Source organism: Ligilactobacillus murinus, assembly GCF_003288115.1.
Classification (GTDB): Bacteria; Bacillota; Bacilli; order Lactobacillales; family Lactobacillaceae; genus Ligilactobacillus; species Ligilactobacillus murinus.
In genome coordinates this window covers 2,192,672-2,249,566 of sequence record NZ_CP023565.1, presented here as the reverse complement: position 1 = coordinate 2,249,566, position 56,895 = coordinate 2,192,672, and the positions used below count along the sequence as shown (strand labels likewise).

The following is a 56,895-nucleotide window of genomic DNA, read 5'->3' as shown; positions in this document are numbered from 1 at the left end:
GCACAACGCAGACGATTTAAAATGCGATTCAAGATCTTGGCACGGATCGCCTCTTCTAACTCATTGTCGGATAGTGCTAGCGTGCTTTTCTCGATCGCCGTCGCTACTAAATGTGCCTCTTTATGTGTCAATAGCTCATTTTCATAGAGCGTTTGAATGATCTGAAATGCTTTGGTCTCGCTGATGCTCGTCCCAACGTACTCGATCAATTCATCTAAGATATCCGGGTCACTGATCAAATCGACCTTGGCGATCCGAATATACCCACCTCCGCCCCGCTTACTCTCGACTAAATAGCCATTTTGCAAAGTAAAACGCGTCTTGATCACGTAATTGATCTGCGAAGGCACGCAGTCAAATTGGTCTGCGACTTCAGAACGTTTGATCTCAACTTGGGAAGCTTCAGCAAGAATACTCTTCAAATATCGTTCGATTATATCGGAAATATTGCGATTTTGCATAAAACTATCCTCGATCTGTTTGACTAACTTTGACTATAATTATAAACGTTATCCACCATGCTTGGCAATGAATTAGCGTTAATTTCTGGGGCTGATCGTGTAAAATATCCTTTATTTATCTGCCGTAAAGATCACAGCCCACGCAACATGTTCAGCTGGGCAAAAATAGACGAACTGATCGCCTGTTCCTTTAGCCTGCTCAACTGAAATAGCTTGGTCAGCATATTTAGCTGTTGGGCTAGTCGGATCTTTTTCCCATTTAGCATACTGTGCCTTAGTTCCCGTAAAGCTTTTTTCCTTGGTATAACCCCTTTGCTCATAGGGTGCCAACAGGTCAGCTGTGATCTGTTTTAGCTCTTCTTTAGTGTAACGCTTAGCAAAACTGCTTTGACTAGTTGTTGCTGAGCTTTCTTTAGTCGAGCTCGTTTTTTTAGTAGGTCTGACCGATAACTTGACACTGTTTTTGCCCCACGTCACGTGATAGCTGCACCCACTGACACCTAGAACAAAAGCCCCGATCATCAAAAAACAAACCGAACGCTTCATTTAACTTCCCCCTTAAACAAAAAGAGCCGTCCTGCATAGGTACGACTCTAACTAGTAATTGATCGGGATGGCAGGATTTGAACCTGTGACCCCCACGTCCCGAACGTGGTGCTCTACCAAACTGAGCTACATCCCGAAAACAATTACTATTATAATACTAGTTTGTTAAATGTAAAAGGAAAATCTTATTTTTCTTAACATTTATCTGGGCAAGGAACGTGCTTTAGTAAATAAAACAGACTATCATAAAAGATGAAAGGAAGGTGGATAACATGACAAATACTTGGCTTTATAAGCAATTATTTACCAATTGGAAGAAATTTGAAGTTATCTATGTCAGCATTTTGATCTTGATCCAACTGGCTGTCTTTTTGGTCGTTCCCGATAGCTTGATCGGTATGATCTCAGGTGTCACGGGCACGTTATCCCTCGTTTACGGGATGAAAGGACGCAAGATCGCCTTTATCTTTGGAACGATCCAGTGTCTAGCCATGACTTACATTGCTTGGATCAGTCATGCCTATGGTTCATTTGCGATGGATATCTTCTATGTCATCTCACAACCCATTGGCTGGTTCATGTGGGGCCACGACCAAGCAACGCATCGCTTTTCTTCTGCCAGTCGCAAAAAACTTTTTGGCGGTGCCTTTGTCGCTTGGCTCATCGGCTGGTGGATCTTAGCTTTACTACACGGACAACTGCCGTATTTTGATTCGATCAATTTTGTCGTCAGTTTCATCGCTCAACTGCTCTACATCTTGAAATACCAAGAAAACTGGTCACTTTGGATCGTGGTCAACATTGCCAATATCCTCTACTGGTCGATCCTAAGCCTCCAAGTCATAACTGGTGCTACTGACATCGGTTCTTTAGGGGCTTACCTCTCCCAAGTTGCCTTGCAAGCAGCCCTACTCTTTAACTCGATCTATGCAACTAAAGTCTGGGCCAGTGGTGAAGCCGACAATGAAGGTGGAACTAAGTCGTAAATTATATAAATAAATCAATATTTACTCTTCACCACTCACTTAAAGTAAGTTAACATAGATGTTGCTTACTTAAAATAATAAAGAGTGGTAACTAACTATAGAATTCAAAGATGCACTTACACCTTGAATCCTCTCAGCGTGGGCTTCCTGGAAAATCCGACTTAGTTTTTATGCATCGCGATATCTGACCTTGCCTAAGAATACTTCTGCGTGGTCGATCTATGACTTAGGTGCTTTTGGGCAAACCTTGATGCTGGCAGCTGTTGCTCGAAAAATCGATTCAATACCAGCGTGAGAGATCGTCAAGTATCCAAGTGTCGTTAAAAATATCATGCAGATCCCAGATGATAAACAACTCATAATGGGGATCGCACTAGGTTATCGCAACCAAGCAACAAAGATCAACGGTTTTTATACTGAGCGCAGTGAAGTTGATAAGTTTTTAACTTTCAAAGACTAAATGTGACAACTTAACTTATAGAGACGATCCAAAGAGGACCTACCACGATGCAATGGTAGGTCCTCTTTGGATCATCTCATGCTCTTTAGTTTAAGTTATCCAAATACTGTTCGCCCCGATCGCATAATGCTACTACGAGCGAAACTATACTATTCCCCAATTCAGTCAACGAATACTCTGTTTTACGCATTTGAGTAATAAGCCGATCACCAATCTTAGCATACAAATAAAGTCAAAAAAATAGATCAAACTTGACGCAATAAATTTTTCTGGCACCACTTTACCTCATCTTTCATCGCACATTTCCTGTTTACCCTTATTTAAAACTGGTAGTACCACAAAGGCTGTAAATTCTCCATTTACGGCTTTAAAATCATAATACCCGTTATATTTAGCAACTCTTCTTTTGATACTCCTCAGCCCAATTCCTTGGCGTCCATATCTTTTAGATGATCCAACCCTAAGTTTATTATGATTTTGCTGGCGTATTCCCGAGTAAGGATTTTTCACTTTAAATATAAGCTTACCTTCCTTAAATGCCAACATAATTTTTATAGACTTCTCACTTGGTGTGGCCTCAATTGCGTTATCCAATATATTTCCTAAAATTGCGCAGATATCTATCTCCTGTTTACTAAGATCCAAATCACTGGGAACTTGCAACTTTAATTTATAATCTATATTTTTTAATGTCATTACTTTTATCTTCTGACTTATAATTGCATCTAAAGCTAAAATTCCTGTATGTTTATTCTTGAGTACAGTACTTTTAGAAATATCAGCTACCAACTCTTGAATTTTTCTATGATCTTTTCGTTCTGCATAGTATGCAATACTTGCTAAAATATTTTTCAAATCATGTCTCAACGTTCTGATTTCTTCTTCTTGTTGCAAAAAATCTCTAAAAAACTCTAACTGCAACTTCTCAAGTTGCAACATTTGTACTTGATAATTTTTGGCTGTTAAATAGTTATATAGATATAAAATAGAAACATTGAACCATAGCAACAATAAACAAATAACCAGCAGTATCCCACTGTTATGGATCAAATTCAACACTAAAAAAATTGACGATAATATTGGTGCTTGCATTAAAAGCAAATATTCCTTGATCGAAACATCTACTTTATTTTCAAATTTAAAATTTCTCAGGCATTGAATCAGCATAATAAAAAAAATAAGAATAATTGCATACATTCCCAAGAAAAACAAACTAGCATTTCCACTTACTACCATGTAAAGTGCCTGCCCAATATTTTCTTGGATCAACAGAAATGAACTTAAAAAACTATAGTGAAATATTTTTTTATAGACTGATCCTCGTAGGCACCACCACATTATTAAAAATAATATTGTGAACGTGATTCCTCTGCCACCATATGTTTTTGTTCCTATATTCAACGAAACTTTACTTATAAGTATTGCCCCAAACAATATACTGCCTAATTTTATACTGGTTATTTTGAATTTAAAGAAGTAACCTAAATAAATATAAACCGTAAGTGCTTGAATAATGATCACTACTATCGCCAAAATCATATTAATGCTATTACTCATATCCCCGTACACCTTTCAATAAATTTGGTATACGCTTTCTTAAAATCTTGTCTATTTCGGCGGCTAATATATACGACCTTCTCATTTATTAATGTTATCTGATCACCAATTATCCCTGTTATATAATTTAGATTGATTATCACACCACGATTGACTTGAAAAAAATAACTGCTTGGTAAAATTTTCAGTAGTTCTTTTAACTTGAAATAAAATTCAATTTCAGACTCGTCCACTGACCTAACTTTTACTTTTCGACCTAATTCTGATGAAATCACAACAATATCTCTAATTCTCAACTGATAATGTTGCTTACCAATTTTATAAAAAAGGTATTGATTATGGTGATCCAATTCAAATACAAGCTGTTGTAAAATTGGCTCCATTTTCTCACTGTCGATCGGTTTTAGCACATATCTAAACGGTAAAACCTCAAAACTTTCCAACATATAATTATCATATCCAGTTATAAAAACGAGCAAAAATTCTTTCTCCAACGCTCGTAATCTTTTTGCTACTTCGATCCCATTTATCCCTTGCATTTCTATATCCAAAAAAATGAGTTGATAATTATTTTTTGGTTCACTCATAACATTTAACAATGTTTCTGGTTTAAAAAAAACATCTATCTCTATCTTTCTATCTATAGTCGCAAAAAAGTCTAAGATTATTTTTTCTGTAATCCCTGTTTGCTCAACATTATCATCACAAATAGCTATTTTGTACATTGAATCACCTCTAATCTTAATTTAATTATAACATTTCATACTCTAGTATTCCTTTTTTTCAAATTGCTTAACTGTTAAAAATATAAGGCCACTGCACAAAAACTCCAATTCAACATACTGAAAAATCACTCTTGATAATGTAAACTTATAGTTAGCTACAACTGTAAAATATCCTGGAATAAATGCACTTGAGCCAGAGATATATGCCAATAGCATACACAATAAATAGACTCCCATTCCTGAAAGAGTTGCGACAATTACACCTGAATTAATTGAAAGATAAAACGTTGTCATTAGCAAAAAAAATATAAATAATAAGCTTGCAATTGATACCAAAATTGATTCTAAATTATAATTGTGGGTTACAAAAATAGAGCTGTAGCCTTTATTTGTTCTAGAAAGAAAAACTATATACGTACAAATTGAACAAATAATATTGGTTATATAGAATAACATACACATGAGCAAAATTGCTAAAGCTTTCCCTACTATTAAGTTCTTCTTATGCTTTATTCTTGTTACTTCTAACAACATTTGCCCTTCATTTATTTCGCCTCCTAAAGTTGTAGCAGCTATAAATAATAATAGAATCAATGGTATTGTTAACATAACAGTAAAGCTCCACATACTTGTGGCAAATGTTATCAGATCTAGCTTAGCTCCTATTAAAACTATTTTCCATTTAAAATATGCTCCCATCCCATACAACAAAGGTAAAAGATTTAAGCATAGTAAAGAAACTAAATATTTTTTCTTGTAAAATTTATAAAATTCAACTTTTATAATTTCTTTTAGCAACTTCCTCACCTCACAAAAACATTCTCTAAATTTTTTTCAACAGTAACTTTCAAAATTGTTAATCTTTCTTTGGAAATTATTCTAAATAATTCAGATAACTTCCCATCATCATTAGCAATCAAAACTACATTTTTTTCTACTATTGCAAAATTGGATAAAATCGATCTTACTTTATCCGGGATATATGATAGCCAAATACACAGTTTGCTCTGACTTATCTCTAAGTAACGCTGTAACTTCCTATCTTTGATAACAAGAAAATAATCACAGATCCCTTCTATTTCACTAAGTTGGTGCGATGATATCAAAACAGTTACCCCTAACTGACTTCGGATCTTCTGAATATATTCAATAAACGATTGAACGCCCACTGGATCTAGTCCAACAAATGGTTCATCTAAAATTAAAAAATCAGGCTCCTCAAGCAATGCCAAGGCTAAACTTAATCGCTGTTTCATCCCAAAAGAATAATCTTTTACCTTCCTTTTATCATTAGGCAAGCCAACAAATTCTAGTAATTCCTCAACACGTGTTACCGAAAGCATGCTAGGGCCATAACTGCCTATCAATTTTAAATTCTCTGCACCTGATAAAAATTCAAATACTTTACAATCCAGTAAAAATCCAAACTTCACTCCTTCTTTCTTCTCGATGTTGCCACGTGTTGGTGATGCTAAGCCTAAAATCAATTTCATTAAGGTAGTTTTCCCACAACCATTTCGTCCTACTAGTCCAACAATCTCCCCACTTCTAATTTCAAAATTTACATTCTCTAGAACAACCTGAGATCCATACTGCTTAAATAGCTTCTCCACTTTTAGAAGAGTCATTATTTTTCACCCCCACAGACATTCTAGCTTCATATTCACTCTTGCTTACAACTTTCCCATCTTTTAAGTAAATTATTTCATCCATTTTATTTAAAAATTCTTCATCTGAGCTATGTGTTATACAAATAATTAATTTACCTTGCTCTAGTATATAGTCTTGAATCATTATTTTTGTTTCGTTATCAAGAGTATTTTCAAACTCATCCATCAATACAAGTGAACTATTACTAATAAGTGTCCTAGCTATATTTATTTTCCTTTTCTCACCACCTGACATACTCTCACATGCTATCTCAGACATCCTTTTATTATTAAAAAAACATTCAGATATATTAACCCTTCTCAATATCTCATCCAGTTTTTCACGTAAATCTTCCCTACCTAAAAGAATATTTTCTGATAAATTTTTTCCAAAAATCGCTGATTCTTGTGGTAAGAAAGATATGTCAGCTATTATCCTTCCCTTTAGACCTTCTCCATTCACAAATATATTTCCTGAATAATTTTTCCTTATTCCTAAAATAACTTGGAATAAAGTACTCTTTCCACTACCATTCTCACCTATGATTGCGTATTTTTTTCTATCATTGAATGTCAGAGTAACATTATCCAATATCTTGCGCCCATCATCCCCATTTAAAGATACATTCTTTAACTCTAAAGTTTCTATTTTTTTATTATAATTTTCTAAATACTTAAACTTCCTTCCATATTCCAGCAAATTATCCAATTTTTCTCTTATACTTTTACTTCCTTTAATCTCTAAAACTGCTATTCCAATCTGTTGCATAGGCATGATCAACATATTTGAAACCTGTGTTACAGCAACTAACTGTCCCAAATTTACTTTACCAACTATAACCCCAGCCCCGGATATAATTAAGCATAAAATTATAATTGTATATTGAAACAGTGCACTAAGCTGATTTAATTTTCCATTTGTTATACCTAATGCCTGTGTATGCTCTTCTAAAGTTACTAATTTTTGGGTAAATTCATCAGAAAATTGCTTTTCTAGCCTATATCCTCTAATTACCTCCATACCCGTCAATATCTCTTTTATTTTTGATAAAAATTCAGAATTTAGTTTAGAATTTTTATCAACCATATCATTGACGATTTTTCCTAAAATTATCGGTAATATTAGAGAAAGCATTCCTAATCCAAGGACCAGAATTGTTATGAGTGTACTAACACTCAATAAATAAACCATTCCAATTATCAAAATAAATATATTAGCAATAAATTCCCATACATTGTTTAAATAATATTGTTCATAGACATCCATATAATATTCAAAATAATTTATCTTTTCACCTATAGATACTTTTTGAATATTCTCAAAATCAGTATATAAACAAAAATTCATCAACCTTCTTTTCATCTCTATATGGATTTTCTTTTGAATTATTGATTGTAGCCTAATTAACCAGTAAGTCATAAAATAGTTAGACAGTATAAAAAATACAAATAATACTACTGACAACTGAAAAATAAACAAATCATTGTTTTCTATAGAGCTAATAAACAATTGAATGATCAACGCAAAAGAAATATCTATTCCCCCTACAACTAGAGAGAGCAGTACAAACAAAATGATTTTATATTTTTGTTTTAGAAGTATTTTTCTCATATATGTTACCTATTGCCCAAAGATTTCCTTAGTTGTATCACTATAATAATCTCTAAATAATTCACAATACGGATCCTGAGAAACAACATTTCCATACTTCATGTATGATCTTGCTCTACATCCTCCACCGCAAAAATATCTAAATTGACATTCTGTACAATTTCCACTTAATTTATCAACACTTAAGTTTCTAAATGTTTTTAATTTATGTGAATGTTCTAGAATATACTTTAAGGAATTTTTTCTAACATTTCCTAAACAAAATTCTTCATACATCAGCATATGACATGGATAAACATTTCCATCAGTCCCTACTGAAATCATTGTTTTACCTGCACCACAATAATTCTCTGCATGAAATTTTTCAAAAATACTGCTATCTTCAATAGCCATATCAGTATTTTTCATAAATTGACTAATTGTTCGCAAATCTTTATTATTTGGCAAATAATTAAGCAATTCACCTTCAAAACATGCTGATAATATACTAAAACTAATTGTTACACCTAACTTATCAGCTAACTTGACATATTCTTCTAAATATTTTGAGTTTAAATGATGTATGGTTGGTAAAATATTCACATTGTTTCCAGTTTCTTTTAGCCATCCAATAGATCTCATTATCTTATCAAAAATATTTGGATCTCTTAAAAACGGTTTTCCCTCTGAACAATAAGTATCCAAAGAAACTGAAACAGTATCTATATACTTTGACAGCTCAGATAAAATCTTCTTGTTAAATATTGTTCCATTTGTAATAAGGATAAGATTAGGGAATTTACAATCTATTTTTGCATATCTTACTATCTCAATGATATTCCTAGTAAGCAATGGTTCACCACCCGAGAACACCAAATTCTCTACTCCTACATCCCTAAGTTGAAAAATTGCCTGTTTTATCTCTTCGGTGGTCATATCTTTATACTTATTTCTTTTTTCGTCTAACGAGTAACATCCAACACAATGTAAATTACATTTGTTAGTTAAATGAATATAAGCTGATATTGGAGCTTTCCTAGCCACAAACTGCTTTTCAGAAATAAACTCGTTATCCTTTAAAAACTCAAAAAACTCTTTTTCTTCACCATTTAACCCGTCTTTAGAGATATTCCCTTTCCTTAAATTATCTAATAATTCTACAGCTTCTCTAGTGACACCAGCTACCACTCCATTATCGAAATTAAATAATAATTCTGTATTTTTTGAATGTAAGACTGCAATATTATCATTTATAAACACTATTTCCACCTACCTTACTAAATAATTTTATCAATACAAATTCTAGTAAAAATAACATAATAAACGAAGATATACCAAAGTCTAAACTAATATTTGTTACCACAAGTCCATCAATATTTTGAGTCAACATTGCTGTATTTTTTTCTATAGAGGCTAATGTACTATTATCAACTCTAAAATAACTAAACAGTAAAATAATAATTACAAAAGTAACTGCGGCTATAAACGTAGACATACTTTCTCCAATAGGTCTAATTATGCATACAGAAAAAACTGCGAATAAAATTGCAGGAAAAATAACAACAAACAGAAAGAAGGTCAATAAATTCAGTTTATCTACTAGTAAAAAGACTATAATCATATTCAACATAAATAATGCACTTGATATTTTCTTTACCATCCTTATCCCCCATATACTTTACATAATTGAAATACAGATATTATACGTAGCATGAATTATTGTTGGATATATTAATTTTTTAAATTTTATCTTTATACAACAAAACACTACTCCTAACGGAAATCTATACAATAAGTTATTTATTATTTCCTCCCCCATATGACCAATAATGGCAAATAAAAAGCTACTAATTATTAGAGCAACAATAATATTATAATTTTCCCTTATATCATCAAATATTATTTTTCTGTACAAATATTCTTCTGAAAATGCTGCTCCTAAAAAATGAATTGACATAAAAAATAATGTTTGGGTTTTCATAGTAAAATACATAATAGCTATAAACGAAGCTACTATAATTAAATCAACTTTATTTGGAGTTTCGTATACAAATTTACTTTTTCGATATTGTTCAATTAAATATGGAAATCCTGTTAATGCTAACAACACAGGGAGAGTTAATCTCACTAATATATTTTCAAAGGGAAATATACTTACAACTAACATGATGAGCACTAATATACTTCCCGATAAGACTGACAGCATAACAGGATAGAAAAGTTTATCACTGTGTCTTCTTATCACTTCTCAGCTCCTACTAATTAACACCAAGCAAACAATTTTACTTGGTGTTAATTACGATCTCTTATACATCACTCTTAACTTCTTTGATATAATGGCCAACGGATCCACAAACGATATAACCAACAGAGATACATCCAGTTTTTTTCACTTTCTTCTTAGTAAAAAATTTAATCATTGTAAACACCTCCAAATATAAAATCCAACATCTATAGTGTTGCTATGCTCAGTATATTCAATAATTAAACTGAGATTTCTATATTGCTGTATTTTGTACCTCATTATGTAGTAAGCGGTTAAATTTACTGAATTAGATATTTTTAACACATTATTTGTTCCATAAGTTCTTGTATAAAACTAAAAAACATGCCTATACCATTTGATTTATACTTACAAAATGGTATAGACATGATCTACATAGTTATATTAATATACTGCCCCTTCATAGAAGTTGTAGTATGGTTTATTGAAATCAAAATCCGCTAGTTCGGAGACTTTGATGACTGTATCAGCAACGCCAAAACTCATCAAGTTTATTGGCTTACCGTAATCTTCATCTGGGATCACCAATACGATATATTTGCCTAAACCCTTGGCTAAGCCTAACTCGACCCCGCAACCGATATCTTCTTCATCTGGTAGATAAGTACATAAGAAGATGTCTGAACTCTTGATCCCGACACAGTCCCCGTTGAACGTTGCCATTTGCCATTCTTTATCTTCTAGTAATTCAGGGTGTTCATCCACGCGCAATCCCTTATATTGATGCGCCAAAGGAACATAACTGTCTGCATCATTTATCGTCTTGTTTTTCTTGATCGCTGCCATTACTTGTTCATAGGCTGCATTTTGCTTTGGGGTGAACCACCCAGCTGCAAAATAAACTGTTTTTGCCATCTTATTACCACCCTTTAACAATATATATTTATTATCATATTTTTATATAAATATTTCAAATCAGTGGTCAGATACCTAGGCTAAAAGATCACTAAAAACTTATTCACACCGTCGCTAATGCTTATTTTACTTTGAAAATTTTTTCTAGATCTATGCTCTATTTGTTGTTGTGATCTACTATTTGTCTCTGCCAGTGAGCTCAATTCTGAAAGTCCCACCATCAATAAAATGATAAAGATGATCACGACTATGATCCCTATAAAAATATTATTGTTGTTTTTCACTGTTACCCTCTTTATTAATGATATTTTATTCGATCCACATCTTAATATTGTTCTGATTTTTTAACTAATTATCTAAGTGTTCCCCAAAAATTGCCAATACTGCTTTTATCTATCCTATATTCGTTCATTTACAAAAAATAATACTTCGCTAAATAAACATCTTATCATAAAATTCATTTTCTTTAAACTAAATTAAAATAAGTAAACATCATAAACACAAAAAAGCTTAGGATAAACGCCTAAAACGTTGACCCTAAGCCATTAAAAAAGCCTGCTTCCATTTTAGGAAACAGACTTTTACATAGATAATTTTATTCAACAGTTACACTCTTAGCCAAGTTACGTGGCTTATCCACGTCATAACCACGTTGTAAACTTACATAGTAAGCCAACAATTGTGTTGGTACGACTGAAACAAGTGGTGATAACAATGGATCAACTTCTGGTAAGATGATCTGATCACCTTCAGCAGCTACATCACGGCTGGAGATGAATAAGACATTTGCACCACGCGCGATAACTTCTTGTGCATTGCTTCGTGTATGAGCAGCAGTCTTAGGATCAGTGATGATCGCTACGACTGGTGTACCTTCTTCGATCAAGGCGATCGTGCCGTGCTTTAATTCACCTGAAGCAAATCCTTCAGTTTGAACATAAGAAACTTCTTTTAGCTTCAAAGCAGCTTCTTGGGCTAATGCATAGTCCACACCACGACCGATATAAAAGGCGTTGCGTGTTGTCGCAAACATATCTTGGGCGATCTTTTCAATGTCACCTTTTTCATCAACTAATTCTTGCATCCCGTTAGCAACTTTTGTCAATTCACCTGCAACATCAAAGTCCTTAGCCGCCTTGATGTTTTTGGCTTCACCATAAGCTTTGACTAAAATAGCTTCTAAAGCGATCTGGGCGGTGTAAGCTTTAGTTGAAGCAACCGCGATCTCAGGGCCAGCGTGTAACAACAAAGTATAAGTTGCTTCACGTGAAAGCGTTGAGTTAGCCACATTGGTGATCGTCAAACTTGGATAACCCCATTCATTAACTTGTGTCAACACTTGGCGACTATCAGCTGTTTCCCCACTTTGAGTCAAGAAGATAAAGAATGGCTTTTCAGACAACAATGGTGGGTTATAAGCAAATTCAGAAGCCACATGAACTTCAGTTGGAATATGAGCTAATTTTTCAAATAACTCTTTCCCCACTAAACCAGCATGATAACTTGTCCCAGCAGCTACGATGTATAAACGATCTGCCTTGGATAGAGCATCCAACAGTTCTTGATCGATCTTAACTGAGCCGTCTTCGTTAACGTATTCTTGGATCAAAGTGCGCATCACACCTGGTTGTTCATCGATCTCTTTTAACATGTAATATGGATAAGCGCCTTTTTTAGCAGCTTGTGGATCCATATCGATATGGAATGGTTCACGCTCTACGGCATTGCCAGCTGGATCCATGATCAAGATCTTGTCTGGTTCGACTACTACGACTTCACCATCCATCAATTCGATGAAATCATGAGTTTGTTCAAGCATCGCTGTAGCATCAGAACAAACAACGTTGAAGCCATCTCCCACCCCAAGTAACAATGGACTCTTGTTTTTAGCTACAAATAACTTGCTTGGTTGTTCTTTGTCCATCAATAAGAATGCGTAAGATGAACTTTCATCAACTAAGCCTAAAACCTTACGGAAAGCAGCTAAAGTATCCATCCCTTCAGCGGCAAATTTACCGATCAATTGCACGATGATCTCTGTATCTGTATCACTCTTTAATTCAACATCTCCTAAGTATTCATCGCGCAATTGGCTAAAGTTACCGATCACACCGTTATGAACTAAGAAGAAACGTCCATCGGCTGAAACATGGGGGTGCGCATTTTTAACACTTGGAACTCCGTGTGTTGCCCAACGTGTATGGCCGATCCCAGTCGAGCCTTTGACTTCTGGACCAACTAAAGCACGTAGATCCGCGATCCGACCTTTTTCCTTAACTAAAAAGCCATCACCTTGTTGGTCATTTACATAGATACCAGCTGAGTCATAGCCACGGTATTCTAATTGTTGTAATCCATCTAATAAAATATCTGTTGCATTTTCATTGCCAGTTACGCCAACGATACCACACATAATTCAATACCTCGCATTTTTAAATTGGTATATACCTTAATTATTATTTTCAAATCTCATAGAAGTTAGTTACATCAAGTAACAAGACTAAATATAGCGCAATGAAATTCTTCTGTCAACTAATATATATTTAAATTGGTATACCAGCTTTGATTTCTTTTAAGAAACGTTTAGCCAGCTCACTTTGAAGTGCTTTTTGATCTCCTTGTTCAAATAAAGCCAAGGTATCATCATTTAGGATGATCATACTGCTGATCGTTCCTAAAGCATCTTGTTCGATCTGGGACATATTTTCTGGTGCTAATAAAACTAACATGCGCTTGACGACGATCGGGCGTTGATCCATCGCTTGCATCGTGATCGGTTCAGTCAGCTCGAAAATCGCAAAATGACAACGTTTGATCGCACAACTAGTCGTATGCAACAAAGCTAACGAACTATCCGGCAGACCGATCGGAGCTAAGCGTTGTCTTTTCTCTAAAGCAGTTACCGCCTCAGCTTCATTCAAAATAATATTGTTGCCGATCTCACCTACGAGCTTTTCAATGGTCTGTCGCAGATCAAATCCAGTATTATCGACTTTTTTGACCTGTAACTCATTGACTAATTCAGTGCAAAAAAAGGCTGTCGCTGCGATAAAGCTCAAAGTTTGCGGCAATTTACCGTTGAACTGCTTGTTTTTTCTAGTCGCTACTTTAGCAAAATATTTACGCTGGTAATCTTTGATATAGGTCTTTAATCGCATAAGTTCTTCTTTGGTCAATAATGGACTAACGATTTGATATTCACGCGGAAATCCCGGTAAGCGTAGCGTCGACAATACAATATCATATTCTCCTAGCTCAAGCTCATTTAGTTCTTGGATCCGCGCAAGTTTGAAATGCTTGACTTGCGGGAGCTCTTTTTTCAAACGTTGCTTCAAAATAGAAGACGTCCCGATCCCGTTTTCACAAACGATCAACACTGCTAACTTATCTGAGCGCTTGGTTTCTACATATTGACTAGCAAAATATAATAAGATCAGTTGTAATTCAGTCTCACTGATCGTTTGTTCAAAAAAGATCTCCTTCCAAGCTCGTTTGACACAAGCAAATAATTCTGGATGATCATTTTTTATCCGCGCTAAAGTCTCGATCCGAACATTTGGCAGACCTTGGTGCGGCTGTTTTAAGAGCGTTATCACGTGGCGACTGAGTTTTTTAAAAAAGACTAGATCACGTGAAAAATCAAATTTCATGTCCTGCGAGACTAGTGCGATCAATGCCTTAACTTTGAGAGAGACTGCTAATTCATACTCATCAGTATAGGTAAAACTCTTGGCATTTTGATCACCTTTTTTCAGTTGATATGCTAAATAAGTGAGCTCATTTTGTTCAAGCTCTTCATCTACGGCACTCAAAAAAGCATAGACTAAGGCTTGATAGCGCAAGAGTTGGTCTTTTAGCTCTACTTTTACGGGATGCTTTTTACTTCGCACCAAACAGATCGCAAAGAGGATAACTAATTGCAATACTTGATGATCCGAAGTGACCTTTAATTTTGGTAAAATCTTTTGTTCCAAGCCTTGATAACATTGTTGTAATAGCTTTTTAGGCAATAAGCGTAAGAAAAAGTCGGGTACGATCGTTGTTTTATCATCTAGATAAGCAAAAAATTGATAATCATTGAGTTCATTCAACATGATCTCACTTAAAAACTGACGCCGTTTGAGTTCAGTCGTTTCTAGCCAAACACCTACACCTTTTTGGCGTTGCAACTTGATCGCAAAACTAGCAAATGCTTCCTCTAATCCACTTAGATCACGTTGGATCGTCCCTTCACTAACGTCCAATTCTAACGCTAAACTGATGATCTTTTGCGGTTGGTCAGCTAATAACAGCAAGGCTGCCAAAGCATTTTGGCGACTCTTTGGCTTAAGTGGTTCAACTAGTTCGGTCTGCATCCCTAATATCACTTGTAATTGCTTCAAAGCTACATTTTTGCCCACCAAAACATAACGTCCTTGTTCATTTTGTAAATTTAGCCCGAGATGTTGCAAATACAAACTCAATTCATTAAATTCCCGATATAGCGTACGTCGACTGACTTTGGTGATCTTACTCAACTGTGAAAGTGCGATCCCCTCGGGAGCATTTTTCACCAACTCGCCCAAGATCACTTCCTGGCGCTTGGTCAATCTTACCACGTCTCATCACCTTGCTTTCTCATCGTCCTTCCTCCAGTATAACCTTTAATTTTTTATGTTTAAAATATTAGGTAATAACACAAAACTACCACCCCAAACTAAGGGTAGTAGTCAGCAAAGTTATCGTTCACACTGCGCTTTTAATTCTGCCAGCAGTGTAGCATCTTTTTGTTTATCTAACCCAGTTGTTTGGTAGATCACCTCGATCAAAGGTAACGTCGTCAACATTTCTTTTAGCTGTTGGCTTTCTGGATCAGCCGGATCATTGAAGCGATAAATATCACTGGCTGTCTTTAAAAGTGCTTGATAGCTCAAACCGTGCAACTTAGCTTCTCTGATCGGACGAATGAAGCGTTCGTCATAACCCAACTTGCGGATCGGTGTTCGTCCGACACGCGTGATCTCATCTGAAAGCTCCGGATTTTCGAAACGTTCGATGATCTTTTGTTGATAAGCTTCCAGTTCAGCGCGCTCAAAACCCCATTTGGCTAACAATAATTCCCGCGTCTCGGCTAGTACAGCTTTAACTTGGTCTAAGACCCTTTTATCTTTTATCGCCTCACCGATCGTGTCATATCCGTAAACTTGCCCCGTGTACGCTACCGTTGCGTGTCCCGTGTTGACCGAGAACAATTTGCGTTCGATATAAGGTTCAAGCTGCTTGGCATAGTGGACGTCTTTTAATTTTAAAGCCGGATCTTTTAGTTGACTTTCATCAATGACCCATTCTTTAAAGGGTTCAACGACCACAAATAACGGATCGGCATGGCTTTGTTGCGGGACGATCCGATCGACCGCTGCATTTGGAAAACCGATATATTCATCCGCAAAAGCTTTAGTTGCTGCGTCTAAGTGCTTATAGACCTCGGTTTTTAAGAATTGCGAACCACCGATCATATTTTCACAAGCGATTACATCGATCTTTTGATAATTATCATTTTTTCTTCTGAGTTTGATCCCAGCTGCGATCAATGGAGCGATCAAAGGTAAAATCTTGGGTCCGATCGCTGTGGTCACGATATCTGCTTTAGCAAAAGCTTGGGCTACTTTGGCAGGCTCTTTTGCATTATTTATCCCAGCGACCCCAGTAACTTTAATTTGTTTTTTAGTTGGTTCTGCTAGTTGGATAAGGTATTCATGTTTTTCATTCAAAGCTGTGATCACTTTTTCATTTACATCAACAAATGTGATCTCAAAACCATTTTTCGCTAATACTTCACCAATGAAACCCCGTCCAATATTTCCTGCGCCAAAATGTAATGCTTTCATTATTATCCAACCTCTTTCAATAAATTAATGATCTCTGCTTTAGTTGTGGCATCCGCCAATTTTGCTACGTTAGAAACATCGCTACAATACAAGGCGATCTGTGATAACAGCTCTAAGTGCTCATTATTTGCCCCCGCGATCCCAAAGACTACTGTTACTAGATTTTCCACTTGTTCATCATTGCTAAAATCTACCCCTAAAGGTACTTGGACCACCGAGATCCCGGTCTTTTTGATGAAACGTTTCCCTTCATCCGTACCATGGGGAATCGCGATAAAATTGCCCATATATGTTGAAACATCTTCGTTTCGTTTGATCATCGAATCGATATAACGCTCATCAACACAGCCTTCTTTGACCAATAATTCACCGGCTAAGCGGATCGCTTCTTTTTTGGTCGCTGGTGCTTGATCTAACAAGATCATATTTTCTTTTAATTCCATCTCTAAAACCTCCTAAGCTAAACCAGCAATGATCTGAGCTAATTTTTCGTCAGTCAACAGATCAGAAACTACGAGCACTTGAACCTTGGTATAACGGATATCTAAGTTCTTTTTAGCTTCCTTAGTGACGATCACTAAATGATCTGAGCTATCTACCAACTCGTCTAAGCGAACTGCTTTGACTGGTACTTTTTTACCCGCTTTATGCAAGCTATCTTTGAAAAGACTAACTGCCATCGTTGAGGTTCCGATATTTTGATCATGTCGAATGAAGTTGATCTCTTTGATATTAGAAAGTTCAAGTTCTGAACCAGTAGTAGCTTTAGGCTCAGCGCCAGTCTCTTCATTGATCAAGGTCTCAGTTTTTAAGCGCGCGATGATCTCGTCATACCGCGGACTGTTTAAGAAATTACCAACTTGAACATGTACAGCACTTGGGGTTTTTTGGGCTGCGCGTTCAGCTAATTCCACTTGAGTTACGACTAATAGATCAGGTTCATCTTGTAAGCGACTGACAGCCGTATTTGTGACCGAAACATCTGTAATACCTGCTTTTTTGATCTTATCTCGCAGTAAAGAAGCTCCCATCGCCGAAGAGCCCATCCCAGCATCACAAGCAAAAATGATCTTTTTGATCCCAGAAAAATCAGCTGGTGCCAAGTTAGTTGGTGTTTCTTTTCCTTTTGACTCCGCTTTCATTTGTGCCATCTCTTGTTGCTTAGCTTCAAATTCATCAGCAGTAGAGCGGTCATGTTTCAAAATGATCGCTGCGATGATAAAGGACACCACAGCCCCGGTAGCTACACCGGCTAGTACGCCAAGATAGCTACCTTTTGGCGTCATTGCTAGGATCGCAATGATCGACCCTGGGGAAGCAGCGGCTTTAAGACCAGCACCAAACATTTGGAAAGTAAATGTCCCTGTCACCCCACCGGCGATCACGGCTAAAAACATCGCTGGTTTCATCAAGATATATGGGAAATAAACTTCATGGATCCCACCGATGAACTGGATGAAAGCAGCTCCTGGAGCCGAACCTTTAGCATTACCCTTACCAAAGAACGTAAAGGCTAACAAAACACCTAGACCCGGGCCTGGGTTAGATTCAAGTAAGAATAAGACAGATTTACCAGCACTTGCGGCTTGTTGGATCCCTAATGGAACTAAGATCCCGTTACCGATCGCATTATTTAGGAATAAAACTTTAGCTGGTTCGATAAAGATATTAGCTAAGGGCAGTAAGTGAACTGAAATGATCCAGTCAACACCTTCACCCATCAGCATACTACCGGTATTAACGACCGGATTGACTACATAGACCCCAACGATCGCTAAGAGCATCCCCATGATCCCACTGGTAAAGTTGTTATAGATCATTTCTAACCCCGAACGCACTTTATCTTGGAAGATACTGTCTAATTTCTTGATACACCATCCACCAAGCGGTCCCATGATCATCGCTCCAAGAAACATCGGAACTTGTGAGCCAACAACGACCCCGATCGTCGCGATCGCCCCAACGACCGCTCCTCGCTCTTCATAGACCATTCTTCCCCCGACATAACCGATCAAGAGAGGCAATAAATAATTCAACATTGGGCCGATAAGTTCAGCGATCTGTTTATTAGGGAACCAGCCCTCAGCCATAAAGATCGCTGTGATAAGTCCCCATGCAATAATGGCAGCAATATTTGGCATCACCATTCCTGAAAGTGCAGTTCCTAATTTTTGGATCCGAGCTTTAAGTGATGTTTTGTTCTTTGCGTCATCCATGTCGTAATACCTCCTGTTTATGTTTACAATTTAATCTTAAATTCCAAAGTATGCGCTTACAACAAAATCCAAATGCACTCGTGTCACACTCAGTTGTGCCAACTTGCAACGCAAAAAACGTGTTCGACGATGTAATCAGCGCCATATAAATAACGAGGACCCCACCGTAAATTGGTGGTGCCTCGTTATTCACTAAGCGTTGCATCATCGAACACGTTTTAGCTATGTTAACATCAGTAAATACTCTAACTTACTTATTCAGTTTCATCTTGATGACCATCAATTCAGCATCAGTTTGCGCTTTTAAGGCATGCTTTTCATTGGGTTTCATTTTAACGAGCTTGCCTGGATAGATGATCTCAAAATCCCCAGTTTCAGTATAAAATTCTACCTTGCCCTTGATCGATACTACTATTACATCATAATCAACAAAATGTTGCGGTACTGCCTTATCCTTAGCAATAACTAAGTGTGTGACTGTTAATGTTGGTCCTGCGACCAGATTTTCCCACAGCTCAATATTAGGATCACCTGTTAAAAATTCCATTGATCTTTCTGTTATATCCTCCATATTTTTTCAAAATACCTTTTAAGATCGCACACAATTTTGATACTGGTCCAAACCCAAAGTTCGTTGTTACAGCAAGTACTTCTTTCATATAAATCTTCTCCCTCTCGTATCAGTTTATTCAATACTAATTCTCAACTAAATTAAAAAAGCAACGACTAATGGCCAAACCTGCATTTTGAATCACGATCAACTTTAGATAATAACTTTGCAGTGGAATATCTTTATCTATCTTGATTTTTCCATCTATTACTACCGTTCTCAGAGTGTTAAAGCGAATTTTCTTTAATTGTGTTTTTTCTACATATTTTTCAATGTAACTAGGTACTTGAACTAATATAAACACATCTCCTTTATATTGTGGTGTTATCTCAATTTTATAATTTATCTGTAATCCTTTTTCATTGTACTCATCACAGCTAAATTTTATTTGAGGCATTCCTATCATAGAAACTAATTTATCACCACATAAATAGCAATAAGTCGCATTTAATTTAAATACATTAGATGTTTCTGGCAGATAATCACAATTTTTTGCTATCCTTCCACAATCGCAAGTAACATCAGATATACTACTTTTATTCATTACTGAGCGATATATATTGAAACTATCAAAGTCAGCAAGTTGGTCACTTGAGTTTTTTTGAAATAACATCCCCATCTCTTTTGAAAATGGGTTTACACGATTACGAAGTTCCTTCTCAAATTTTTCTGTATCTTCACTCTCTGTGCCAATTGTTCCTCTCCTGGTATATTGCATTGTTTCTGTTAAAATTTTTCTAGCCCACTTTTTAATTGGGTGTGTACTATCCAACATTGTTGAACTAGAGAAAATCGATAGTCTGGATAAGATCAATTTTGTCAAAACTGTTTCTCTAGCTACTGGAGAGCTCATTTTTTTAGCAGGAATTTCGTCAGGAAGACCAATAGTTACAAGTGAAACAAACGGCTGAATATCACTCAAACTCTCTTGAAGCTGATCACTAATATTATTCATATCAGATTCTTGCAATATTAAACTCAATTCCGGCAAATCAGCTGATTGAACTGCTAAAGATGCTACAATATTTCGAACAACGCCATCAATAGCATTTAAAACCAAATTGTACCTAGCACCGTATAATCTGGCATCACTAAATGGAAAATTGCTACAGGATAATAGAAATACCTTTTCTGCTTTTATTGAACTTAACATGATCGCCTTTTTTTCATCTTTAAAGAATTTTTGTCCCGGATGCCCCCAAGACGGTGCAAATTTTCCATCCCACTTAATACATCTATTAAACCCATGAAGTGTAAAATCATTTAAATTAAGATGATCTTCTTTGCCATGTCCGTGAAATACAAGTACGTTCCATTTATTTCTTTCTAAAATCTCCTTTATGTTTTCTACACTGAGTTCTTGACTCCCAAAAAGATTCCAAGCAACTGTTCTTTGTTTAAATTGTGGTAATTTTTTGTATGAAAATACTCCGCACTTTTTAGCATTACTTCTTAAAAATTGCTTACTTACCATCCAACTCAAAGATGACAAATCTCTCCCTAATAACAGATACACCGCGATTCCTTGTGCTCTACAGTGCTCTAAAATTTCCAATACTTTTTTTTGAGTAAAGTCTTTATATAAACCGATAATAAGTAGCGTAGAAGCTTGTTTCATCTCTTCAAGCGTATCTATCCACTTTCTACAAAAATCAGCATTCATAGTATATGACATCACCTCTCTTGATAAAATCATACCTAAATCACACTTAACAATTTGTTTAAACATGTAATCATTCATACTTAAATTCCGACTAATTTTTAATAAATCTTCCCGTTTTGGATCAATAAATAAAGGAATTTTTTCTTGATCAATTGAAAAATCTTTAAATTTTTCAAAATATAACTTTTCGTCATTAATAATTTCAAACATCATAATTCTCCATTCTCAAAATAAACTGTTTACTTTCAAAAAAATTGCACTATAATCATCAGTAACCAACACAACTCAATCTCGTTTAACGTATTCTAGCACTCGTGTTTCATATTTTCTCTATACATAAACTAAACTCACACTTTTTTGATTGGGGGAGATTTTTATGGAATTTGGTAAAGTTCTAAAACAGATCAGAATTTCACGTAACTTGAAACAAACAGACTTGTCACAAGATTTTTTATCGCGTACCTCAATTTCAAAAATCGAAAATGGAAAGCAAATCCCGGCTTACGACACCGCAGTTAAATTAATTAATAACCTCGGATTAACTCCAATGGAATTTGATTATATTGCCTCAGGGTATAAGTGGGATAAAAAACAATTACTTATTAATGAGTTCATCGAATCGGTTCAATATCACACAAAAAATCTTGATGAATTGCAAAAAAAATGTCAAAACTATCTTGAATTTCATAATGATACTGATATTTTCCATATTCGTTTAACACTATTGTCGCTACTTGAATACAACCATAACATTTCTGTATCTACAGAAAATGCAGCATTGGTTTGGTCTGATTTAGAAAAATTCAATACCTGGAACAAATTAGATCTTTTTTTAATTAATAGTATTCTTCAAACATTTCCAACAGCTACTGCCATCAACATCTCTAAGTATGCTCTCAACATTGTTATTAAAAAATATCCTCATTTAAAATATCTACAAGCTTCTCTTTTAAGCAACTGCGCTAAAATGTTGATGGCTGATAATAACTTTATGGAGGCTAAAATTTTCTTTTCTCAAACACTACCACTCTATCAGGCGCTATTTAGATATGATCTGCTATTGCTCACTAAATTATATCTTTCATTGTGTGATAATAATTTTACGCAAGCACAAGAATATCTAAGTTTTTTAAAAAATATCGGAGCTACTACCTTAGCTGATACTGCATACAATGAATTTGTTCGAGTAAAAAAATTACGCTATAAACATTGAAATAAAGAAGCCATATGAAGTTCTAATTCTAAAAATACTAACTTCATATTGAAGTGAACCCCCTAAATTGGACAAAAGAATCTAACTTAGGGGGTTTTACTATGACTAAATTTTCTTTTGAGGATAAGTTGGTGGCTGTAAATATGTATCTAAGAGGCTATGGAAGTAACACAGTAGCTAAAGTTTACAAAGTGAAGAATCACTCAAATATTCTTATATGGGTCAAACGATATCAAAATATAGTATTGATGGGTTAAAAGTTCGCCACCCTAAATACGATTACGATGGAAATTTTAAGCTCAACGTTTTAAACCGGGGGCATAAGGCTTCCTATCTGGAAACAGCACTTCAGTTTGATATAAGTGATCCTGGAACGATCGCGACTTGGCAACGTAATTTGGATACTGAAGGTGTTGATACCTTATTTACTAGAAGAGGACGGGCTAAACACGTGACGACCAACAATAATAAACAAGCAGAAAAATCAGAATTATCTGAATTAGAACGTTATGGAGGTTGGGAGCATGGCTCAGATAACGGTTTATTTGTGTGAAAAAGATGTCGAAAATTTGAAAAGGTTGGTTGCGGAATTCGACAAGAAAGAATTACTACCGAGAAGCAATCGGAGTACGGTAACTGAAAAAATTTTGATGGACTATATCGAAATGATGTCCGAAACGAAAATCGAAAAAGGTAAAAAGTATTCGATCGAAATTTGATATTTGAGTACGCGGAAAAACATGCGCAATCAAAAACGGACGAGAGCGAGCTGGAAAAAGAAAAGTTGGCGCTATTCGATAGCTACATGGAGCGTATGCTAGCTAGGAGAGTGAAAATTGATCGTTTGGAAACTGAACTGAAATCTTTGGAAAGTTATGTCGATAGTGAGAAATATGAGTCGAGAGAGAGAGTGTTTTAGATCAATACAAAAAACAGCGTTTAAAAAACAAACGCTGAATTGTATTTGATTATTTATTTTTTTTGTCTAGCAGATAAAATATTGGGGTTTCTATGATTATGCATATTATTGCGAAGTATATTATAAAGCTTTCTTTAGTTTTAAGATAATATACTAGCGCTATAGTTATAACAGTAGCTATACCAAAAAGTGTTTTTATCCAAAATCTCATTTTAAATTCCTGCTCTCTAGTTGATAACATAGTAATCGATTTGTCTTAATGACATTGCTGCTGCAGATTTCATAACTATCTTAACTCTTTTGCCTTGGTAATACGCTTTAGTTATAGCATTTCGGAAGTTTGGGTTTTGAAAACCACTTAATCCGAGAATTGCTCCTGTTATGGGATGTCTAAATCCGATGAATGTTGATAATAGTGGTACTGCCTTATCTAGATTATTCAAATTATGAAATATTTCTCTAACAGTATTTTTAGATAAAATTTGTGTGTCGGTATAGTTTTGTGAGATCGATCTAAAAGGACTTGGGGTTATGGTTATAAAATCAGTGCCGATCAATTCTTCTTGAGAGTCGGTGGTTGCCACAAGGGTAGTTGTATTGTTTTCATGAAGTGGTTCATCGGCGTATACAGTATCATTGCTTAGTGGAATTGATATTATGAAGTAGGCTAACGCTAATATTAACGGCAATTTGGCAAATTTTTTCATGGTAAATATTCCTTTCTAAATTTATGCCAAGTGTCGCTGTATCCGTTTTCATTGTAACATGGTATTTGGCTTACGGTCTATATATTTTAGGATATTTAATGGGAGGAGAAAGTAACTGTAAAGGCAAGGGGCAAGCGGTAGCGAGACGCCGTAGGGCAACCCTTGCCTTTACTGCACTAAAGACACTGAGACCCAAGGGAAGACATGCAATAACTTTCCGACGCCTAAACGGCGAGTGAGGGAGCGGTCAAGCTGGTTTTAGCTTGTGGGTGTGGGTAAAACCCACTTGCGTATTATATTTTTTATGAGAACCAAATATTGGCATACATTATTCCGTCAAATCCTTTTTGAAAAATTTGTCTAGTTAGTTTTGTTAATTTATACATGATCTCTTCTTGGCTTCGTGTAAGTCTATTTTCCTTACTCAATGATAGTTTAGAGAAATCTTTTTTTAGAAGATCTATTGCTTCTGGTATTTCTTTATATTTTTGTGATGGTTTATATGGTTTGTTTATCTGGTTATAAGTTAGTTGTACAGCTTCTTTAGCTTTAGTATTATCTAAAGATTCGTATAACTGTTGGAGAAGATCATTTACTTGTTTTATAGCTTCTTCTTTTTTTGTCATTAACGACCACCCCCACCTGTTCCGAGTTTTGGTAGACTGTTTATCCAACCGTTACGTGAGATTTCGAAAACTGAGTTCCAAAGTTGTCTTGAGTCAGAGCGGCAAGTAAATTGATTGCAATATAGTCCGTTTCCATAATATTTTTCGGTTAGTTTCCCACCACCACTCATGGGTGCTTGAGCGTTTGTGTTTGCAGATGCGCTACTGAATGCACCTGTAGTTGCTAAGGTTATAAGTGATTTTTTCATTTCACCCCCCTAAATTATATACCAATTATTTTTTATCTATTATAGCATTGATATAAAAGCATTTTCAAGTCTATACCATTTTTAACTTTTGATAAATAATTAAATAAAAAAGGACTTAGAATTAAGTGAAGTGCCCCCCTAAGTTGGACAAAGGAATCTGACTTAGGGGGTTACTATGACTAAATTTTCTTTTGAGGATCAGTTGCGGGCTGTAAATATGTATCTAAGAGGCTATGGAAGTAATACAGTAGCTTTTGGGAAACTACCGAAAAGAATTTAAAACACTAACTGATCAGATCGATGTTTATGAGACCTCGGTGCCAACAACTTATTCAGTCACTGGTAACAGTGAATTTATCACCGAATTAAAGCTCTCCCCCTACCATAGTTAGCGTTTACATGGTATGCTCAACTTAGAAAGGAGCGTAAGACAATGGCTGCGAATTTTAAAAATTATATCATCCGTGGAACAGAAATGTTTAGCTATCTTTCTATCTTAGATTTTATCATTGAAATGATATTGATCAAGGGAAATGGCAAGATCACAACGGTATTAGGCTTACATGTTGAAAGTTTTATCACGCTTGATGAACAAGAATTGATCCTCTATCTCACCGAGTATTCTCTTATCCCCTATCTACTTTTCTTATTTTTCTGGACAAAATTTTTCAAATGGGGACAACAACGAACTATTCACTCTTTGCATAACTAATTATCGAAACTAAGTATTGGATATCTTGCAAGCAACCTTTTATAATGTTAGTGATAGTTAAGATGAAAGGGGCAAATTTCATGAAAAGCGCAATCTTTGAAAAAGCAGGTCAAATGATCATCGAAGAGGTCAAAAAACCAACACTTGAGCGGGATGATGATGTGATCATCAAAGTCGTACGTGCTTGTGTCTGTGGCTCAGATCTTTGGTCATATGCTCACGGCGACGATAAAGCAGCCCACTCAGAAAATAGTGGGCACGAAGCTTTAGGGATCGTTGAAGAGATCGGTTCTGCGATCACCACGGTCAAACCTGGTGATTTTGTGATCGTACCATTTACCCATGGGTGTGGTCACTGTGACGCTTGTTTAGCTGGTTTTGATGGTACTTGTGATAACCATCCTGGCTATAGCAACTGGTCAAGTGGTTTTCAAGCTGAATACGTTCGTTTCCACTATGGTAACTGGGCTTTAGTCAAGATCCCTGGCAAACCAGCGGATTATACAGAAGGCATGCTCAAATCACTTTTAACTCTAGCTGATGTGATGCCAACAGGTTACCATGCTGCACGCGTTGCCGATGTCAAACCTGGCGATAAAGTCGTTGTCATTGGTGATGGCGCGGTCGGGCAATGTGCTGTGATCGCAGCTAAAATGCGGGGGGCTTCCCAGATCATTCTCATGAGTCGCCATAAAGACCGCCAAGAAATGGCCTTAGCTTCTGGTGCAACTGCTGTTGTTGCTGAACGTGGGCCGGAAGGGATCGCCAAAGTCCGTGAGATCTTAGGTGGTGGCGCTGATGCTGCTCTTGAATGTGTGGGGACTGAAGCTTCGATCGATCAAGCTTTAGGTGTTTTACACAACGGAGGCCGGATCGGCTATGTTGGTGTACCACATTATAATAATCGTCCTTTAGGTTCAACTTTTGCGCAAAATATCACGATCGGCGGGGGCTCTGCTTCTGTGACGACTTATGATAAGCAACTCTTATTAAAGGCCGTTCTTGATGGTGACATCGATCCAGGTCGGGTCTTTACTCAAACTTATAGCTTGGATGATATCGATCAAGCCTATAAAGATATGCAAAATCGACAAACGATCAAATCAATGCTCGTTATTTCTGAATAAAACGACCAAACGCCTTTCAGCTTATTGAGAGGCGTTTTTTACTACGAATATTCTTGCTTGCTGTATAATAAAATCAAGAATAAATTTAGAAAAGAAGTGGCTTTTTTGCTCAGTAGAACACGGACTTACCTTTTGATCTTCAATCTTTTTTGGCTAGTATTACTGCTATTTGAACAACTGCTCAAAAATGCGACCAACAGCAATATATTATTTTTATTACTTTCTGTTTTAGCATTAGTCGGCTTGATCTTCCAAGCTCTTTCTTGGCGCAGTTTAAATCAGGAAAGAATGCGTCTCGACTATGCTTTATACGGTACTTCTTGGGTACTTTGCTTTTTATTTGTACTGTTATTGTAATTTTGATCGTGATCTATTTAGGTCACGTTTTTTATTTTAAGTATTTCCTCGGTTATGATCAAAGTAAAAAATACACATAGCGATACAATATTCCCGAAAATAAGGTAGCAGTTAATAAGCCAACTTGCATTGAAATTTCAGCAAATGAATTGATCTGTAAGGCATTATCTTCTGTCGTAAAACTATTTAAAATATCTTTTGATGCTGGAAAATACAGCTTCCAACCGATTCCCCCACTTAGTGCCAATAAATAAATCGCTGATTTCTTATCTAAATTCATTTTAAAAAGCACTAAAGCCAGTACAATAAAAAATATTCTAAAACAATTCGAACTTATCACTAACCATCTAGCGTTTATACACTTAAGCATTCCCACAGCAACTATAGAAATAAGTATCCCCGCAATAACATTTATATTAGCAACGATCGCTATCAAACTATTTAAATGATAAATATCAATGATATACCAATTTAGCGCCACTAAAATCAGCCCTGCACCAAATTGTGAAATAATATTACTGGTAATAAAGAGTCTAAAATCTTTCTTCATCACAGATCACGCTCCTTTTAAATCGCTACATACGTCACATGAGTAATAGCAATAATGATGCTAAAATATTATATTATGTTTTGATAACCTGAATTGTCAAATTAAGTTAGAAAAAAACTACATGCTCATTTGTAATGTACTTCATGAATACTTCTAGTGGGGTTTTGTAGTTTAAACTTTTACGTGGAATATTGTTTCTATAGCTAGCTACTTGTTGGACATAGTCAGTGGGGAGATCACTGAGATTCATATCTTTTCCTAGTCCGTCTTTCCTAAGTAATCCATTCGTATGTTCATTTAGTGCACGTTGGTTAGGAGCACCTACATCGGCAAAGTAGGTACTGATATCATGCTTATTAGCGATATCTTTCCACTTAGAAAATTCCTTACCATTATCAAAAGTGATCGATTTAAAGAGTCCTTTAGGAGTAACAGAAAGTAAAGCATCAAGTTTCTCAAAGATAGCTTTATCCGTCTTATGGCGTGTATTCAAAATGATGACAGCCTTAGACTTTCGTTCAACTAATGTCATTACTGCACCACGATGTTTTTTACCTTGGATCGTATCAGCTTCAAGATGTCCAAATTCATTATGGTAGTTGGGATAGTCCTGATGCCGCTCTGAAAGAGCCCGACCTAGTCGTCCAGCTTTTCCACGGCGTTCAACGTAACCATTTGGATGTCTTTTTCCTTTCATTGGGAGCGAGGTCACATCTAAAACGTTAGAACGCTTGAAGATGCGATAAAGCGTACGCATTGAGCAACTGATATGTTTTTCATTACGTCCGATGATCGTATCAGGAGTCCAACCTAGACTAACTTTTTCCTTGATGTACTCAAGCTCATCATTAGGTAATACGATGAGTTTACGGCCGGATTTAGATTTATTAGCCCGATAGTTTTCATAGTATTCAGAGATCGAATTCCCAGCATCTAAAAAACGATATACTCGATAAATAGTTTCAGCACTACGTTTTAAGGTTTTAGCTACAATATAGGCTTTAACACCTTGATTCCAAAAATTTTGTATGAAGGACAGTTCGCTTATGGTAAGATGATTATAGGTCATTTGTGATTTTCCTTTACTTTTGTTTGTTGGTACTCAAAAGTCTATCACAAATGGCTTTTTATTTTTCTAACTTAATTTTACAAACTGCGTAATAAAAAATTATGCAAACATAATATAAAACTTAGCGCAATTAATTTACAATACTATGCATAGGGGAAAAATATCTGCAGACACCATAGGAGGGGGAAAATAATATATGTATAAAAAACTTTTTAAATTTGTGATCGTATATTTTACCATACTTTCAATTACACCTGCACTAACTGTAAAAGCTAGTGAATTAGAAGCAGATCAAGCATCTCAAAATAATTCTTTTTCTGAATTATCAGAAGACTCTATGGTTCAATTATTTACAGCAGTCGAGAAACTTCCAGATGAATTACTTTAAAGCAGAAATAAACGTGATATTAAACAGTTTATGCTTGAAAATGATGTTAATCTAAAATTTTCTGGCGAGAAAACAAAGCGTGATCTTCCTGGATGCATAGCTTCTATTAGTTGGGTAGTAGTCTCTACGGCATTTGGTGTAGCTAAACTTGCAAAAGTAAAACAGTTTGTAAGAGCCACTGGTGGTGCTCGTAAGGCAGCTAACGTTTTGATGAAAATCATCAAGGGGGGACGCTCACAAGAAAATTTCCAACAATTTGGTAAAATCGTTATGGATTTAAGTTCGGAAGTATTAGGAATTAAAGATATAAAGGATAATTGTGTATGAGATTTAAAGTCTTACAAAAAATTCAAATAGTGTTGCTTTTCGTTTTTCTCATCTTACATTTTTTATTGCATACTTTCAACTTTCATCCAGAACTTTTGCTTACCATCACATTTGGTATGACATTTTTGGAAAATGATCGCTCATCACTTTTTTTCTTCAGTTGCCTTGTGTTGATGACATTATCTACGGTTGCGTATTTCATCGCTAGTATAACATAGCTTATGCAAAAAACAGGGGCTTTTTTATCTATAATATACAAAACGGTCGTAAATGAACAATTTTAAAGTCCATTTACGACCGTATTTTAAAGACTTATATCACAGCCTCTTTAGTCTTATTATTTATCCCAGTAAATATCTTCTTTAGCTTGATCGCTTGAAAATAGCCAAACTTCAACGATCTTACCATCCTTGATCTTGAAAAGGTCGATCCCATTCATATCAAGATCATCACCATTTTCACGTTCAGCTTTAAAAGTAACATTGGCTGCTACTAAATCATCATTATCAGAGACCCAGTTGGTCAAAACTCTAAACGTACCATTTGTTGAAGCCCCAAATTTTGCTAAATGAGCTCCTAAAACTTCTTTGCCTACGATCTTGCCTGATAATTTATTTTTGCCTGGTTGATGCCAAACGATATTATCTGCCATCGTTTTAAAAACTGCTTCAAAATCCCCTGCTATCAAAGCTTCGTTGTAAGCGTTAAACACATCTAGATTACTCATATATTATCCTCCAAAATATTTCTTTTTTGAAAACGTTCTACTATTTTAATATAATAAAATCAGTAAATAATTTAAAGTACTATATTTAAGTGAAGCTACTAACTTTTTCGCTAGTATTCATTATTAACAACAAAAAGAAAGGAGAAAAAATTATCTAGTATGTCTAATGAACGCGATCCTTTATTTATGATATGTCCTTTTACGACCACGAGTCGAGTTGTTTCTGGAAAATGGGCCGTTTTAGTTTTATTCTTTTTAAAAGATGGACCTAAACGTTTCGGACAGCTAAAAAAATTACTCCCCGATATTGCCGAAACCACGCTCACCAAACAATTACGGCAATTAGAAAAAGATAAATTGATAAAACGTCAAGTCTATCCAGAGGTCCCCCCACGAGTCGAATATTACTTGAGCCCACAAGGAGAGGCTTTCAAAAAAGTCCTCGACAGCATCGAAGAATGGGGCACAAATTATATCAAATATCTCCAACAAACAGATAATTAAGCAGCGTTTTTAATAAGCACGCTGCTTTTTTCTATCATGATGGTTTGTCTGAAGCGATCATTACCATATTATGTTAAGATAGCCCCCAAATTTAATCATTTTCAAAAGTCCCGTCTTTTAAAATAATAGTACCCAATGTATACGTATATACCAACTGGTTCTGTTGCAAAGTTTTAAATCTACTATCAAATAAGGTAGAATAATAGAAAAAGATAGCAGGAGGAATGACGATGAATCATTTTAAAGGAAAGCAATTCAGCAGGATGTGATTATTGTAGCCGTGGGCTACTATCTTCGTTATAACCTTAGCTATCGTGAAGTTCAAAAAATCTTATATGATCGTAGCATTAACGTTTCTCATACGACGATTTATCGTTGGGTGCAAGAATATGGCAAACTACTCTATCAAATTTGGAAAAAGAAAAATAAAAAATCCTTTTATGAAGTGAACCCCCTAAGTTGGACAAAGGAATCTAACTTAGGGGGTTTTACTATGACTAAATTTTCTTTTGAGGATAAGTTGCGGGCTGTAAATATGTATCTAAGAGGATATGGAAGTAACACAGTAGCTAAAGTTTATAAAGTGAAGAATCACTCAAATATCCTTATGTGGGTCAAACGATATCAAAAATATGGTATTGATGGGTTAAAAGTTCGCTACCCTAAATACGATTACGATGGAAATTTTAAGCTCAACGTTTTAAACTGGAGAAAAAGGCATAAGGCTTCCTATCCGGAAACGGCACTTCAGTTTGATATAAGTAATCCTGGGACGATCGCGACTTGGCAACGTAAATTGGATACTAAAGGTGTTGATGCCTTATTTACTAGAAGAGGACGGGCTAAACACATGACGACCAACAATAATAAACAAGCAGAAAAATCAGAATTATCTGAATTAGAACGTTTACGAGCTGAGAATCGTGCTTTACGGGTTGAAAATGAATACTTAAAAAAACTCGATGCCTTGGTTCAGAAGCGCGGACATCGCAAGAAAAATATCAAATCATCCAAGAACTAAGGCAAAAATTTAAATATACATTGGATGAAATACTACCTTACACTAGTCTTAAACGTAGTACATTTTACTATCAAGCCCAACGAATAAACAGGCGAAAAAATAAAGATGAGGAGCTATTAAAGCTTATAAAGGAGGTCAAATCAAAGCACCCGTGTTTTGGTTATCGTACAGTAACACTGAAATTACGATCTCAAGGCATAAAAGTAAATCATAAGCGTGTTAGTCGCATCATGCGAGAAAATGATCTATCAGCGCATATGTATAATAAACAAAGGCGAAAATATAATTCTGCCCTTGGACCACAAGGTAAGAAAGCTAAGAACTTATTACATCGACGTTTTGATACACATTTACCATTTCAAAAAATGGTGACCGACGTAAGTGAATTTAGGTATGGAAATAAGACACAAGAAGAACGTGTCTATCTTTCACCTATCAAAGATCTATGTACAGATGAAATAGTAAGCTATAGTATCAGTAAGCATCCAACAACAGACTTCGTGGTAAAACCGTTGGATGCATTGATAAAACTTAGACCTAAATTAAACTATCGTATGACTCTCCATAGCGATCAAGGTGTCCAATATCAGAGTGTCCAATGGCGAAAGAAGCTAAAAGAAAATAGGATCTTTCAAAGCATGTCTCGTAGGGCAACGTGCTTAGATAATGCACCCATGGAAAGTTTTTTCCACACAATGAAAGTAGAGCTATATCACAATAAAGAATATACAACACAAGAAGAGTTGGTCAAAGCAATGATCAGCTGGATCAGCTATTACAATAACGAACGGATAAAGGTCAAACTAAAAGGCAAGACACCGGTAGAATACCGACATCTTGCCTTAAGAAATATAGTCTAAATAGAGTGTCCAACTTTATGGGTTCACTTCATTATCCATGGAAAATGGATGAAACGTACATCAAAATTAAAGGAAAATGGCATTATTTGTATCGAGCCATCGATGCAGATGGTTTAACCTTGGATATTTGGTTACGTAAAAAACGGGACACACAAGCAGCCTATGCTTTTCTTAAGCGGTTAGTGAAGCAGTTTGATGAACCGAAGGTTGTAGTCACAGATAAAGCCCCCTCTATTACAAGTGGCACTATGTCCCGTCAAGTATACAGATCAAATAGATAAAAATTTTAGGCGGCTTGATTGCGGAATTGTTCCGCGGTCAAGCCGTTTTTGCTTGTGTAAGCGCGTTTGGTATTAAAGTATTCAATGGCTCCTTTGACGAGTTGTTCTAGCTCTGCTAGCGTCTTAGGACGAGGGTGTTTGTTAATCCAGATTAGCTTGAAGTCATTCCACCAACGCTCTATGGGTGAGTTTTCCCAAGGATGACCGGGGTGCGACATACTATGAATACAATTTTTAGAGGCTAAGTAGTCGTTGAACATACTTGAGCAGTAAGCTGACCCGCGGTCAGTATGGATCATTGGTTGCGCATCAGGTTCAACCGTAAAAGCACGATTAAAGGTTTCAATTACTGCTGATGAAGTTTCTGTGTCTGAAATATTGTAGCTTAAAGCGTAACGACCATATAAATCTAAAATAACGTGTACTCGTACTTTATGAAGTGTGTGTTCGCCGTAGGCTACTTCCGTTGTGTCGGTAACCCACACTTCATTTTTAGTTTCACGGTCGAATTGTCCCTGCAATAAGTTGTCATTGATGTATTCTTCATGGCGTTGAATTCGATTGCGCTTCTTCTTCCTAATATTTGCTCTAATTCCATGCTTACGCATGCAGTTAGTTATTCGTTTTAATCCAGCGGTAAAGCTTAAACGGTTTTCAAAGCTTAACTGTGTAGTCATCGCTAAATATCCCAGCGTCCAATTATGTTCTTCTTCTAACTCTACAATCGCTTCAAGTAACTCTGCTTGCTCATTATGATATTGACTTGGCTTTCGATTGAGCCATTTGTAATAACCATCTCGCGAAGAATCAGCTATTTTACACAACTGGCTAATTGACCATCCATTTTCTTGATTTAGTTCTTTGATGGCTTGGTACCGGAGTCCTTTTCCACCTCCCGATTGCGTATTTCTGTTAATTTTTTTGCGAATGCAATCTCCATCTCTTGCTTTTCTAGCTGAGCCCTTAATAAGCGATTCTCTGCCTTGAGTCGGTCAACTTCCGTCCACTTCTCTTCTGGCTTAGCTTTGCCTCGGCGATCACGAAGTGATTCTGGGTCATTACCGCTTTTGCGATACTTTTGATACCAGCCATAAACTTGTTGGTAACTAATATGGTATTTTTCAACTGCCCAATTGTAGTTCACATCATGCTTAATCAACTCTTCAATGATAGTAAGTCGTTCTTCAAAGTCAGTCTTTCGTCCACTCATTTTTGAATCTCGCTTTCTTGGCGTATAGGCCTTTAAGTTAGATTCATTATACTGCATAATCCAATCTGATAGTTGTGTTTTGGACTTTAGCCCATGCTTGATCGCGAATATTTCAAGCGACGCGTCTGATTTTTGATACTGTTGGACCAAAGATAATTTAAATTCCTTTGAATATCTATGATTATTGTGAGTAGATCGTAAGCCATCAATGCCCTGATATTCATATAGATACCCCCAAGTTCTAATAGTTTTCTTGCCCACTGCATACTTTTTAGCCACCTCACTAATATTAGAACGGGTTAGTTCATTTAGTATAGCTAATTTTTGTTCTGCACTGTATTTTGATTTCCTAGACATATAAAATACCCTCCAAGTATAAGATGAATTTTCTATTTCATCTGTATACTTAGAGGGCATTATAGCCAGTGCCTTTAAGAAACTAAAAGAATACGGCTTTTATCAAGGGACAGAACATCGTACCATTAAATACCTGAATAATTTGATTGAACAAGACCATCGTCCAGTAAAGAGACGCAATAAATTCTATCGAAGTTTACGCACTGCCTCTACCACGATTAAAGGCATGGAAGCCATTCGAGGATTATATAAGAAAACCCGAAAAGAAGGCACTCTCTTCGGGTTTTCGGTCTGTACTGAAATCAAGGTATTATTGGGAATCCCAGCTTAAATCATAGATACCGTAAGGAATTTTATTCTTTATTTAAAACTTTGCAACAGAACCACATAATGCTCGTTTTTGGGGACTAACTTCTAAACTACTTTATCTAATTCACATCGTTCTAGCATAAGCGTTTCGTATACCATTCGTTCTTCATCAATAGTTACATGCATTATCGTTTCAAGTTCTAAAATCAACTCTCTTTTTGCTAATTCATATCCTACCAATACTTATCCCCCTCCAATCATTTGCTCGTAAACTCCTAAGATCATCACCATAAATGATGCTGTCTAGAAGATACACTTCCATCAACTCTCCAACCTCCTTTATTTTTCGCGTAAATTTCAGATCATTTTCAGACGGAGTGGTGTCTCCTGAGGGATGATTGTGGATAATAATAAATCGGATCGAATTTGCTAATAGCAATGTCTTAAAAATTTCTCTTGTTGAAACTGTCGCCTGATTTAATGTCCCTATCGAAATTACACTAATGACAGTCGGCTTATTTTTTGTGTCTAAACCGAGTACCAACATCATTTCCCTATCTAAGTCTTTAAAGAATGGCATCATTAGATCTTTAATGTCATAGGGTGAAGAGATTGGTTTTGCTTCTAGCTCCTCCAATCCCTTAATACATAACTTTTCCTGTTTAAGTCTAACAAAGCTAATCTTCTTTCTTCTCATGTTACCTCTTCCTTTCCAATTAGATAAAATCCACAACTGCCTAATTTCATACCAAATAAAAAGAGCGAGCTACTTAACTAGTAACTTGCTCTCAATATAAAAATATATATTTAATTAGCGTTTAAATTTTGAGTCATTTGTGTTCCTTGCAAATAATCTGGATACATAATATCAAATTGACAGTAGGAGGAAATATTATGCCAAGACCAAGAACAAAAAAAGACTTGATATAATTCGTTTACAATGGTAAACTTACTTTGAACATATTTGTTTACATCTGTAGACAACTAGAAGGAAAGGAGAATGAGCACAATAGAATTTAATACTCATATCACAGATGCAGAATGGGAAGTCATGCGTGTAGTTTGGGCAAATGATCGAGTAACTAGTAAAAAAGTCATTTCCGTATTGCAAGAAAAAATGGACTGGACACAATCCACTATCAAAACGATCTTAGGTCGATTAGTTGGAAAAGGCGTACTAAATACAGAGCATGAAGGTAGAAAGTTTATTTACACTGCTAATATTGAAGAGACAGAAGCCGTAAGGGATTATGCAGAAGATATTTTTAACCGTATTTGCAATAAGAAAGTCGGAAATGTAATAGGAAGCATCATTGAAGATCATGTTTTAAGCTTCGATGATATAGATCGACTAGAAAAAATATTAGAGATGAAAAAATCTTTCGCAGTAGAAGAAGTGGATTGCAATTGTCCAGAAGGACAATGCGAATGTCATTTACATCATCATTAAGCATAAGGAGGAATTTAAAATGAATAATGACAACAAATATTCGTCCCATAATCACCATCAAGTACATCATGCTGGGCATGATCACAGCGGGCACAGTGGGCACAGTGGGCACAGCGGGCACAGTGGGCATGACCACCATCATCACGGAAGCTTTAAGGAACTTTTCTTAAAGTCATTGCCACTAGGAATCATTATTATGCTCTTATCCCCTATACATGGATTTAAACTACCATTCCAGTTTACTTTTCCATATTATGATATTGTAGTAGCTATTTTATCTACTATATTAATTATTTATGGTGGACGTCCATTCTATCAAGGTTCAGTTGACGAATTTAAACAAAAAAAACCTGGAATGATGGCACTCGTTTCTTTAGGTATAAGTGTTTCATATTTATACAGTATTTATGCTGTGATCATTACCTACGTAACGGGTGAACACGTGATGGACTTTTTCTTTGAATTTGCTTCATTACTATTAATCATGCTATTAGGTCACTGGATTGAGATGAAAGCTATTGGAGAAGCAGGAGACGCACAAGCAGAATTGGCTAAGTTAGTGCCGAAAGATGCTCACGTTGTATTAGAAGACGATTCAATTGAAACACGACCAGTTGCTGACTTAAAGGTAGGTGATTTAATTCGTGTTCAAGCCGGAGAAAATGTGCCAGCAGACGGGATTATCGAGCGTGGCGAATCACGTTTAAATGAAGCTCTTCTAACTGGGGAGTCAAAAGCAGTAAAAAAAGGCCCTGGCGATGAAGTAATCGGAGGCTCAACAAATGGAGAAGGGGTTCTTTATATTAAAGTGAATGAGACAGGTGATCAATCCTTCATCTCTCAAGTACAGACTTTAATCAGCCAAGCTCAAAGTCAGCCTTCCAGAGCAGAAAATATTGCTCAAAAAGTTGCAGGGTGGCTCTTCTATATTGCTGTTATTGTCGCGCTAATTGCTTTTGTAGTGTGGATGGTTATAGAAGATGTACCAGCGGCAGTTATATTTACTATTACTACATTAGTTATTGCTTGTCCGCACGCATTGGGGCTGGCTATTCCATTGGTAACCGCCCGTAGCACAAGCTTAGGAGCTAGCCGTGGCTTACTAGTAAAAGACCGCCAAGCCTTAGAAATAGCTCAAGATGCAGATGTGATGATTTTAGATAAAACGGGTACTTTAACAACTGGTGAATTTAAAGTATTAGATGTAAAACTTCTTAATGACAAATATACAAAAGAGGAAATCATTGCCTTATTGGCAGGTATTGAAGGAGGATCTAGCCACCCAATTGCTCAATCAATTATAAGTTTCGCCGAGCAGCAAAATATACGTCCAGCATCTTTTGATTCGATTGATGTGATTTCCGGTGCTGGAGTAGAGGGTAAAGCAGGTGGGCACCGTTACCAATTAATCAGTCAAAAAGCCTATGGACGTAATCTTGATATGGATATTCCAAAAGGAGCAACTCTTAGTATCTTAGTAGAAAACGATGATGCCATTGGTGCTGTAGCTTTAGGGGACGAATTAAAACCAACGAGTAAAGAGTTAATTAAAGCTCTTAAAAAGAACAATATTCAACCAATTATGGCAACAGGTGATAATGAAAAAGCGGCTCAAGGCGCGGCAGTAGATTTAGGGATTGAATATAGATCAAATCAATCTCCACAAGACAAATATGAGTTAGTTAAAACACTTAAAGATGAAGGAAAGAAAGTTATCATGGTAGGTGATGGTGTAAATGATGCTCCTTCTCTTGCCTTAGCAGATGTTGGTATAGCTATAGGTGCTGGAACTCAAGTTGCATTGGATTCAGCTGATGTCATATTGACTCAATCCGATCCAGGAGATATTGAATCATTCATTGAATTAGCACACAAAACAACTCGTAAAATGAAACAAAACCTATTTTGGGGAGCTGGTTATAACTTTATAGCTATCCCTCTAGCTGCAGGAATTTTGGCTCCCATTGGTATCACATTAAGCCCTGCATTAGGAGCAATCCTAATGTCTGTGTCAACAGTCATCGTCGCCATTAATGCTATGTTATTAAGTTTAGACCCCAAAAAATAACGGTTAACAGATCGAATGATTGAAACTCCTTAAAGTATCAAGATACAATAGTTTTACAGGAGAAAAAGAGATTTAAGTACTGGCTCTTTGTAAAATCGTGTTGGTAGAAGTAGACGATTTTTTCTACCAACACGATTTTTAATTTATTATAGAACTGATTTCTTTTAAAATCCTAAAAGCCACCTATTTCGGGCACTGGGGTTCGTCAAGTATACAGTTTAAATAGACTTGAATTGTCAAATCAAGTTAGAAAAAAACTACTTGCTCATTCGTAATATACTTTATGAATACTTCTAGTGGGGTTCTATAGTTTAAACTTTTACGTGGAATATTGTTCCTATAACTAGCTACTTGTTGGACATAGTCAGTGGGGAGATCACTGAGATCCATATCTTTTCCTAGTCCGTCTTTCCTAAGTAATCCATTTGTCTGTTCATTTAACGCTCGTTGGTTAGGTGCACCTACATCGGCAAAGTAGGTACTGATATCATGCTTATTAGCGATATCTTTCACTTAGAAAATTCCTTACCATTATCAAAAGTGATCGATTTAAAGAGTCCTTTAGGAGTAACAGAAAGTAAAGCATCAAGTTTCTCAAAGATAGCTTTATCCGTCTTATGGCGTGTATTCAAAATGATGACAGCCTTAGACTTCCATTCAACTAATGTCATTACTGCACCATGGTGGTTTTTACCTTGGATCGTATCAGCTTCAAGATGTCCAAATTCATTATGGTAATTGGGATAGTCCTGATGTCGCTTTAAAAGAGTCCGACCTAGTCGTCCAGCTTTTCCACGGCGTTCAACGTAACCATTTGGATGCCTTTTTCCTTTCATTGGTAGCGAGGTAACATCTAGGTCTTTAGAGCATTTAAAGATACGATAAAGCATACGCATTGAGCAACTGATATGTTTTTCATTACGTCCGATAATCGTATCAGGGGTCCAACCTAGACTAACTTTTTCCTTGATGTACTCAAGCTCATCATTAGGTAATACGATGGGTTTACGGCCGGATCTAGATTTATTAGCCCGATAGTTTTCATAGTATTCAGAGATCGAATTCCCAGCATATAAAAAACGAAATACTGGATAAATAGTTTCAGCACTACGTTTTAAGGTTTTAGCTACAATATAGGCTTTAACCCCTTGATTCCAAAAATTTTGTATGAAGGACAGTTCGCTTATGGTAAGATGATTATAGGTCATTTGTGATTTTCCTTTACTTTTGTTTGTTGATACTCAAAAGTCTATCACAAATGGCTTTTTATTTTTCTAACTTAATTTTACAAACTGCGATTACTAACATCAATCAGTTTTTTAGGTATCTATTATGGACTTAGGGAGCTTAGGGTATATATTTCAACTCATCTCCTGTCATTTCCAACATTTGTCCTAAGTTGACATCAATTCGTCATGAATCGTCACGATACACAAAAAAGCGTGGTCTCGCTCGGAGATCACGCTTCTTTTATCGAAAGGCTTTATCTTAAAGCTTTTCTTTGGAGACAATGTTCAAGTTGTCGTCCAATTCATAAACAACTGGTTGACCTGTTGCCATTTCAACGTCCATGATGTCTTCATCAGAGATGTTTTCAATGTATTTTGTCAAGGCACGTAATGAGTTACCGTGTGCGGCAACGATAACGTTCTTGCCATCCAACAAGTCTGGAGCGATGTTGTCTTCCCAGAATGGGATAACACGTTCCAATGTGACTTTCAAGTTTTCACCGCCAGGGATGATACGTGGGTCTAATTCTGCGTAACGACGATCGTTTGCTGCAGAACCTTCATCGTTTGCATCCAATAATGGAGGCAATACATCGTAAGAACGACGCCAGATGTGAACTTGTTCGTCACCGTATTTTTCAGCTGCATCAGCTTTGTTCTTGCCTTGTAATGCACCGTAGTGACGTTCGTTTAAGCGCCATGATTTGGTTTCAGGGATCCATAATTGGCCTGATTCTTCAAGTGCGAAGTGCAAAGTCTTGATGGCACGTGTTAAAACAGATGTGTAAGCTTGGTCAAATTCGATACCAGCTTCTTTTAACTTGTGGCCAGCTTCCTTAGCTTCACGTTCGCCTTGTTCACTCAAGTTGACGTCTACCCAACCTGTGAAAAGGTTCTCTAAGTTCCATTCACTTTGTCCGTGACGGATAAATACTAATTTTGCCATTTAGTAAAAACCTCTTTCTTATGTTTATGATACAAAGATATTTTACACTGAAATCCAAAAAATTGATAGTGCTTTAGTGAATTTAGCTTTGATTTTCATCTAAAGCTTTCACCAAAGCAGTCACGGCACGCTCAATATTTTCAGGTGTCGTTGCTAAATTGACCCGAATATGCCCAGCACCGGAAGCACCGAACCAAGTGCCAAAATCGACTGCTAGGCCAGCTTTGTTTTTTATAAAGATCTCTAATTTAGCTGGATCCACGACTGCACTAAGATCGATCCACATTAGATAGGTCCCTTCTAACGGTGAAATGACGATCTGTGGATAAGCTTTAGTTAGCTTTTCTTTTACATAGTCATAGTTAGCTTGGATCGTCTCCAATAGACCTTTAAGCCACGAAGCACCATGTTCATAGGCAGCAGCTGCAGCTACCTTGCCTAAAATACTACCGGCTGGAGCAGCTAAACGTTCAACTAACTTATCATAGCGCTGGCGCATTTGGGGATTAGGGATGATCACATGACTATTTTGAAGAGCTGCCATGTTAAAGGTCTTCGAGGGCGCATCGACAACGACTAAATTATCACGATACTTACCTTCACTGACCTCTAAAGCTGAAACAAATGGTTTATCCGTCAACAAAAGGTCGTGGTGGATCTCGTCTGCGATCACAAGCACTTGCTTTTGGCGACAAAGTTCGAGTAACTCAGCTAGTTCTGCTTCAGACCAGACACGTCCGACTGGATTATGTGGTGAACATAAGATCAACAACTTCACTTGCTCTTCAGTGATCTTTGCTTCGATATCAGCTGGATCCATTGAGTAGACTCCCGCTTCATGTTTGAGCTCAGAAACAACTAGTTTACGCTCATTATTTTCGATGACTTTCATAAATGGATAATACACCGGTTGTAAGACCAAAACAGCATCATCTTTTTGTGTCAATAAGTTGACTAGCGTGCTCAAAGATTGCACGACCCCCGTGCCAAAACGCATCCATTCGCGATGCAATTCGATCCCATAACGTTCCTTTTGCCATTTGAAATAAGCTTCAAAATACGCATCTGGTGTTAAGGAATAGCCAAAAGCACCATGCGCGATCCGTTTTGTCATAGCTTCAAGCGCTTCTTTTGGTGCTTTGAATTCAGTATCAGCGACCCAAAGTGGTAATAGATCTTCTGCATCGAAAGTTTCTTTTAAATTATCCCACTTGACCGAATCAGTATTTTTACGGGCAACAGCATATTCTGCCAAAAATTCCTGCTTATTCATTTTTACGCTCCAACTTTCTAACTTTCTTCAAACGTTCACCCTTGGAATGGACCGGTTTTACTCCTAAAACATCTAGCATAAAGGTAAAGATCGGGATCCCCACGATCAAGCCCCAAACACCAAAAAGATGTTCCGCAACAAATAAGACGACAAAGGTATAAAACATCGGTAATTCCGTACGGCTAGCCATGAATTTCGGATTTAAAACATAGGCTTCCAAAGCGTGAACAACGACTAGCATAATAACAATATAAAAGACATAGCGCAACCCACCGACCGAATAGCCGATAAACATCATCGGGATCGCGGAAATGATCACCCCAGCCACAGGGACTAAACTCAAAACAAAGACCATGATCCCTAAACTAAGCAGTTGGGGCATGTTCATGATCGCCAAACAGATCGTGGTGATCACCGTATTGACGACTGCGATCACAAATTGAGCTTCAAGTACGACCCCAAAAGTGTTTACAAAAATCTTAGCAAAATGATAAATATCTTCGAATAACCATGCAAATGGCCCACTTAAAAAGCCCTTGGAAAAACCATAGAGATCGTCTTTTTCGATCGTAAAAAAGAAACTCAACAATAACGACATCACAAACGTAAAGCCGATCGAGCCCAAACTCTTAAGATAGCCTAGTGCGATCCCAAAACTGCCCTTGAACTGTTGCATGATATCGACCTTGCCAAAATAGCGGTCGATATAGTGGATCAGATCTTGCGCTCCATGCGGTGGATGCTGATAAAAACGCAAGAGTGAATTGATCATTGCTTCAGTTTGGATAGCGAGTTTAGGCACATAGATCGTCACAGCCAAATAGATAAAACCGATGAACAATAGATAGGTCGCGATCACGATCAATTGCGATGGGATCTTCACATATCGCCGAATGTAATTTGTCAGCTGTACAACTAGAAATGTGAAGATAAACGTCAGCAAAATGATACTGATCAAGCTACGTAAAGCATACAAAATACCAATGATGCCTAGTAAGACGACAAACCGTCTCAAGGAGACATTATTGATAAACTTTTTCCAAAGATCCATAAACTTTCCCCTTACTTAAAGATAATAATTTAAGTATACCATTAATACTTGATAAATGTAGTAAGTTGAATATTTCAAAAAAAGACCGTGCTTTTATAAAACACGGCCCTAAAACAGCTATTTGATCTTATCGTATGCAAATTGGATGTGATATGAACGCTTACCGTTCTTTGGCAAGACGATATCGCCAAAGTTTTCTTGATTGATCGCATCGGGTAAAGTTTGAGCTTCAAGCGCTAGCCCTTCACCTGGGATCGCTGGTTTACCTTGATCACGTGAGAACTTGATCTCAGTATCTAAAGCTGGCATATTGTACATTACCAAGCCGTTGCGATCGGAATCGATCGTGATCTGGCGGCCACTGTCTTCATCCCGTAAAACAGCGATCGGCTCTGTCCCTTTGCCCGGCTGATTGACTACAAAAGCATCATCAAAGCCATCAGCTTCATCGGCTGCCGCTTTGACATTGCGGAAGTCTCTAAAATCTAGCGGTGTAGCTTCAACTTCTTTGACCCGTCCGGTCGGAATATTATTTTCATCCGTCTCTAACGTTGCACTACTGTTGATCTTAAGTGAGTGGCTGGAAAGATCTTGGCGGTCGCTCAAATTGAAGTATACATGGTTTGTTGGGTTGAACAAACTATCTTTTGAGCCCCCTAATGCACTAAAGGAGATCGTCACTTTGTTATTGTTATTTAGCGTATAGATGATCGTTGCCAAAATATTTCCTGGGAAACCATCCATTTTTTCGGTGATCTTCTTTTGGAAAATAACACTCACACTATTTTTATTACGTGAAGTGGTATAGTTCCAATTATAAGTACTAAATCCGTTTTGGCCCCCGTGTAACGTATTACCGTTTTCATTTTGTGGTAATTGAACTTGCTCGCCGTTTAATTCACACTTCCCGTGGGCGATCCGTCCAGCGACCCGACCGATCGCCTTACAGATATTTTGCGCATTAGCATAGTAATCTTTTGTATGCTCAAAACTCAATAATAAGTTCTTCTTACCTGCACCACTTGGAACGCTGAAAGCTTGCCAGATCGCACCCATCGTCAAACACGAGATCTCGACTCCGTTATCATTGACCAAAGTGATCTGGGTCACCGTATGTCCATCATAGGTATCAAGCTCTTTTCTAAAGATATCCATCAAAAATCTCCTCCAAATCTCACTTATAAATGCGTTATTTAACTACTTTTATTTTACCGCATTTGCACTTTTATTTAAAGCGCTTGCACAGATACTTAGTGACTTTTTAAAACTCCAAAAATTGGTATAGTTTACAGATTTTTCCTTAAAACAACCTTAAACATTAAAGATAAGTCCTTAGACCCCCGCTATTTGGGACCCTGAAATAATGATTTCTACTGATTTGCTTATCATAAAATATAAAACGCTTGCAAAATATTCTGATCCATAGTATGGTATAGACGTCAACACAACTAAAGATTTTTCTAGGAGGGGCTTTATATGACCGAAACAGTAGTTGAAAAAATTGAATCACGACAGAACCACAGTAAAGCGTGGCGTTTATCCGATAAGGAAAGCGGTTGCTTTTTAGATGTGACCTTTAATATTGATCTTGAAAAAACGATGAAAGAGCAACGCAACTTCTCCTTTTCTCGCTTTGTCTCGGAACAATTGAATGAGCTTTCAAAAATGGTCCCTTCACTCACAAGCAATTATAGTTTAGCGATCGATCGCGCAGCTGTTGGTCCAGCTTACTTGCCATTGGATAATGCCAAGGCAAAACCACTCTTGACCCAACTCGCCTAGATCGTATCAGGAAATGTCGGCTGGCATTTCCTTTTTTTATGCAATACGCATTTGAGTTATATAGCCGTAACGTGCAATTCAGAGCAGAGACTAGTAAATAAGAGTCCCCGACATCGCAATGCAAAATACGCATTTAAGCTATATAGCCGTAACGTGCAATTCAGAGCAGAGACTAGTAAATAAGAGTCCCCGACATTACAATGCAAAATACGCATTATAATGTCGGGGACTCTTATTTATACGTCTCTTAACGCTCTGAATTGCACTTCTTATTTGTCATCATAACCGTTTGGATGACTTGAATGCCATGCCCAAGCGGTTTCGATGATGCGTTCGATGTTGTCGAACTGTGGCTTCCAGCCTAAGATCTCACGGGCTTTGTCGGAACTTGCGATCAAGGAATCCGGATCACCGCCACGTCTTGGGGCGATCTCAGCTGGGATCTCTTTACCCGTTACCTTGCGAGCTGCTTCAACGATCTCAAGGTTGGAGAAACCTGTCGAAGAACCTAAGTTGAATGCGTTAGACTCGTTACCCTTACGTAAGTGATCTACCGCTAAAATATGCGCATCCGCTAAGTCAAATGGGTGCACATAATCACGCACGTTCGTTCCATCTGGTGTGTTGTAATCATCACCATAGATCTGTAATTTATCCCGCTTGCCTTGAGCTACTTGTAAAACGATCGGGATCAAATGTGTTTCTGGACCATGATCTTCTCCGATCGAACCATCTGGCTTAGCCCCTGCCACGTTGAAATAGCGCAATGCGACAAATTTTGTCCCGTATGCTTCATCTGCCCAACGCATGATTTTTTCCATCATCAACTTACTTTCACCATAAGGGTTGATCGGATCTTGGGGATCACTTTCCATGATCGGCATCTTTTCAGGAATACCATAAGTTGCTGCCGTTGATGAGAAAACGATATTTTTGATATCAAATTCATTCATAACTTCTAACAACTTGATCATCCCAGCCGTGTTGTTATCAAAATACTTCAATGGTTTTTTCATCGATTCTGCGACCAATGAGTAAGCAGCAAAGTGGATCACTGCATCGATCTCAGGATTTTCTGTAAATACCTTACGCATGAAATCTTGATCTGCAAGATCGCCTTGATAAAACTTCGCCTTATCATTGACTGCAGCTCTATGACCTGTCACTAAGCTGTCAACTACTACAACATCTTGGCCTTGGTCTACTAAGCGGTCAACTGTGTGTGAACCGATATAGCCAGCGCCACCTAAAACTAAAACTGACATTTTATTTCCTCCCAGCAGATGAGTTTCAATTCTCTCAAAGATATTCTACCATTTATTTGTCAAAATAGTTAGTAAAATTTTAGTAAAACTCATATTATTTTTTTATTTCTTGTTGTTTTACTCTTCTTGTGGTTAACTAGAATTTAATAAGAACTAGTGAAAGGGTGAGAACTACGGCCGAACTTATTTATAAACAGATCATCTCTAATCTCAAGCAAAAGATCTTTGATCATGAATTCCCCGATATGAAACTACCCGATGAACGTACGCTTGCCAGTCAATATAATGTTAGTCGTAGCTCGATCAAGCGTGCTTTGAATCGTATGGCAAATGACGGGATCATCTTCAAAAAAAGAGGCTCAGGCACTTTTATCAATCCCCTATATCTCAAAAATGAATCGGTCTTCAACTACGAAGAAGGTTCTAACTTAGGGGTCACTGATAACTTCCAAATGGACGGGAAAAAACCTAAGATCAAAGTCCTAAGCTTTGATGTTGAACGTCCTAGTGAAGAATTACAACGCGATCTCTTCTTAGAGCCAGAAGATTTTGTTTACAAGATCGTGCGCTTACGTCTTTTCGATGACCAACCATTTATGATCGAAACAGGCTATATTCCGATCAAGATCGTGCCTAAATTAAATCAACAAACGATCAAAGGGTCGATCTTTAACTATATGCAAGATAAGCATAACCAATCCGTCACTAAATCGTTTCTCTCAGTCTTTGCGGAGCCATCAACGCCTAACGATCGTGAACTATTAGGCTTAACTGAGCACGAACCAACTGGGATCATGGAAGGTGTCTTTTTCTTAGATAACGGAACACCGTTTGAATATTCACACATGCGTTTCCACTACAAATATTTGAAATTCAATACTTTCGTCAGTGTTACGCAATAAGCATAATATTTTACAGCTCACATAAACACTGCTATACTGTGAGCGATATAAGCTGGGGTGCCGTTTGGCTGAGAGATACCCATATCACCTGATCTGGTTAATACCAGCGGAGGGAGCTTAGCATTTTTTGTGCGCCCAAACCACCACACCCCTGCTTATATAATCTGAGCAGGGGGTTTTTGTATGCAAACATACGATCCAAATTCAACCAAACAACACTGGCAAGTCAAAGACATTATCTTTCTTGCCCTCTTAGCTGCCTTTTTTGGTTTGATCTATCAAGGTGCGAGCTATTTATACTATGCTTTAGCGGCGACTTTTCTCAAACCTTACGCTAATGATCTGATGCTTGGGATCTGGCTGATGGCAGGGCCACTAGCAGCGATCTTATTGAAACGTCGAGGAGCAGCTTTTCTAGGCGAATTTCTCGCTGCGACCGCAGAAATGCTACTTTTTTCCAGCTGGGGCGCCGCTAACTTGATCACCGGGGCTTTGCAAGGAAGCGCTAGTGAGTTAGGCTTTTTGACTTGTGGTTATAAAAATTTTGGCAAAAAAGCACTGACCCTATCTGTGATCTTTTCAGCCAGTGTGACCTTTGCTTGGGACTATTTCCAAAGTGGGTATCAGGCCTATCCGCTTTCAATGTTATTGACTTTATTTGGTATTCGGCTACTCTCTTTAGCCTTTTTTGATGGCGTACTTATCTACCAGATCGCAAAACTCGTCTCGAAAGCTAAGGTGCGTGTCTGATGGTCAAATTAGAACTTAGAGAGCTGACATTTAGCTATGCTTCAGATCGACCACCGCTCTTTAAAAAGCTAGATTTTTGCGTCGAACCTCAAACTTGTAGCTTATTAGCAACTCCTCTGGGCAGTGGTAAATCGACCTTTTTTAAATTGCTTTGTGGACTATATCCTCAATTTGGCGGACAGATCACTAATGGTGGCGTCTTTTTAGAAGATCAGCCCCTCGAACAGATCGTGCCCTTTGAGCGAGCTAAACGTATCGGTATGCTATTTCAAGATCCTGACAAACGCTTTTGCATGGCGACTTTAGACCAACAATTGACCTTTGTCCTTGAAAATTTACAACTACCAGCTGATCAGATCACCGCCAAAAAACAACGTATCTTGCAAGAATTAGAACTAACTTCGCTCAAAGACCGCCAACTCTCTACGCTGTCAGGTGGGCAAAAACAACAAGCGGCCCTCGCCTGTGTACTGGCAACTGAAAGTGAGATCATCTTACTCGATGAACCCTTTGCTAACGTTGATCCGACCAGTAAAAACAAACTGCTAAAGCTATTATTGAAATTAAAAAACCAAGGCAAGACTTTTATCATCGCTGATCATGATCCTAGTGGCTACCAAGACTTACTTGATTTTGCCTATCGCTTCAATGCTGATCACAGTCGACTCATCAAGTTTAACTTGAGTAGATCGACGTTGGCCAGCCCTGTACCTTTACGTTGGCAACCATTAAAACCCGGGAAATTGACTTGGAAACAGCTCAGTTTAACTCGAGGCAACAAGCTATTGCTAAAACCGCATGATCTTACACTTCCAAAAGGACAACTCGGGCTGTTGAGCGGAGCAAATGGGGTAGGTAAATCGAGTTTATTCCAAGCGCTTTGTACCCTTATCCCCTATCAAGGAAATTTGAGTTATGCTGGGCAACGTCCACCCCGTTTTTTCAAACAGCGTTGGGCAAAAAAAGTCGGGCTCATGCTTCAAGAAGCGACTGCGCAATTTAGTTGTGCAACCGTTCAAGAAGAACTCGCCCTTGTCAGTCAAAACACTTTAGCTCCCCACTATTGGACTAAAGAGCGACTCTTTTATGCAAAACAGGCCCTTGGATTAACTGAACTTGCGCACCACTCTGTTTACCAACTCTCCGGTGGCCAACAACAAAAACTCCAATTTTTAAGCGTTTTAGCGATGGGACAACCGGTCTTGCTTTTAGATGAGCCCTTCGCCAATCTCGATCAAGCTAGTATCCAAACTTGCTTGACTTTGCTCAAAGACAGTTGCCACGCTGAGCAGACCACTGTCTTATTGACTTCGCATCAACGCGTAGGGATCACTGAACATTTGGACTATGAACTTATTTTGGAAGAACAGACGCTAAAGCTAGGGGGATACCAAACTTGACAAAATTCCGCTTAAATCCTACGATCCAAGTCATCCTCATGTTCGGACTAGGGATATTGCTCGCTTTTAACCATGTTTTATGGCTAAATATCACTCTTTGTGCTCTGTGTTTGCTCTATCTTGCTAGTCAACGAGTAGCTTTCAAAAAGCTTGGGCTTATCTTATTGATCAGCTTGCCCCTCGCATGTGGAACTTGGTGGTCTTTTATCGCCTTTAGTCAAACAAACGCTTGGGCCAATGCAGCTCTATACACCAGTCGCCTCTTTTGCTATTTATTGTTAGGCTGTTGTCTACTTTTGACTGCGAGTTTAGAGGAGATCTTATTTAGCTTAGTCTTACATCTCAAGCTCTCCCAGACCTTTGTTTATGGCTTTTTAGCCGCTGCTAACATGGTCAACGCTTTACAAAAGCAACTCCGCTCGATGCGTTATGCTGCTTTGAACAAACAACAGCCTTATCATTTTTATACCCCCGCACTCTACCTAAAATTGATCGTAACTTCCATCCAATGGTCTGATGCACTAGCGCAAGCAATGCGGGTCCAAGGCTTTTTAGAGGGCTATCCGCGAACTTTTAGCTTTCAAGATCACCTACCTAAATGGCAATGGGGCTTAGCTGTGATGCTCATCGTTTTATATGGCTTTTTAGCTTTTTTAAATTAAATCCAAGTGAGTTTGTGAGTTAATTACTGTCAACCACCACTGACTAAAGTCAGTGACTTGTGAGCCGAAAATCCTTACAGATTTCGAACCACAATTTGCGTAGATAGGGACAACTTATTTGACCAACCGAAATTGTAATCAAACAGCGGTCGTCTAATTACCAACGCCTTTTATGTCCCCAGGTTGCCATAGGGACAGATAAGCTAAGCTAGTTTAGCTGTTCCCTTATCAAGAATATTTTTAGCTGCGTTCCAGTCACGAATATGGTGAATACCACAGTTAGGACAAGTCCATTTTCGGTCATCTAACGTTAGTTTGTCCGTCCCATTAGTGCCCATCACAAAGCCACAATCGCAACATGTTTGGGTGGTGTTTCTTGGATTGATTGTGATAAATTGACGCCCATAAAGCTTTGCTTTATAAGCCAACATGCCAAGAAATGTTCGCCAACCAACGTCAGAAATACTAAGTGCTAAAGCATGATTTTTAAGCATATTCTTGCTACGCAACTCTTCGGCTACTACTAAATCGTGGTTCTTGATTAATGCAGTAGAGATTTGTTGGAGAAAATTATGTCTTTGGTTCATTACTTTGGCATGAAGTTTGGCAACTAGCAAGCGTTGCTTTTGGTAATTTTTACTATCGCGTAAAGAACGATGTTCTTTTTTTGCACGTTGTTGCCGTCTAGATAAAATGCGCTGTTCTTTGGCTAATTTACCTTTAATAGTGCGATAATATCGTGGATTAGGAACTATGTTACCTCCACTGTCGGTTAAGAAGTTATCAGTATTAAGATCAATTCCAACATGCCCATGAGTAGCTTTGGCCACTTTAACAAAAGATTCATCTGAAGCTAACTGCATTGATAAGAAGAAGCGATCCGCTGAATCTTTAGTCAACGTCACAGTACCAATTCTAGTCTCGCATATTCTTTTCAAAAGCCGTGCTTGCGAACCGGCAACACGTAACAGTCCGATTTTAGGGACTTTGACATGGCTATTATCTAGAAAACAGACTGTACCGTTAGTTAGCAACGCAGTCTTTTGCCCTGGGTATTGACAATTGGTTTGATAACGCCAGCGATAATTCTTTCGATGAAACTTAGGAACACCAGCGGTGTGAACCTTCCGAAAAGCATTCCAAGCTTTCCGATAGTTCTGAATGGCATTAGCTTTCGTCAAACTATCAATTCGTTTATCTTCTAAGAATTGATAGTGATTAGACATTTGCTTAGCGTTTTGGCGCATAGTTAGTTGCTTAATACGATCCCGAACTATGTCAATCGGTAGCTTAACTCTGCGAAGCTGCATCAGTTCCTTATTGATCGCAACCATTTCGTTATAGATAAAGCGACTAGCGTCACTGTTGATTTTAATCAACTGCTTTTGTTGGTCACTAGGATAGCAGCGCATTTTTAGGCCATAATGATATTTCATTTTTGCCATTGACTTCACTTGATTTCACCTCCATCATGATATAATAACATTATATCATGATGTCAATGTATTAACAAAGGAGACCATATTATGACTAAAGAAAAAATCAAAGAGGCCATTTATACTCGTCGTTATATCTATAATTTCCATTACCATTTGATCTGGGTAACTAAATATCGCAATCAGACTTTTACAACCGAGGCCTTATCTAACGAAATGAAAGCTATCTTGCAGCAAGTTGCAGATAACAATGACATCGTAATCGAAAAGATGGAAGTCATGCCGGATCACATTCATATGCTGATCAGTTTTCCGCCAAGCAAAGCGCCGGCTAGTGCCATTAAGGCGCTCAAAGGACGTAGTGCCTATATTTTTTTACAAAATCATCCAGAAATACGACGTAGCCAATATTGGGGCGGTCATCTTTGGTCGCCAAGTTACTATATGAGTACATTGGGCAATATGAGCAAAGAAGTTGTAGAGAAATATATCAATGACCAAAAATATACAGAAACAAACAAAAAGCCCCATAAAGGGGATGGATAGGCGTCATTACACTATGATGCAACAGACGCATCAGGGTGTTCCCTTTGTTATTTACTAGACGTTATTTCCACTATGATAGCTCATCACTTCACAAACTAAAGCGTTTACATTGGATACTAGTTAGCTTATGATAGTAATGGATCTAACTATATGAAAGGGGTTTACCTCATTATGGAAAAAACGTTGATCATCAACTCTGGTAGTTCTAGCTTAAAATTCAAATTATTTGCGATCCCCACCGAAGAGGTTTTAGCAAGCGGACTGATCGATCGGATCGCGATCAAAGGTTCTAGCGTGACCGTCAAGTATAACGGGCAAAAATATCACCAAGAACTGCCGATCCCAGATCATGCTTTTGCTGTTGATCTCTTGTTGAAACTTTTGGTCGAACTCCATTTGATCAAAGACCTAAACGAGATCACCGCAGTCGGGCATCGGGTTGTAGCTGGGGGCGAATACTTCGATCATTCCGTCGTTATCGACGATGATGTGATCCAAAAGATCGCTGAGCTCAGTGACTTAGCTCGTTTACACAATCCGGCCAATCTTCTAGGTATCAAAGTCTTCAAAAAACTTTTGCCAAATGCTTTAGCTGTCGCTTCCTTTGACACCGCCTATCATCATTCGATCCCAGAAAAAAATTATCTCTACAGTGTACCCTTTGAATGGTACGAAAAATATGGCGTTCGACGCTATGGAGCTCACGGGATCAGTCACCGCTATGTCGCGCGCCAAGCTGCTTCGCTGATGAACAAACCACTCAAAGAGCTCAAGTTGATCACTTGTCATTTGGGAGCTGGTTCTTCTTTATGTGCGGTCAAAGATGGCAAGTCCTTTGATACGACGATGGGGTTCACACCACTGACTGGAGTCACAATGGCTACTCGTTCAGGTGACGTTGATGTCGAGTTAGTCACCTACATGATGAAAAAACTAAATATCACCGATCCAGAAGAAATGATCTCGATCTTGACGAGACACTCTGGACTTTTAGGGATCTCGGGCATCTCATCTGATATGCGAGACGTCATCGCTGCTAAAGATGCCGGCAACAAACGCGCTCAGATCGCCGTTACGCTCTTTGTCAAAAATATCGTACGCTATATCGGGCAATACTACGCCGAAATGAAAGGCTTGGATGGGATCGTCTTTACCGCTGGGATCGGGGAAAATTCTGATGTGATCAGAAAGTTAGTCTGTGACGAACTCGAATTCATGGGCGTCAAATTAGATGATACGCTCAATTCTAAGGGCGAAGAAGGCTTTATCACTAAACCTGACTCTAAGATCGCGGCTTTGTTAGTTCCGACTGATGAAGAATTGATGATCTCACGGGATATCGAAGTGATCAAGCTCCAAGAACAAAAAGAAATTTCAAGCAAAAAGCCTTTATTATAGGCATTTGTTCCGCAAATTTTATTTTTGGTACGTTCCAATATTTAAAATGGTTGACATCTCCCGAGAAAACGTTATTATAGAAGTGTAGAAAAAATTAACAAAGGAGATCTCGCCATGACTGTAGATTACTCATCTAAAGAATATTTAAACAAACTTGATGCTTACTGGCGTGCCGCTAACTATGTTTCTGTAGGGCAACTTTACTTAAAAGATAACCCATTATTACGTCGCCCACTTGAAGCATCTGACGTAAAAGTCAAACCGATCGGCCACTGGGGTACGATCGCGGGCCAAAACTTTATCTATGCTCACTTGAACCGTGTTATCAACAAATATGATCTTGATATGTTCTATATCGAAGGTCCAGGTCACGGTGGTCAAGTTATGGTTTCTAACTCATATCTTGATGGTAGTTATACTGAACTTTTCCCAGAGATCACGCAAGATGTTGCAGGTATGAAGAAACTCTTCAAGCGCTTCTCATTCCCAGGTGGGGTCGCTTCCCACGCTGCTCCTGAAACACCAGGCTCGATCCATGAAGGTGGCGAATTGGGGTACTCGATCTCCCACGCAACTGGGGCTGTCTTAGATAATCCTGACCTGATCGTTGCTGCTGTTGTTGGTGACGGTGAAGCTGAAACCGGTCCGTTAGCTGCTTCTTGGATGTCAAACAAGTTCATCAACCCTGTAAATGACGGGGCTGTGTTACCGATCTTAAACTTAAATGGCTTTAAGATCTCCAACCCAACGATCTTGTCACGTGAATCAAATGAAAACTTACGTAAATACTTCGAAGGGCTTGGCTGGGATCCGATCTTTGTTGAAGGTACTGACCCTGAAAAGATGCACCCAGAAATGGCTGCTGGCTTAGATAAAGCGATCGAAAAGATCAAGGCGATCCAAGAAAATGCACGTAAGAACAATGACAATTCATTACCTGTATGGCCAATGATCGTCTTCCGTGCACCTAAGGGCTGGACTGGTCCAAAAGAATGGGATGGCAAGCCGATCGAAAACTCCTTTAGAGCTCACCAAATCCCGATCCCAGTTGACCAAAACGATATGCAACATGCTGATGCTTTGGTCGAATGGTTAGAAAGCTATCGCCCAGAAGAATTATTTGATGAAAAAGGGGCTTTAGTTCCTGAATTGGCTGAACTGACACCTAAGGGCAACAAACGAATGGCAATGAACCCACATACAAATCCTGGTTCATTGATCCGTGATCTAGCGTTACCTGATTTCCGCAACTATGCTGTGGATACAACAACTCCGGGTAAGAATAAAGAACAAGATATGACGGTTTTAGGTCGTTATCTTGAAGATGTCGTTAAATTAAACGATACTAACAAGAACTTCCGCATCTTCGGACCTGATGAAACGATGTCAAACCGTTTAGCACCACTCTTCAAAGAAACAAACCGGCAATGGATGTTAGATATCAAAGAACCTAACGATGAATTCATGGCACCACAAGGTCGGATCATCGACTCACAATTATCTGAACACCAAGATGAAGGCTTCTTAGAAGGTTATGTCTTGACTGGACGCCACGGTTTCTTCGCCTCATACGAAGCCTTCTTGCGTGTCGTTGACTCCATGTTGACCCAACACTTCAAGTGGTTGCGTAAAGCTAAAGAAATTCCTTGGCGAACAGAAGTACCTTCGCTAAACGTGGTAGCTACTTCAACAGTATTCCAACAAGATCACAATGGTTACACTCACCAAGATCCAGGTCTTTTAGGTCACTTAGCTGATAAGAAACCTGAATTTATCCGTGAATACCTGCCAGCTGATGCAAACTCCTTGTTGGCCGTCTTTGATAAAGTCCTAAACGACCGCGACAAGATCAACTTGATCGTTTCATCTAAGCACCCACGTGAACAATTCTACTCAGCTGCTGAAGCTAAAGAATTAGTTGATAAAGGGCTTAAGATCATCGATTGGGCTTCGACCGATCAAAACGCCGAGCCTGATGTTGTCTTTGCAGCAGCAGGGACAGAACCTAACTTGGAGACCTTGGCTGCGATCTCGATCTTGCATGAAAAATTACCTGACCTCAAGATCCGCTTCATCAATGTTGTTGACTTGTTGAAACTCAGAAGCCCTAAAGTTGACCCACGTGGTTTGAGCGATGATGAATTTGATATGTACTTCACTAAAGACAAGCCAGTTGTCTTTGCCTTCCACGGCTTTGAAGGTTTGATCCGTGACATCTTCTTTGATCGCCACAACCACAATCTAAAGATCCATGGTTACCGTGAAAATGGTGACATCACAACACCATTTGACATGCGTGTCCTAAACCAAATGGATCGTTTCGACTTAGTGAAATCAGCTGTCTTGAGCTTGCCTAAGCCAGACAAGTACGGCGAATTAGTTGCTGAAATGGACAGCATCATTGCAAAACATCACCAATACATTCGTGATGAAGGTACTGACCTACCTGAAGTCGAAGCTTGGGAATGGAAACCGTTAAACAAGTAATTTTGATACTAAACGAAAAAGTCCTGTTTTCAGGGCTTTTTTCTTTACTTTCAAATCGAGCTTGCACTAGAATTTAAGCAGAAATGGGGGAATTTATCATGACAACTATCTATTGTGTACGACACGGACAAAGTGAGGCTAATTTAGCGCAGATCATGCAAGGTAGCAAGATCGACACACCACTGACCAAACTCGGAAAACAACAAGCTTTAGCTGCTAAAGCCAAACTAGCTACCGTAAGTTTTGATGCAGTCTATGCCAGCCCGCTCAAACGTGCCGTCCAAACCGCTAAACTCATCAGCTCAGCTACCCCAACTTTAGATGACCGGTTAGTCGAGTTTGACTACGGGACTTGGGATGGTCAACTTTTGTCCGACCTTTATACCCAATATCCAACGTATTTTGATGAGCATCACAACTTATTACCTAACTCATGGGAAGTTTCCGGGGGACCGACCTATGCGCAAGTTACTGCCAAACTTGAAAGTTTTTTAGCTGAAGTCACTAAAAAGCATCCCGACCAGACACTTTTAGTCGTCAGCCACGGTTTTACACTCAAATTACTGGCGGCATTACTTTTAGATATCAGAAATTTGCAAAACCTAAGCGAACCAGCTAATGCCTCGCTCACTAAATTACTGGTGACTCCGGCTACTAAGACCCTGGTCTATTACGGAAAGTAGGTGCTAAGCTATGCAACGCTTTAAAGCTCTAGTTCAAGCCCAAACTACCTTACTGACCATCTTGCCCTTGCTCTTGGGCACGATCATGGCAGCTTATCATTATCACCACGTAAATCTCGGTGAGACTTTCTTGTTGATGCTTTCGGCGATCTGCTTTCATTTAGCGGTCAATGGGCATAACCAATTAAGTGACTATCGCCGTTACCAAAACTCGACCACGGTACAAGATAGCACTAATAACATTATCAAACGTTTCGAGATCTCGATCCCATGGGCCTATAGCGTATTGGGCATCTTGATGCTTATCTTTTTTATCAGTGGCCTGTATCTCGTCTACTTAAGCGGATGGCCGCTATTATTGCTAGGGGGATCAAGTTTTTTGATCGGCTATTGTTATTCTGGCGGTCCCTATCCACTACTCAAAACACCTTTAGGCGAGCTTGCCTCAGGTTTAGCAATGGGGTTAAATATTACCTTGCTCGGGGTCTATATCAATATCTATAATGCCCCGACCTACGATAATTGGTTTTGGCTAACAGGAAGCATCGTCTCCTTGCCGGCTGTCTTTACGATCGCTAACATCAT

General features: G+C 37.8%; 62 protein-coding genes, 1 tRNA gene, 4 pseudogenes and 1 riboswitch (2 of these 68 only partly in view). Of the genes and pseudogenes, 29 read left to right on the top strand and 38 right to left on the bottom strand.

Going from position 1 to position 56,895, the window contains the following annotated elements; translation table 11 throughout:
• The 3 genes from CPS94_RS11010 to CPS94_RS11000 form a co-directional block, all read right to left on the bottom strand.
• Positions 1-461 carry the 5' portion of a CtsR family transcriptional regulator gene (locus CPS94_RS11010; protein WP_010688220.1) on the bottom strand. 10 nt of this gene lie to the left of the window's left edge, so the window shows 461 of its 471 coding nt (coding positions 1-461); the start codon lies at positions 459-461; its stop codon lies beyond the left edge, outside the window.
• 111 nt (positions 462-572) lie between these two features.
• Positions 573-1,007, bottom strand: coding sequence for a porin (locus CPS94_RS11005; protein ID WP_112193222.1), 435 nt, complete (start codon positions 1,005-1,007; stop codon positions 573-575).
• A 62-nt stretch (positions 1,008-1,069) separates the two neighbouring features.
• Positions 1,070-1,143: transfer RNA gene (locus CPS94_RS11000), tRNA-Pro, on the bottom strand.
• 136 nt (positions 1,144-1,279) lie between these two features.
• On the opposite strand from CPS94_RS11000, the gene pnuC reads away from it, so the two are divergent.
• Together pnuC and CPS94_RS11750 are read left to right on the top strand one after the other, a co-directional pair.
• The gene (gene pnuC / locus CPS94_RS10995) at positions 1,280-1,993 is read left to right on the top strand and encodes a nicotinamide riboside transporter PnuC (RefSeq protein ID WP_171970314.1); all 714 of its coding nucleotides are present in this window, start codon (positions 1,280-1,282) and stop codon (positions 1,991-1,993) included.
• A gap of 331 nt (positions 1,994-2,324) precedes the next feature.
• Positions 2,325-2,453, top strand: a complete 129-nt coding sequence (locus tag CPS94_RS11750) for a nitroreductase family protein (RefSeq protein ID WP_269148574.1) — start codon at positions 2,325-2,327, stop codon at positions 2,451-2,453.
• A gap of 85 nt (positions 2,454-2,538) precedes the next feature.
• On the opposite strand, the gene CPS94_RS11840 is transcribed toward CPS94_RS11750, so the two are convergent.
• From CPS94_RS11840 to CPS94_RS10905, 18 genes are all read right to left on the bottom strand, one after another.
• On the bottom strand, positions 2,539-2,643 hold the full coding sequence (locus CPS94_RS11840) for a winged helix-turn-helix transcriptional regulator (RefSeq protein WP_112193224.1): 105 nt from the start codon (positions 2,641-2,643) through the stop codon (positions 2,539-2,541).
• Positions 2,644-2,738: 95 nt separating this feature from the next.
• Positions 2,739-4,010 carry a sensor histidine kinase gene (locus tag CPS94_RS10985; protein ID WP_112193226.1) on the bottom strand — a complete coding sequence of 424 codons (1,272 nt, stop codon included), beginning with the start codon at positions 4,008-4,010 and terminating at the stop codon, positions 2,739-2,741.
• Positions 4,007-4,735 (bottom strand): LytR/AlgR family response regulator transcription factor, encoded by a 729-nt coding sequence (locus CPS94_RS10980; protein ID WP_112193228.1) that lies wholly within the window; start codon positions 4,733-4,735, stop codon positions 4,007-4,009. Before CPS94_RS10980 ends, CPS94_RS10985 begins: the two co-directional genes overlap by 4 nt.
• Positions 4,736-4,777: 42 nt before the next feature.
• Positions 4,778-5,533, bottom strand: coding sequence for a hypothetical protein (locus CPS94_RS10975; protein WP_112286512.1), 756 nt, complete (start codon positions 5,531-5,533; stop codon positions 4,778-4,780).
• A gap of 5 nt (positions 5,534-5,538) precedes the next feature.
• Positions 5,539-6,363 (bottom strand): ABC transporter ATP-binding protein, encoded by an 825-nt coding sequence (locus CPS94_RS10970; RefSeq protein WP_112193232.1) that lies wholly within the window; start codon positions 6,361-6,363, stop codon positions 5,539-5,541.
• Entirely contained in the window at positions 6,332-7,996 is a 1,665-nt protein-coding gene (locus CPS94_RS10965) for an ATP-binding cassette domain-containing protein (protein WP_112193234.1), read from the bottom strand. The genes CPS94_RS10970 and CPS94_RS10965 overlap by 32 nt, the downstream gene beginning before the upstream one ends.
• 9 nt (positions 7,997-8,005) lie before the next feature.
• Positions 8,006-9,235, bottom strand: coding sequence for a radical SAM/SPASM domain-containing protein (locus tag CPS94_RS10960; RefSeq protein ID WP_162626450.1), 1,230 nt, complete (start codon positions 9,233-9,235; stop codon positions 8,006-8,008).
• Positions 9,222-9,635, bottom strand: coding sequence for a hypothetical protein (locus tag CPS94_RS10955; RefSeq protein WP_112193238.1), 414 nt, complete (start codon positions 9,633-9,635; stop codon positions 9,222-9,224). Before CPS94_RS10955 ends, CPS94_RS10960 begins: the two co-directional genes overlap by 14 nt.
• Positions 9,636-9,653: 18 nt before the next feature.
• Positions 9,654-10,142 (bottom strand): CPBP family intramembrane glutamic endopeptidase, encoded by a 489-nt coding sequence (locus tag CPS94_RS10950; RefSeq protein WP_238145419.1) that lies wholly within the window; start codon positions 10,140-10,142, stop codon positions 9,654-9,656.
• A gap of 501 nt (positions 10,143-10,643) precedes the next feature.
• Positions 10,644-11,114 (bottom strand): nucleoside 2-deoxyribosyltransferase, encoded by a 471-nt coding sequence (locus tag CPS94_RS10945; protein ID WP_112193242.1) that lies wholly within the window; start codon positions 11,112-11,114, stop codon positions 10,644-10,646.
• Between the two features lie 595 nt (positions 11,115-11,709).
• The gene (glmS, locus tag CPS94_RS10935; protein ID WP_112193247.1) at positions 11,710-13,527 is read right to left on the bottom strand and encodes a glutamine--fructose-6-phosphate transaminase (isomerizing); all 1,818 of its coding nucleotides are present in this window, start codon (positions 13,525-13,527) and stop codon (positions 11,710-11,712) included.
• A gap of 130 nt (positions 13,528-13,657) precedes the next feature.
• Complete coding sequence (locus CPS94_RS10930) at positions 13,658-15,712, bottom strand: BglG family transcription antiterminator (protein WP_112193249.1); 2,055 nt, start codon at positions 15,710-15,712, stop codon at positions 13,658-13,660.
• Positions 15,713-15,832: 120 nt separating this feature from the next.
• Positions 15,833-16,984 (bottom strand): mannitol-1-phosphate 5-dehydrogenase, encoded by a 1,152-nt coding sequence (locus CPS94_RS10925; protein ID WP_191981811.1) that lies wholly within the window; start codon positions 16,982-16,984, stop codon positions 15,833-15,835.
• Positions 16,984-17,424 (bottom strand): PTS sugar transporter subunit IIA, encoded by a 441-nt coding sequence (locus CPS94_RS10920; protein ID WP_112193253.1) that lies wholly within the window; start codon positions 17,422-17,424, stop codon positions 16,984-16,986. The genes CPS94_RS10925 and CPS94_RS10920 overlap by 1 nt, the downstream gene beginning before the upstream one ends.
• A 12-nt stretch (positions 17,425-17,436) precedes the next feature.
• A complete protein-coding gene (locus CPS94_RS10915) occupies positions 17,437-19,197 on the bottom strand; it encodes a PTS mannitol transporter subunit IICBA (protein ID WP_112193255.1) in 1,761 nt (586 codons plus the stop codon).
• Positions 19,198-19,447: 250 nt separating this feature from the next.
• The gene (locus CPS94_RS10910) at positions 19,448-19,744 is read right to left on the bottom strand and encodes a cupin domain-containing protein (RefSeq protein ID WP_112193257.1); all 297 of its coding nucleotides are present in this window, start codon (positions 19,742-19,744) and stop codon (positions 19,448-19,450) included.
• Positions 19,725-19,856 carry a hypothetical protein gene (locus CPS94_RS11745; protein WP_004050403.1) on the bottom strand — a complete coding sequence of 44 codons (132 nt, stop codon included), beginning with the start codon at positions 19,854-19,856 and terminating at the stop codon, positions 19,725-19,727. Before CPS94_RS11745 ends, CPS94_RS10910 begins: the two co-directional genes overlap by 20 nt.
• 36 nt (positions 19,857-19,892) lie before the next feature.
• Positions 19,893-21,683, bottom strand: coding sequence for a hypothetical protein (locus CPS94_RS10905; protein ID WP_112193259.1), 1,791 nt, complete (start codon positions 21,681-21,683; stop codon positions 19,893-19,895).
• 163 nt (positions 21,684-21,846) lie between these two features.
• Between CPS94_RS10905 and CPS94_RS10900 the strand changes: the two genes are divergently transcribed.
• From CPS94_RS10900 to CPS94_RS10890, 4 genes are all read left to right on the top strand, one after another.
• Positions 21,847-22,683, top strand: coding sequence for a helix-turn-helix domain-containing protein (locus tag CPS94_RS10900; protein WP_112193261.1), 837 nt, complete (start codon positions 21,847-21,849; stop codon positions 22,681-22,683).
• A 101-nt stretch (positions 22,684-22,784) separates the two neighbouring features.
• Entirely contained in the window at positions 22,785-22,940 is a 156-nt protein-coding gene (locus CPS94_RS11395; RefSeq protein WP_162626448.1) for a transposase, read from the top strand.
• Complete coding sequence (locus CPS94_RS10895) at positions 22,901-23,236, top strand: helix-turn-helix domain-containing protein (RefSeq protein WP_112193263.1); 336 nt, start codon at positions 22,901-22,903, stop codon at positions 23,234-23,236. Before CPS94_RS11395 ends, CPS94_RS10895 begins: the two co-directional genes overlap by 40 nt.
• Complete coding sequence (locus CPS94_RS10890) at positions 23,208-23,402, top strand: hypothetical protein (RefSeq protein WP_112193265.1); 195 nt, start codon at positions 23,208-23,210, stop codon at positions 23,400-23,402. Before CPS94_RS10895 ends, CPS94_RS10890 begins: the two co-directional genes overlap by 29 nt.
• Before the next feature lie 427 nt (positions 23,403-23,829).
• On the opposite strand, the gene CPS94_RS10880 is transcribed toward CPS94_RS10890, so the two are convergent.
• The 3 genes from CPS94_RS10880 to CPS94_RS10870 form a co-directional block, all read right to left on the bottom strand.
• On the bottom strand, positions 23,830-24,309 hold the full coding sequence (locus CPS94_RS10880; protein WP_112193269.1) for a hypothetical protein: 480 nt from the start codon (positions 24,307-24,309) through the stop codon (positions 23,830-23,832).
• A gap of 302 nt (positions 24,310-24,611) precedes the next feature.
• Positions 24,612-24,935: a hypothetical protein gene (locus tag CPS94_RS10875; protein ID WP_112193271.1), complete on the bottom strand. Its 324-nt coding sequence runs from the start codon at positions 24,933-24,935 to the stop codon at positions 24,612-24,614.
• Entirely contained in the window at positions 24,935-25,183 is a 249-nt protein-coding gene (locus CPS94_RS10870) for a leucocin A/sakacin P family class II bacteriocin (RefSeq protein WP_112193273.1), read from the bottom strand. The genes CPS94_RS10875 and CPS94_RS10870 overlap by 1 nt, the downstream gene beginning before the upstream one ends.
• A gap of 433 nt (positions 25,184-25,616) precedes the next feature.
• Here CPS94_RS10870 and CPS94_RS10865 point away from each other — a divergent pair, with 433 nt between their 5' ends.
• From CPS94_RS10865 to CPS94_RS10855, 3 genes are all read left to right on the top strand, one after another.
• The gene (locus tag CPS94_RS10865) at positions 25,617-25,895 is read left to right on the top strand and encodes a hypothetical protein (RefSeq protein ID WP_004050417.1); all 279 of its coding nucleotides are present in this window, start codon (positions 25,617-25,619) and stop codon (positions 25,893-25,895) included.
• Positions 25,896-25,975: 80 nt separating this feature from the next.
• On the top strand, positions 25,976-27,022 hold the full coding sequence (locus CPS94_RS10860; protein WP_004050419.1) for a zinc-binding dehydrogenase: 1,047 nt from the start codon (positions 25,976-25,978) through the stop codon (positions 27,020-27,022).
• Between the two features lie 105 nt (positions 27,023-27,127).
• On the top strand, positions 27,128-27,379 hold the full coding sequence (locus tag CPS94_RS10855) for a hypothetical protein (RefSeq protein WP_129303359.1): 252 nt from the start codon (positions 27,128-27,130) through the stop codon (positions 27,377-27,379).
• 58 nt (positions 27,380-27,437) lie between these two features.
• On the opposite strand, the gene CPS94_RS10850 is transcribed toward CPS94_RS10855, so the two are convergent.
• Both CPS94_RS10850 and CPS94_RS10845 read right to left on the bottom strand, forming a co-directional pair.
• Positions 27,438-27,929, bottom strand: coding sequence for an MFS transporter (locus CPS94_RS10850; protein ID WP_004050421.1), 492 nt, complete (start codon positions 27,927-27,929; stop codon positions 27,438-27,440).
• Between the two features lie 106 nt (positions 27,930-28,035).
• Entirely contained in the window at positions 28,036-28,998 is a 963-nt protein-coding gene (locus CPS94_RS10845) for an IS30 family transposase (protein ID WP_004048827.1), read from the bottom strand.
• 196 nt (positions 28,999-29,194) lie between these two features.
• On the opposite strand from CPS94_RS10845, the gene CPS94_RS10840 reads away from it, so the two are divergent.
• Together CPS94_RS10840 and CPS94_RS10835 are read left to right on the top strand one after the other, a co-directional pair.
• Positions 29,195-29,386, top strand: coding sequence for a hypothetical protein (locus tag CPS94_RS10840; protein ID WP_004050422.1), 192 nt, complete (start codon positions 29,195-29,197; stop codon positions 29,384-29,386).
• 30 nt (positions 29,387-29,416) lie between these two features.
• Positions 29,417-29,713, top strand: coding sequence for a hypothetical protein (locus CPS94_RS10835; protein ID WP_004050425.1), 297 nt, complete (start codon positions 29,417-29,419; stop codon positions 29,711-29,713).
• A 337-nt stretch (positions 29,714-30,050) separates the two neighbouring features.
• Here CPS94_RS10835 and CPS94_RS10825 read toward each other — a convergent pair whose 3' ends face one another.
• Positions 30,051-30,440 (bottom strand): nuclear transport factor 2 family protein, encoded by a 390-nt coding sequence (locus CPS94_RS10825; RefSeq protein ID WP_004050428.1) that lies wholly within the window; start codon positions 30,438-30,440, stop codon positions 30,051-30,053.
• 159 nt (positions 30,441-30,599) lie between these two features.
• Here CPS94_RS10825 and CPS94_RS10820 point away from each other — a divergent pair, with 159 nt between their 5' ends.
• From CPS94_RS10820 to CPS94_RS10800, 5 genes and pseudogenes are all read left to right on the top strand, one after another.
• Positions 30,600-30,944, top strand: coding sequence for a winged helix-turn-helix transcriptional regulator (locus tag CPS94_RS10820; protein ID WP_004050430.1), 345 nt, complete (start codon positions 30,600-30,602; stop codon positions 30,942-30,944).
• Positions 30,945-31,174: 230 nt separating this feature from the next.
• A pseudogene (locus tag CPS94_RS10815) lies at positions 31,175-31,386 on the top strand (IS6 family transposase); the annotation flags it as partial.
• A gap of 51 nt (positions 31,387-31,437) precedes the next feature.
• Positions 31,438-31,965, top strand: a complete 528-nt coding sequence (locus tag CPS94_RS10810; RefSeq protein WP_004047940.1) for a helix-turn-helix domain-containing protein — start codon at positions 31,438-31,440, stop codon at positions 31,963-31,965.
• Complete coding sequence (locus CPS94_RS10805; protein ID WP_112193146.1) at positions 31,890-32,825, top strand: IS3 family transposase; 936 nt, start codon at positions 31,890-31,892, stop codon at positions 32,823-32,825. The genes CPS94_RS10810 and CPS94_RS10805 overlap by 76 nt, the downstream gene beginning before the upstream one ends.
• Positions 32,826-32,857: 32 nt before the next feature.
• Positions 32,858-33,085: pseudogene (locus tag CPS94_RS10800) on the top strand (DDE-type integrase/transposase/recombinase); the annotation flags it as partial.
• A gap of 26 nt (positions 33,086-33,111) precedes the next feature.
• On the opposite strand, the gene CPS94_RS10795 reads toward CPS94_RS10800, so the two are convergent.
• Both CPS94_RS10795 and CPS94_RS10790 read right to left on the bottom strand, forming a co-directional pair.
• Positions 33,112-34,023 carry an IS3 family transposase gene (locus tag CPS94_RS10795; RefSeq protein ID WP_112193163.1) on the bottom strand — a complete coding sequence of 304 codons (912 nt, stop codon included), beginning with the start codon at positions 34,021-34,023 and terminating at the stop codon, positions 33,112-33,114.
• A complete protein-coding gene (locus CPS94_RS10790) occupies positions 33,960-34,673 on the bottom strand; it encodes a helix-turn-helix domain-containing protein (RefSeq protein WP_004048385.1) in 714 nt (237 codons plus the stop codon). Before CPS94_RS10790 ends, CPS94_RS10795 begins: the two co-directional genes overlap by 64 nt.
• 61 nt (positions 34,674-34,734) lie before the next feature.
• Between CPS94_RS10790 and CPS94_RS10785 the strand changes: the two are divergent.
• A pseudogene (locus tag CPS94_RS10785) lies at positions 34,735-35,004 on the top strand (DDE-type integrase/transposase/recombinase); the annotation flags it as partial.
• A gap of 83 nt (positions 35,005-35,087) precedes the next feature.
• Here the strand turns inward: CPS94_RS10785 and CPS94_RS11740 are convergent.
• Positions 35,088-35,222 carry a hypothetical protein gene (locus CPS94_RS11740; RefSeq protein WP_004050434.1) on the bottom strand — a complete coding sequence of 45 codons (135 nt, stop codon included), beginning with the start codon at positions 35,220-35,222 and terminating at the stop codon, positions 35,088-35,090.
• The gene (locus CPS94_RS10780; RefSeq protein WP_004050436.1) at positions 35,209-35,679 is read right to left on the bottom strand and encodes a JAB domain-containing protein; all 471 of its coding nucleotides are present in this window, start codon (positions 35,677-35,679) and stop codon (positions 35,209-35,211) included. Before CPS94_RS10780 ends, CPS94_RS11740 begins: the two co-directional genes overlap by 14 nt.
• A 303-nt stretch (positions 35,680-35,982) precedes the next feature.
• Here CPS94_RS10780 and CPS94_RS10775 point away from each other — a divergent pair, with 303 nt between their 5' ends.
• The gene (locus CPS94_RS10775) at positions 35,983-36,432 is read left to right on the top strand and encodes a CopY/TcrY family copper transport repressor (RefSeq protein WP_004050438.1); all 450 of its coding nucleotides are present in this window, start codon (positions 35,983-35,985) and stop codon (positions 36,430-36,432) included.
• A 19-nt stretch (positions 36,433-36,451) separates the two neighbouring features.
• Entirely contained in the window at positions 36,452-38,500 is a 2,049-nt protein-coding gene (locus CPS94_RS10770; protein WP_004050440.1) for a heavy metal translocating P-type ATPase, read from the top strand.
• Positions 38,501-38,746: 246 nt separating this feature from the next.
• Here CPS94_RS10770 and CPS94_RS10765 read toward each other — a convergent pair.
• The 5 genes and pseudogenes from CPS94_RS10765 to CPS94_RS10745 all read right to left on the bottom strand — a co-directional run bounded on the left by CPS94_RS10765 (position 38,747) and on the right by CPS94_RS10745 (position 44,154).
• A pseudogene (locus CPS94_RS10765) lies at positions 38,747-39,708 on the bottom strand (IS30 family transposase).
• A 280-nt stretch (positions 39,709-39,988) separates the two neighbouring features.
• Positions 39,989-40,675, bottom strand: coding sequence for a 2,3-diphosphoglycerate-dependent phosphoglycerate mutase (locus CPS94_RS10760; protein ID WP_004050447.1), 687 nt, complete (start codon positions 40,673-40,675; stop codon positions 39,989-39,991).
• Positions 40,676-40,757: 82 nt separating this feature from the next.
• Entirely contained in the window at positions 40,758-41,948 is a 1,191-nt protein-coding gene (locus CPS94_RS10755) for a MalY/PatB family protein (protein ID WP_004050449.1), read from the bottom strand.
• On the bottom strand, positions 41,941-42,999 hold the full coding sequence (locus CPS94_RS10750) for an AI-2E family transporter (RefSeq protein ID WP_004050451.1): 1,059 nt from the start codon (positions 42,997-42,999) through the stop codon (positions 41,941-41,943). Before CPS94_RS10750 ends, CPS94_RS10755 begins: the two co-directional genes overlap by 8 nt.
• A gap of 117 nt (positions 43,000-43,116) precedes the next feature.
• On the bottom strand, positions 43,117-44,154 hold the full coding sequence (locus CPS94_RS10745; RefSeq protein WP_056960308.1) for an aldose epimerase family protein: 1,038 nt from the start codon (positions 44,152-44,154) through the stop codon (positions 43,117-43,119).
• Between the two features lie 321 nt (positions 44,155-44,475).
• On the opposite strand from CPS94_RS10745, the gene CPS94_RS10740 reads away from it, so the two are divergent.
• Positions 44,476-44,781: a hypothetical protein gene (locus tag CPS94_RS10740; protein ID WP_004050454.1), complete on the top strand. Its 306-nt coding sequence runs from the start codon at positions 44,476-44,478 to the stop codon at positions 44,779-44,781.
• A 269-nt stretch (positions 44,782-45,050) separates the two neighbouring features.
• On the opposite strand, the gene galE is transcribed toward CPS94_RS10740, so the two are convergent.
• Positions 45,051-46,046: a UDP-glucose 4-epimerase GalE gene (galE, locus tag CPS94_RS10735; RefSeq protein WP_112193279.1), complete on the bottom strand. Its 996-nt coding sequence runs from the start codon at positions 46,044-46,046 to the stop codon at positions 45,051-45,053.
• 164 nt (positions 46,047-46,210) lie between these two features.
• Here galE and CPS94_RS10730 point away from each other — a divergent pair, with 164 nt between their 5' ends.
• From CPS94_RS10730 to CPS94_RS10715, 4 genes are all read left to right on the top strand, one after another.
• A complete protein-coding gene (locus CPS94_RS10730) occupies positions 46,211-46,948 on the top strand; it encodes a GntR family transcriptional regulator (protein WP_112286511.1) in 738 nt (245 codons plus the stop codon).
• A 43-nt stretch (positions 46,949-46,991) separates the two neighbouring features.
• Positions 46,992-47,080, top strand: a riboswitch (TPP riboswitch).
• Positions 47,081-47,131: 51 nt separating this feature from the next.
• Positions 47,132-47,698 carry an ECF transporter S component gene (locus tag CPS94_RS10725; protein ID WP_112193284.1) on the top strand — a complete coding sequence of 189 codons (567 nt, stop codon included), beginning with the start codon at positions 47,132-47,134 and terminating at the stop codon, positions 47,696-47,698.
• On the top strand, positions 47,698-49,098 hold the full coding sequence (locus CPS94_RS10720) for an ATP-binding cassette domain-containing protein (RefSeq protein WP_112286510.1): 1,401 nt from the start codon (positions 47,698-47,700) through the stop codon (positions 49,096-49,098). The genes CPS94_RS10725 and CPS94_RS10720 overlap by 1 nt, the downstream gene beginning before the upstream one ends.
• Positions 49,095-49,760: a hypothetical protein gene (locus CPS94_RS10715; protein WP_004050465.1), complete on the top strand. Its 666-nt coding sequence runs from the start codon at positions 49,095-49,097 to the stop codon at positions 49,758-49,760. Before CPS94_RS10720 ends, CPS94_RS10715 begins: the two co-directional genes overlap by 4 nt.
• 203 nt (positions 49,761-49,963) lie before the next feature.
• Here CPS94_RS10715 and CPS94_RS10710 read toward each other — a convergent pair whose 3' ends face one another.
• Complete coding sequence (locus tag CPS94_RS10710) at positions 49,964-51,214, bottom strand: RNA-guided endonuclease InsQ/TnpB family protein (RefSeq protein ID WP_112286509.1); 1,251 nt, start codon at positions 51,212-51,214, stop codon at positions 49,964-49,966.
• Between the two features lie 72 nt (positions 51,215-51,286).
• Between CPS94_RS10710 and tnpA the strand changes: the two genes are divergently transcribed.
• From tnpA to CPS94_RS10685, 5 genes are all read left to right on the top strand, one after another.
• Complete coding sequence (tnpA, locus tag CPS94_RS10705; RefSeq protein ID WP_112286508.1) at positions 51,287-51,742, top strand: IS200/IS605 family transposase; 456 nt, start codon at positions 51,287-51,289, stop codon at positions 51,740-51,742.
• 171 nt (positions 51,743-51,913) lie between these two features.
• Complete coding sequence (locus CPS94_RS10700) at positions 51,914-53,140, top strand: acetate/propionate family kinase (RefSeq protein WP_112286507.1); 1,227 nt, start codon at positions 51,914-51,916, stop codon at positions 53,138-53,140.
• A gap of 114 nt (positions 53,141-53,254) precedes the next feature.
• Positions 53,255-55,627, top strand: a complete 2,373-nt coding sequence (locus CPS94_RS10695) for a phosphoketolase family protein (protein ID WP_112286506.1) — start codon at positions 53,255-53,257, stop codon at positions 55,625-55,627.
• A 98-nt stretch (positions 55,628-55,725) separates the two neighbouring features.
• Complete coding sequence (locus CPS94_RS10690) at positions 55,726-56,310, top strand: histidine phosphatase family protein (protein ID WP_112286505.1); 585 nt, start codon at positions 55,726-55,728, stop codon at positions 56,308-56,310.
• Positions 56,311-56,320: 10 nt separating this feature from the next.
• Positions 56,321-56,895: the 5' portion of a prenyltransferase gene (locus CPS94_RS10685; protein ID WP_112286504.1), read on the top strand. It continues 325 nt past the right edge of the window; the window shows 575 of its 900 coding nt (coding positions 1-575); the start codon lies at positions 56,321-56,323; the stop codon falls past the right edge of the window.

Bases quoted from the DNA above. Each gene is read 5' to 3' on its own strand.
- CPS94_RS10910 (WP_112193257.1), bottom strand. From the start codon at position 19,744: ATGGAATTTTTAACAGGTGATCCTAATATTGAGCTGTGGGAAAATCTG.
- CPS94_RS10970 (WP_112193232.1), bottom strand. From the start codon at position 6,363: ATGACTCTTCTAAAAGTGGAGAAGCTATTTAAGCAGTATGGATCTCAG.
- CPS94_RS10770 (WP_004050440.1), top strand. From the start codon at position 36,452: ATGAATAATGACAACAAATATTCGTCCCATAATCACCATCAAGTACAT.
- CPS94_RS10690 (WP_112286505.1), top strand. From the start codon at position 55,726: ATGACAACTATCTATTGTGTACGACACGGACAAAGTGAGGCTAATTTA.
- CPS94_RS10775 (WP_004050438.1), top strand. From the start codon at position 35,983: ATGAGCACAATAGAATTTAATACTCATATCACAGATGCAGAATGGGAA.
- CPS94_RS10985 (WP_112193226.1), bottom strand. From the start codon at position 4,010: ATGAGTAATAGCATTAATATGATTTTGGCGATAGTAGTGATCATTATT.
- CPS94_RS10945 (WP_112193242.1), bottom strand. From the start codon at position 11,114: ATGGCAAAAACAGTTTATTTTGCAGCTGGGTGGTTCACCCCAAAGCAA.
- galE (WP_112193279.1), bottom strand. From the start codon at position 46,046: ATGTCAGTTTTAGTTTTAGGTGGCGCTGGCTATATCGGTTCACACACA.
- CPS94_RS10905 (WP_112193259.1), bottom strand. From the start codon at position 21,683: ATGATGTTTGAAATTATTAATGACGAAAAGTTATATTTTGAAAAATTT.
- CPS94_RS10915 (WP_112193255.1), bottom strand. From the start codon at position 19,197: ATGGATGACGCAAAGAACAAAACATCACTTAAAGCTCGGATCCAAAAA.
- CPS94_RS10950 (WP_238145419.1), bottom strand. From the start codon at position 10,142: ATGTTAGTTGTAAGTATATTTCCCTTTGAAAATATATTAGTGAGATTA.
- CPS94_RS10760 (WP_004050447.1), bottom strand. From the start codon at position 40,675: ATGGCAAAATTAGTATTTATCCGTCACGGACAAAGTGAATGGAACTTA.
- CPS94_RS10955 (WP_112193238.1), bottom strand. From the start codon at position 9,635: ATGGTAAAGAAAATATCAAGTGCATTATTTATGTTGAATATGATTATA.
- CPS94_RS11745 (WP_004050403.1), bottom strand. From the start codon at position 19,856: ATGAAAGAAGTACTTGCTGTAACAACGAACTTTGGGTTTGGACCAGTA.
- CPS94_RS10700 (WP_112286507.1), top strand. From the start codon at position 51,914: ATGGAAAAAACGTTGATCATCAACTCTGGTAGTTCTAGCTTAAAATTC.
- CPS94_RS10900 (WP_112193261.1), top strand. From the start codon at position 21,847: ATGGAATTTGGTAAAGTTCTAAAACAGATCAGAATTTCACGTAACTTG.
- CPS94_RS10875 (WP_112193271.1), bottom strand. From the start codon at position 24,935: ATGACAAAAAAAGAAGAAGCTATAAAACAAGTAAATGATCTTCTCCAA.
- CPS94_RS10750 (WP_004050451.1), bottom strand. From the start codon at position 42,999: ATGGATCTTTGGAAAAAGTTTATCAATAATGTCTCCTTGAGACGGTTT.
- CPS94_RS10870 (WP_112193273.1), bottom strand. From the start codon at position 25,183: ATGAAAAAATCACTTATAACCTTAGCAACTACAGGTGCATTCAGTAGC.
- CPS94_RS10860 (WP_004050419.1), top strand. From the start codon at position 25,976: ATGAAAAGCGCAATCTTTGAAAAAGCAGGTCAAATGATCATCGAAGAG.
- CPS94_RS10695 (WP_112286506.1), top strand. From the start codon at position 53,255: ATGACTGTAGATTACTCATCTAAAGAATATTTAAACAAACTTGATGCT.
- CPS94_RS10755 (WP_004050449.1), bottom strand. From the start codon at position 41,948: ATGAATAAGCAGGAATTTTTGGCAGAATATGCTGTTGCCCGTAAAAAT.
- CPS94_RS11395 (WP_162626448.1), top strand. From the start codon at position 22,785: ATGACTAAATTTTCTTTTGAGGATAAGTTGGTGGCTGTAAATATGTAT.
- CPS94_RS10780 (WP_004050436.1), bottom strand. From the start codon at position 35,679: ATGAGAAGAAAGAAGATTAGCTTTGTTAGACTTAAACAGGAAAAGTTA.
- glmS (WP_112193247.1), bottom strand. From the start codon at position 13,527: ATGTGTGGTATCGTTGGCGTAACTGGCAATGAAAATGCAACAGATATT.
- CPS94_RS10840 (WP_004050422.1), top strand. From the start codon at position 29,195: ATGTATAAAAAACTTTTTAAATTTGTGATCGTATATTTTACCATACTT.
- CPS94_RS10980 (WP_112193228.1), bottom strand. From the start codon at position 4,735: ATGTACAAAATAGCTATTTGTGATGATAATGTTGAGCAAACAGGGATT.
- CPS94_RS10745 (WP_056960308.1), bottom strand. From the start codon at position 44,154: ATGGATATCTTTAGAAAAGAGCTTGATACCTATGATGGACATACGGTG.
- CPS94_RS10820 (WP_004050430.1), top strand. From the start codon at position 30,600: ATGTCTAATGAACGCGATCCTTTATTTATGATATGTCCTTTTACGACC.
- CPS94_RS10890 (WP_112193265.1), top strand. From the start codon at position 23,208: ATGGCTCAGATAACGGTTTATTTGTGTGAAAAAGATGTCGAAAATTTG.
- pnuC (WP_171970314.1), top strand. From the start codon at position 1,280: ATGACAAATACTTGGCTTTATAAGCAATTATTTACCAATTGGAAGAAA.
- CPS94_RS10865 (WP_004050417.1), top strand. From the start codon at position 25,617: ATGGCTGCGAATTTTAAAAATTATATCATCCGTGGAACAGAAATGTTT.
- CPS94_RS10850 (WP_004050421.1), bottom strand. From the start codon at position 27,929: ATGAAGAAAGATTTTAGACTCTTTATTACCAGTAATATTATTTCACAA.
- CPS94_RS10920 (WP_112193253.1), bottom strand. From the start codon at position 17,424: ATGGAATTAAAAGAAAATATGATCTTGTTAGATCAAGCACCAGCGACC.
- tnpA (WP_112286508.1), top strand. From the start codon at position 51,287: ATGACTAAAGAAAAAATCAAAGAGGCCATTTATACTCGTCGTTATATC.
- CPS94_RS10720 (WP_112286510.1), top strand. From the start codon at position 47,698: ATGGTCAAATTAGAACTTAGAGAGCTGACATTTAGCTATGCTTCAGAT.
- CPS94_RS10825 (WP_004050428.1), bottom strand. From the start codon at position 30,440: ATGAGTAATCTAGATGTGTTTAACGCTTACAACGAAGCTTTGATAGCA.
- CPS94_RS11840 (WP_112193224.1), bottom strand. From the start codon at position 2,643: ATGCGTAAAACAGAGTATTCGTTGACTGAATTGGGGAATAGTATAGTT.
- CPS94_RS10880 (WP_112193269.1), bottom strand. From the start codon at position 24,309: ATGAAAAAATTTGCCAAATTGCCGTTAATATTAGCGTTAGCCTACTTC.
- CPS94_RS10845 (WP_004048827.1), bottom strand. From the start codon at position 28,998: ATGACCTATAATCATCTTACCATAAGCGAACTGTCCTTCATACAAAAT.
- CPS94_RS10725 (WP_112193284.1), top strand. From the start codon at position 47,132: ATGCAAACATACGATCCAAATTCAACCAAACAACACTGGCAAGTCAAA.
- CPS94_RS10835 (WP_004050425.1), top strand. From the start codon at position 29,417: ATGCTTGAAAATGATGTTAATCTAAAATTTTCTGGCGAGAAAACAAAG.
- CPS94_RS10965 (WP_112193234.1), bottom strand. From the start codon at position 7,996: ATGAGAAAAATACTTCTAAAACAAAAATATAAAATCATTTTGTTTGTA.
- CPS94_RS10810 (WP_004047940.1), top strand. From the start codon at position 31,438: ATGACTAAATTTTCTTTTGAGGATAAGTTGCGGGCTGTAAATATGTAT.
- CPS94_RS10895 (WP_112193263.1), top strand. From the start codon at position 22,901: ATGGGTCAAACGATATCAAAATATAGTATTGATGGGTTAAAAGTTCGC.
- CPS94_RS11750 (WP_269148574.1), top strand. From the start codon at position 2,325: ATGCAGATCCCAGATGATAAACAACTCATAATGGGGATCGCACTAGGT.
- CPS94_RS10790 (WP_004048385.1), bottom strand. From the start codon at position 34,673: ATGTCTAGGAAATCAAAATACAGTGCAGAACAAAAATTAGCTATACTA.
- CPS94_RS11005 (WP_112193222.1), bottom strand. From the start codon at position 1,007: ATGAAGCGTTCGGTTTGTTTTTTGATGATCGGGGCTTTTGTTCTAGGT.
- CPS94_RS10740 (WP_004050454.1), top strand. From the start codon at position 44,476: ATGACCGAAACAGTAGTTGAAAAAATTGAATCACGACAGAACCACAGT.